Origin of the sequence: Pseudomonas oleovorans subsp. oleovorans, from assembly GCF_002197815.1 — a bacterium.
In the GTDB taxonomy this organism is placed as follows: Bacteria; Pseudomonadota; Gammaproteobacteria; order Pseudomonadales; family Pseudomonadaceae; genus Aquipseudomonas; species Aquipseudomonas oleovorans.
This window is the reverse complement of record NZ_NIUB01000013.1, coordinates 55,255-110,276: the sequence shown is the minus strand read 5'-3', so window position 1 is coordinate 110,276 and position 55,022 is coordinate 55,255. Positions and strand designations below refer to the sequence as shown.

Annotated in this window: 52 protein-coding genes, 3 tRNA genes and 3 pseudogenes (1 of these 58 running past the window's edge); 37 read left to right on the top strand and 21 right to left on the bottom strand. The window is 62.7% G+C overall.

Going from position 1 to position 55,022, the window contains the following annotated elements:
- From livH to PSOLE_RS10230, 5 genes are all read left to right on the top strand, one after another.
- Positions 1-749, top strand: partial view of a high-affinity branched-chain amino acid ABC transporter permease LivH gene (gene livH, locus PSOLE_RS10250; RefSeq protein ID WP_004423699.1) — the 3' portion only. The gene continues 175 nt to the left of window position 1, outside the view; 749 of the gene's 924 nt are visible here — the last part of the coding sequence; its start codon lies off the left edge, out of view; its stop codon occupies positions 747-749.
- An 8-nt stretch (positions 750-757) separates the two neighbouring features.
- Entirely contained in the window at positions 758-2,017 is a 1,260-nt protein-coding gene (locus tag PSOLE_RS10245; RefSeq protein WP_084341861.1) for a high-affinity branched-chain amino acid ABC transporter permease LivM, read from the top strand.
- Positions 2,014-2,781: a high-affinity branched-chain amino acid ABC transporter ATP-binding protein LivG gene (gene livG / locus PSOLE_RS10240; RefSeq protein ID WP_004423693.1), complete on the top strand. Its 768-nt coding sequence runs from the start codon at positions 2,014-2,016 to the stop codon at positions 2,779-2,781. The genes PSOLE_RS10245 and livG overlap by 4 nt, the downstream gene beginning before the upstream one ends.
- A 3-nt stretch (positions 2,782-2,784) precedes the next feature.
- The gene (locus tag PSOLE_RS10235; protein ID WP_004423690.1) at positions 2,785-3,486 is read left to right on the top strand and encodes an ABC transporter ATP-binding protein; all 702 of its coding nucleotides are present in this window, start codon (positions 2,785-2,787) and stop codon (positions 3,484-3,486) included.
- 244 nt (positions 3,487-3,730) lie between these two features.
- Positions 3,731-4,591 (top strand): DUF6279 family lipoprotein, encoded by an 861-nt coding sequence (locus tag PSOLE_RS10230; protein ID WP_039964450.1) that lies wholly within the window; start codon positions 3,731-3,733, stop codon positions 4,589-4,591.
- Positions 4,592-4,610: 19 nt separating this feature from the next.
- On the opposite strand, the gene ung is transcribed toward PSOLE_RS10230, so the two are convergent.
- On the bottom strand, positions 4,611-5,300 hold the full coding sequence (gene ung, locus PSOLE_RS10225) for a uracil-DNA glycosylase (protein WP_074859416.1): 690 nt from the start codon (positions 5,298-5,300) through the stop codon (positions 4,611-4,613).
- Between the two features lie 232 nt (positions 5,301-5,532).
- Between ung and PSOLE_RS10220 the strand changes: the two genes are divergently transcribed.
- Positions 5,533-5,784 carry a hypothetical protein gene (locus PSOLE_RS10220; protein WP_004423680.1) on the top strand — a complete coding sequence of 84 codons (252 nt, stop codon included), beginning with the start codon at positions 5,533-5,535 and terminating at the stop codon, positions 5,782-5,784.
- 89 nt (positions 5,785-5,873) lie between these two features.
- Here PSOLE_RS10220 and PSOLE_RS10215 read toward each other — a convergent pair whose 3' ends face one another.
- Entirely contained in the window at positions 5,874-6,749 is an 876-nt protein-coding gene (locus tag PSOLE_RS10215; protein WP_074859413.1) for an AraC family transcriptional regulator, read from the bottom strand.
- Between the two features lie 258 nt (positions 6,750-7,007).
- Between PSOLE_RS10215 and mmsA the strand changes: the two are divergent.
- The 5 genes and pseudogenes from mmsA to PSOLE_RS10190 form a co-directional block, all read left to right on the top strand.
- Positions 7,008-7,934, top strand: a pseudogene (gene mmsA, locus PSOLE_RS10210) (CoA-acylating methylmalonate-semialdehyde dehydrogenase); the annotation flags it as partial.
- 91 nt (positions 7,935-8,025) lie between these two features.
- On the top strand, positions 8,026-9,273 hold the full coding sequence (locus PSOLE_RS10205; RefSeq protein ID WP_074859404.1) for an ABC transporter substrate-binding protein: 1,248 nt from the start codon (positions 8,026-8,028) through the stop codon (positions 9,271-9,273).
- A 6-nt stretch (positions 9,274-9,279) separates the two neighbouring features.
- The gene (locus PSOLE_RS10200) at positions 9,280-10,443 is read left to right on the top strand and encodes an acyl-CoA dehydrogenase family protein (RefSeq protein ID WP_074859401.1); all 1,164 of its coding nucleotides are present in this window, start codon (positions 9,280-9,282) and stop codon (positions 10,441-10,443) included.
- A 57-nt stretch (positions 10,444-10,500) separates the two neighbouring features.
- Positions 10,501-11,319 carry an enoyl-CoA hydratase gene (locus PSOLE_RS10195; RefSeq protein WP_074859398.1) on the top strand — a complete coding sequence of 273 codons (819 nt, stop codon included), beginning with the start codon at positions 10,501-10,503 and terminating at the stop codon, positions 11,317-11,319.
- 37 nt (positions 11,320-11,356) lie between these two features.
- Positions 11,357-12,460, top strand: a complete 1,104-nt coding sequence (locus PSOLE_RS10190) for an enoyl-CoA hydratase/isomerase family protein (protein ID WP_074859395.1) — start codon at positions 11,357-11,359, stop codon at positions 12,458-12,460.
- Positions 12,461-12,487: 27 nt separating this feature from the next.
- Here PSOLE_RS10190 and PSOLE_RS10185 read toward each other — a convergent pair whose 3' ends face one another.
- Together PSOLE_RS10185 and PSOLE_RS24650 are read right to left on the bottom strand one after the other, a co-directional pair.
- Positions 12,488-12,901: an MBL fold metallo-hydrolase gene (locus tag PSOLE_RS10185; protein WP_244597257.1), complete on the bottom strand. Its 414-nt coding sequence runs from the start codon at positions 12,899-12,901 to the stop codon at positions 12,488-12,490.
- Positions 12,901-13,041, bottom strand: a complete 141-nt coding sequence (locus tag PSOLE_RS24650) for a hypothetical protein (protein ID WP_244597256.1) — start codon at positions 13,039-13,041, stop codon at positions 12,901-12,903. The genes PSOLE_RS10185 and PSOLE_RS24650 overlap by 1 nt, the downstream gene beginning before the upstream one ends.
- Before the next feature lie 97 nt (positions 13,042-13,138).
- Between PSOLE_RS24650 and PSOLE_RS10180 the strand changes: the two genes are divergently transcribed.
- Positions 13,139-13,864 (top strand): LysR family transcriptional regulator, encoded by a 726-nt coding sequence (locus PSOLE_RS10180; RefSeq protein WP_074859393.1) that lies wholly within the window; start codon positions 13,139-13,141, stop codon positions 13,862-13,864.
- 8 nt (positions 13,865-13,872) lie between these two features.
- On the opposite strand, the gene PSOLE_RS10175 is transcribed toward PSOLE_RS10180, so the two are convergent.
- Entirely contained in the window at positions 13,873-14,295 is a 423-nt protein-coding gene (locus PSOLE_RS10175; RefSeq protein WP_074859390.1) for a hypothetical protein, read from the bottom strand.
- 827 nt (positions 14,296-15,122) lie between these two features.
- Between PSOLE_RS10175 and PSOLE_RS10170 the strand changes: the two genes are divergently transcribed.
- The 8 genes from PSOLE_RS10170 to PSOLE_RS10135 all read left to right on the top strand — a co-directional run bounded on the left by PSOLE_RS10170 (position 15,123) and on the right by PSOLE_RS10135 (position 22,628).
- Positions 15,123-16,589, top strand: coding sequence for a sensor domain-containing diguanylate cyclase (locus tag PSOLE_RS10170; RefSeq protein WP_074859387.1), 1,467 nt, complete (start codon positions 15,123-15,125; stop codon positions 16,587-16,589).
- Positions 16,589-16,792 (top strand): cysteine-rich CWC family protein, encoded by a 204-nt coding sequence (locus PSOLE_RS10165; protein ID WP_074859385.1) that lies wholly within the window; start codon positions 16,589-16,591, stop codon positions 16,790-16,792. The genes PSOLE_RS10170 and PSOLE_RS10165 overlap by 1 nt, the downstream gene beginning before the upstream one ends.
- A gap of 3 nt (positions 16,793-16,795) precedes the next feature.
- Positions 16,796-17,488 carry a pseudouridine synthase gene (locus tag PSOLE_RS10160; protein WP_074859381.1) on the top strand — a complete coding sequence of 231 codons (693 nt, stop codon included), beginning with the start codon at positions 16,796-16,798 and terminating at the stop codon, positions 17,486-17,488.
- A gap of 394 nt (positions 17,489-17,882) precedes the next feature.
- Positions 17,883-18,770, top strand: coding sequence for an alpha/beta fold hydrolase (locus PSOLE_RS10155; protein WP_074859378.1), 888 nt, complete (start codon positions 17,883-17,885; stop codon positions 18,768-18,770).
- A gap of 73 nt (positions 18,771-18,843) precedes the next feature.
- Positions 18,844-18,917, top strand: a tRNA-Gly gene (locus PSOLE_RS10150).
- A gap of 390 nt (positions 18,918-19,307) precedes the next feature.
- Positions 19,308-20,951: a methyl-accepting chemotaxis protein gene (locus PSOLE_RS10145; protein WP_074859375.1), complete on the top strand. Its 1,644-nt coding sequence runs from the start codon at positions 19,308-19,310 to the stop codon at positions 20,949-20,951.
- A 202-nt stretch (positions 20,952-21,153) separates the two neighbouring features.
- Positions 21,154-21,816 (top strand): DsbA family protein, encoded by a 663-nt coding sequence (locus tag PSOLE_RS10140; protein ID WP_074859372.1) that lies wholly within the window; start codon positions 21,154-21,156, stop codon positions 21,814-21,816.
- Between the two features lie 113 nt (positions 21,817-21,929).
- Positions 21,930-22,628, top strand: a complete 699-nt coding sequence (locus PSOLE_RS10135) for an endonuclease (protein WP_074859369.1) — start codon at positions 21,930-21,932, stop codon at positions 22,626-22,628.
- A 144-nt stretch (positions 22,629-22,772) separates the two neighbouring features.
- Here the strand turns inward: PSOLE_RS10135 and PSOLE_RS10130 are convergent, their stop codons facing one another.
- Positions 22,773-22,970, bottom strand: a complete 198-nt coding sequence (locus PSOLE_RS10130; RefSeq protein WP_039964449.1) for a hypothetical protein — start codon at positions 22,968-22,970, stop codon at positions 22,773-22,775.
- Positions 22,971-23,043: 73 nt separating this feature from the next.
- On the opposite strand from PSOLE_RS10130, the gene PSOLE_RS10125 reads away from it, so the two are divergent.
- Positions 23,044-24,564: a sigma-54-dependent transcriptional regulator gene (locus PSOLE_RS10125; RefSeq protein ID WP_074859366.1), complete on the top strand. Its 1,521-nt coding sequence runs from the start codon at positions 23,044-23,046 to the stop codon at positions 24,562-24,564.
- A 386-nt stretch (positions 24,565-24,950) separates the two neighbouring features.
- Here the strand turns inward: PSOLE_RS10125 and sodC are convergent, their stop codons facing one another.
- Positions 24,951-25,502 (bottom strand): superoxide dismutase family protein, encoded by a 552-nt coding sequence (sodC, locus tag PSOLE_RS10120; RefSeq protein ID WP_004423621.1) that lies wholly within the window; start codon positions 25,500-25,502, stop codon positions 24,951-24,953.
- A gap of 331 nt (positions 25,503-25,833) precedes the next feature.
- Here sodC and gcvH point away from each other — a divergent pair, with 331 nt between their 5' ends.
- The 5 genes and pseudogenes from gcvH to PSOLE_RS25135 form a co-directional block, all read left to right on the top strand.
- On the top strand, positions 25,834-26,217 hold the full coding sequence (gene gcvH, locus PSOLE_RS10115) for a glycine cleavage system protein GcvH (RefSeq protein WP_074859363.1): 384 nt from the start codon (positions 25,834-25,836) through the stop codon (positions 26,215-26,217).
- A 9-nt stretch (positions 26,218-26,226) separates the two neighbouring features.
- Positions 26,227-29,079, top strand: coding sequence for an aminomethyl-transferring glycine dehydrogenase (gcvP, locus tag PSOLE_RS10110; protein WP_074859360.1), 2,853 nt, complete (start codon positions 26,227-26,229; stop codon positions 29,077-29,079).
- A gap of 200 nt (positions 29,080-29,279) precedes the next feature.
- Positions 29,280-30,533, top strand: coding sequence for a serine hydroxymethyltransferase (gene glyA, locus PSOLE_RS10105; protein ID WP_004423616.1), 1,254 nt, complete (start codon positions 29,280-29,282; stop codon positions 30,531-30,533).
- A 69-nt stretch (positions 30,534-30,602) separates the two neighbouring features.
- Positions 30,603-31,727, top strand: a complete 1,125-nt coding sequence (gene gcvT, locus PSOLE_RS10100; RefSeq protein ID WP_004423615.1) for a glycine cleavage system aminomethyltransferase GcvT — start codon at positions 30,603-30,605, stop codon at positions 31,725-31,727.
- 183 nt (positions 31,728-31,910) lie between these two features.
- Positions 31,911-32,294: pseudogene (locus PSOLE_RS25135) on the top strand (IS110 family transposase); the annotation flags it as partial.
- Here the strand turns inward: PSOLE_RS25135 and PSOLE_RS25130 are convergent.
- Positions 32,263-32,748 (bottom strand): transposase, encoded by a 486-nt coding sequence (locus tag PSOLE_RS25130; RefSeq protein WP_394341117.1) that lies wholly within the window; start codon positions 32,746-32,748, stop codon positions 32,263-32,265. The pseudogene PSOLE_RS25135 and the gene PSOLE_RS25130 overlap by 32 nt on opposite strands.
- Before the next feature lie 561 nt (positions 32,749-33,309).
- Between PSOLE_RS25130 and PSOLE_RS10085 the strand changes: the two are divergent.
- A pseudogene (locus tag PSOLE_RS10085) lies at positions 33,310-33,585 on the top strand (OprD family outer membrane porin); the annotation flags it as partial.
- A gap of 67 nt (positions 33,586-33,652) precedes the next feature.
- Here PSOLE_RS10085 and PSOLE_RS10080 read toward each other — a convergent pair.
- Positions 33,653-34,780 (bottom strand): M14 family metallopeptidase, encoded by a 1,128-nt coding sequence (locus PSOLE_RS10080; protein ID WP_074859357.1) that lies wholly within the window; start codon positions 34,778-34,780, stop codon positions 33,653-33,655.
- Positions 34,781-34,934: 154 nt separating this feature from the next.
- On the opposite strand from PSOLE_RS10080, the gene PSOLE_RS10075 reads away from it, so the two are divergent.
- Entirely contained in the window at positions 34,935-35,471 is a 537-nt protein-coding gene (locus tag PSOLE_RS10075) for a tetratricopeptide repeat protein (RefSeq protein ID WP_074859353.1), read from the top strand.
- Between the two features lie 32 nt (positions 35,472-35,503).
- On the opposite strand, the gene PSOLE_RS10070 is transcribed toward PSOLE_RS10075, so the two are convergent.
- A complete protein-coding gene (locus PSOLE_RS10070) occupies positions 35,504-36,220 on the bottom strand; it encodes a UTRA domain-containing protein (protein ID WP_074859350.1) in 717 nt (238 codons plus the stop codon).
- Between the two features lie 315 nt (positions 36,221-36,535).
- On the opposite strand from PSOLE_RS10070, the gene PSOLE_RS10065 reads away from it, so the two are divergent.
- The 6 genes from PSOLE_RS10065 to PSOLE_RS10040 all read left to right on the top strand — a co-directional run bounded on the left by PSOLE_RS10065 (position 36,536) and on the right by PSOLE_RS10040 (position 41,920).
- Positions 36,536-37,594: an ABC transporter substrate-binding protein gene (locus PSOLE_RS10065; protein WP_074859347.1), complete on the top strand. Its 1,059-nt coding sequence runs from the start codon at positions 36,536-36,538 to the stop codon at positions 37,592-37,594.
- 263 nt (positions 37,595-37,857) lie between these two features.
- Entirely contained in the window at positions 37,858-38,664 is an 807-nt protein-coding gene (locus PSOLE_RS10060; protein ID WP_039964445.1) for an alkaline phosphatase family protein, read from the top strand.
- Positions 38,661-39,503, top strand: coding sequence for an ABC transporter permease (locus tag PSOLE_RS10055; protein WP_004423597.1), 843 nt, complete (start codon positions 38,661-38,663; stop codon positions 39,501-39,503). Before PSOLE_RS10060 ends, PSOLE_RS10055 begins: the two co-directional genes overlap by 4 nt.
- Complete coding sequence (locus tag PSOLE_RS10050; protein WP_074859346.1) at positions 39,490-40,284, top strand: ABC transporter permease; 795 nt, start codon at positions 39,490-39,492, stop codon at positions 40,282-40,284. The genes PSOLE_RS10055 and PSOLE_RS10050 overlap by 14 nt, the downstream gene beginning before the upstream one ends.
- Positions 40,281-41,267, top strand: a complete 987-nt coding sequence (locus tag PSOLE_RS10045) for an ABC transporter ATP-binding protein (RefSeq protein ID WP_074859342.1) — start codon at positions 40,281-40,283, stop codon at positions 41,265-41,267. The genes PSOLE_RS10050 and PSOLE_RS10045 overlap by 4 nt, the downstream gene beginning before the upstream one ends.
- Positions 41,267-41,920, top strand: a complete 654-nt coding sequence (locus PSOLE_RS10040) for an HAD family hydrolase (protein WP_074859339.1) — start codon at positions 41,267-41,269, stop codon at positions 41,918-41,920. Before PSOLE_RS10045 ends, PSOLE_RS10040 begins: the two co-directional genes overlap by 1 nt.
- Positions 41,921-42,112: 192 nt before the next feature.
- Here PSOLE_RS10040 and PSOLE_RS10035 read toward each other — a convergent pair whose 3' ends face one another.
- Positions 42,113-42,973: a LysR substrate-binding domain-containing protein gene (locus tag PSOLE_RS10035; protein ID WP_004423585.1), complete on the bottom strand. Its 861-nt coding sequence runs from the start codon at positions 42,971-42,973 to the stop codon at positions 42,113-42,115.
- A gap of 144 nt (positions 42,974-43,117) precedes the next feature.
- Between PSOLE_RS10035 and PSOLE_RS10030 the strand changes: the two genes are divergently transcribed.
- On the top strand, positions 43,118-43,960 hold the full coding sequence (locus tag PSOLE_RS10030; protein ID WP_004423583.1) for a bifunctional allantoicase/(S)-ureidoglycine aminohydrolase: 843 nt from the start codon (positions 43,118-43,120) through the stop codon (positions 43,958-43,960).
- Between the two features lie 155 nt (positions 43,961-44,115).
- Here the strand turns inward: PSOLE_RS10030 and ahpF are convergent, their stop codons facing one another.
- The 3 genes from ahpF to PSOLE_RS10015 all read right to left on the bottom strand — a co-directional run bounded on the left by ahpF (position 44,116) and on the right by PSOLE_RS10015 (position 47,507).
- Positions 44,116-45,672 (bottom strand): alkyl hydroperoxide reductase subunit F, encoded by a 1,557-nt coding sequence (gene ahpF / locus PSOLE_RS10025; RefSeq protein ID WP_004423582.1) that lies wholly within the window; start codon positions 45,670-45,672, stop codon positions 44,116-44,118.
- A gap of 153 nt (positions 45,673-45,825) precedes the next feature.
- Positions 45,826-46,389: an alkyl hydroperoxide reductase subunit C gene (gene ahpC, locus PSOLE_RS10020; RefSeq protein ID WP_004423580.1), complete on the bottom strand. Its 564-nt coding sequence runs from the start codon at positions 46,387-46,389 to the stop codon at positions 45,826-45,828.
- 155 nt (positions 46,390-46,544) lie between these two features.
- A complete protein-coding gene (locus PSOLE_RS10015; RefSeq protein WP_084344011.1) occupies positions 46,545-47,507 on the bottom strand; it encodes an NAD(P)H-quinone oxidoreductase in 963 nt (320 codons plus the stop codon).
- A gap of 128 nt (positions 47,508-47,635) precedes the next feature.
- Between PSOLE_RS10015 and PSOLE_RS10010 the strand changes: the two genes are divergently transcribed.
- Entirely contained in the window at positions 47,636-49,717 is a 2,082-nt protein-coding gene (locus PSOLE_RS10010) for a carboxy terminal-processing peptidase (RefSeq protein WP_074859979.1), read from the top strand.
- Positions 49,718-49,815: 98 nt separating this feature from the next.
- A complete protein-coding gene (locus tag PSOLE_RS10005; RefSeq protein ID WP_074859931.1) occupies positions 49,816-51,570 on the top strand; it encodes a bifunctional diguanylate cyclase/phosphodiesterase in 1,755 nt (584 codons plus the stop codon).
- Here the strand turns inward: PSOLE_RS10005 and PSOLE_RS10000 are convergent.
- From PSOLE_RS10000 to PSOLE_RS09970, 7 genes are all read right to left on the bottom strand, one after another.
- Entirely contained in the window at positions 51,559-52,032 is a 474-nt protein-coding gene (locus PSOLE_RS10000) for an SEL1-like repeat protein (protein ID WP_039964442.1), read from the bottom strand. The two genes, PSOLE_RS10005 and PSOLE_RS10000, sit on opposite strands and share 12 nt — an antisense overlap.
- Positions 52,025-52,390, bottom strand: a complete 366-nt coding sequence (locus PSOLE_RS09995) for a hypothetical protein (RefSeq protein WP_004423571.1) — start codon at positions 52,388-52,390, stop codon at positions 52,025-52,027. Before PSOLE_RS09995 ends, PSOLE_RS10000 begins: the two co-directional genes overlap by 8 nt.
- The gene (locus tag PSOLE_RS09990) at positions 52,387-52,713 is read right to left on the bottom strand and encodes a helix-turn-helix transcriptional regulator (protein WP_074859933.1); all 327 of its coding nucleotides are present in this window, start codon (positions 52,711-52,713) and stop codon (positions 52,387-52,389) included. The genes PSOLE_RS09995 and PSOLE_RS09990 overlap by 4 nt, the downstream gene beginning before the upstream one ends.
- 197 nt (positions 52,714-52,910) lie before the next feature.
- Positions 52,911-53,330, bottom strand: a complete 420-nt coding sequence (locus PSOLE_RS09985) for a YkvA family protein (RefSeq protein ID WP_074859935.1) — start codon at positions 53,328-53,330, stop codon at positions 52,911-52,913.
- Between the two features lie 335 nt (positions 53,331-53,665).
- A complete protein-coding gene (locus tag PSOLE_RS09980; protein ID WP_074859937.1) occupies positions 53,666-54,385 on the bottom strand; it encodes an FKBP-type peptidyl-prolyl cis-trans isomerase in 720 nt (239 codons plus the stop codon).
- A gap of 186 nt (positions 54,386-54,571) precedes the next feature.
- Positions 54,572-54,648, bottom strand: a tRNA-Asp gene (locus PSOLE_RS09975).
- A gap of 15 nt (positions 54,649-54,663) precedes the next feature.
- Positions 54,664-54,739: transfer RNA gene (locus PSOLE_RS09970), tRNA-Val, on the bottom strand.
- Positions 54,740-55,022: the final 283 nt, after the last annotated feature.

Below are 55,022 nucleotides of genomic sequence, written 5' to 3'. Positions count from 1 at the left end.
GCCTCGCCATGTTCGGCCTGGAAGCCGTGCCCTTCGTGATGATCGCGGCCTTCGCGGCCACCATGATCGTCACCAGCGCCTACGGCTACAGCATCGAGCGGGTGGCCTACCGCCCCCTGCGCGGCGGCAACCGTCTGATCCCGCTGATCTCCGCGATCGGTATGTCGATCTTCTTGCAGAACGCGGTGTTGCTCTCACAGGACTCCAAGGACAAGGCCATTCCCAGCCTGCTGCCCGGCAATTTCGTCTTCGGTGAAAGCGCCGCCAACGGCGTGGTGGTGTCCTACATGCAGGTGCTGATCTTCATCGTCACCTTCGTCACCATGATCGGCCTGACCCTGTTCATCTCCCGTTCGCGCCTGGGCCGTGCCTGCCGCGCCTGCGCCGAAGACCTGAAGATGGCCAACCTGCTCGGTATCAACACCAACAACATCATCGCCCTGACCTTCGTCATCGGTGCGGCACTGGCTGCCATCGCCTCTGTACTGCTGGGCATGAACTACGGCGTGATCAACCCGCACCTTGGCTTCCTCGCCGGTATCAAGGCCTTCACCGCTGCGGTACTCGGTGGTATCGGCAGCATTCCTGGCGCGGTGCTCGGCGGCCTGCTGCTGGGCGTGGCTGAAGCCTTCGGCGCCGATATCTTCGGTGATCAATACAAGGACGTGGTGGCATTCAGCCTGCTGGTGCTGGTGCTGCTGTTCCGCCCGACCGGCATCCTCGGCCGTCCTGAGGTGGAAAAAGTATGAGCACCGCCATTACCAAGAATCTCAAATCCGCGATTTTCAGCGCCCTGCTGGTGCTGATCATCTCCTACCCGGTACTGGGCCTGAAACTCAGCACCATCGGTATCAGCCTGCGCGTCGAAGGCGCTACCGCCTTCGAACTCTGGTGCATCGGTGGCGCCGCTACGCTGATCTTCCTCTGGCAACTGCTGCGTGACCAACTGACTCCGGCCTGGGCCAAACTGCCCAAGCTACCCAGCAGCTCCGGGCAAATTGGCAACTTCCTCACCCTGCCCTCCACCCAGCGCTGGATCATCCTGGCGATGGTCATGGTGGCACTGGTGTGGCCGTTCTTCGCCAGTCGCGGCGCGGTGGACATTGCCACGCTGATCCTGATCTACGTGATGCTCGGCCTCGGCCTGAACATCGTCGTCGGTCTGGCCGGCCTGCTCGACCTGGGCTACGTCGGCTTCTACGCCGTGGGTGCCTACAGCTATGCGATCCTGGCCCACTACTTCGGCCTGGGCTTCTGGGTCTGCCTGCCGCTGGCCGGCATGATGGCAGCGCTGTTCGGCTTCTTGCTGGGTTTCCCGGTGCTGCGCCTGCGCGGTGACTACCTGGCCATCGTGACCCTCGGTTTCGGCGAGATCATCCGTATCCTGCTGCGCAACCTCACCGAGTACACCGGCGGCCCCAACGGCCTGAGCATCGCCAACGAGAACAAACCGACGCTGTTCGGTCTGTCCTTCGAGCGCCGTGTGCCGGCCGATATGCCGACCTTCCATGGCTACTTCGAGATTGCCTACAACTCGCAGTACAAGGTGATTTTCCTCTACCTGATCGCCCTGCTGCTGGTGCTGCTGACCCTGTTTTTGGTCAACCGCCTGCTGCGCATGCCGATCGGCCGTGCCTGGGAAGCGCTGCGTGAAGACGAGATTGCCTGCCGTGCGCTGGGCCTGAACCCGACAGTGATCAAGCTCTCGGCCTTCACCATCGGTGCCAGCCTGGCCGGTTTCGCCGGTAGCTTCTTCGCCGCGCGTCAGGGTCTGGTGACGCCGGAGTCGTTCACCTTCATCGAGTCGGCGATGATCCTCGCCATCGTCGTGCTGGGTGGCATGGGCTCACAGCTGGGCGTGATCCTCGCGGCCATCATCATGGTGATGCTGCAGGAGATGCGTGAGCTGAGCGAGTACCGCATGCTGTTCTTCGGTCTGGTCATGATTTTCATGATGATCTGGCGCCCGCAAGGGTTGCTGCCGATGCAACGTCCCCACCTGGAGCTGAAGCGATGAGCCGCACGATTCTCGAAGTAAGCGGCCTGTCCATGCGTTTCGGCGGCCTGCTGGCCGTCAACGGGGTGGGCCTGAACGTCAAGGAAAAGCAGGTGGTGTCGATGATCGGCCCGAACGGCGCCGGCAAGACCACCGTATTCAACTGCCTGACCGGTTTCTATCAGCCGAGCTCCGGCAGCATCCACCTCAATGGCGAACCAATCGAAGGCCTGCCTGGCCACAAGATTGCCCGCAAAGGCGTGGTACGGACCTTCCAGAACGTGCGTCTGTTCAAGGACATGACGGCGGTGGAAAACCTGCTGGTGGCCCAGCATCGCCATCTGAACACCGGCTACCTGGCCGGCCTGTTCAAGACCCCGGCCTTCCGCCGTAGCGAACGCGAGGCCATGGAGTACGCCGCCTACTGGCTGGAGCAGGTCGACCTGGTGGACTTCGCCAACCGTAGCGCCGGCACCCTGGCCTACGGCCAGCAACGCCGCCTGGAAATCGCCCGCTGCATGATGACGCGCCCGAGCATTCTCATGCTCGACGAGCCGGCCGCCGGCCTCAACCCTCGCGAAACCGAAGACCTCAAGGCGCTGATCGGTGTGCTGCGTGACGAGCACGACGTCACCGTGCTGCTGATCGAGCACGACATGAAGCTGGTGATGAGCATTTCCGACCACATCTACGTGATCAACCAGGGCACTCCCCTGGCCGACGGCACGCCGGACGACATCCGCAACAACCCGGACGTGATCAAAGCCTATCTGGGGGAGGCGTAATCCATGCTGAGCTTCAACAACGTCTCAACCTTCTACGGCAAGATCCAGGCGCTGCACGACGTCAGCATCGACGTGCAGAAAGGCGAGATCGTCACCCTGATCGGTGCCAACGGTGCCGGCAAGTCGACCCTGCTAATGACACTGTGCGGCAACCCGCGCGCCACCAGTGGCAGCATCCGCTATATGGGTGAAGAGCTGGTGGGCATGGATACCCCGGAGATCATGCGCAAGAGCATCGCCATCGTGCCGGAAGGCCGTCGCGTGTTCGCCCGCCTGACCGTCGAGGAAAACCTGGCCATGGGTGGCTTCTTCGGTGACAAGGCGGACAATCAGGAGCAACTGGACAAGGTCCTGCACCTGTTCCCGCGCCTGAAGGAGCGCTTCGCCCAGCGCGCCGGCACCATGAGCGGCGGCGAGCAGCAGATGCTCGCCATCGGCCGTGCGTTGATGAGCAAGCCCAACCTGCTGCTGCTCGACGAGCCGTCGCTGGGCCTGGCGCCGATCATCATCCAGCAGATCTTCGACATCATCGAGCAACTGCGCAAAGACGGCGTGACCGTGTTCCTGGTCGAGCAGAACGCCAACCAGGCGCTGAAGCTGGCTGATCGCGGTTACGTGCTGGAGAACGGCCATATCGTCATGCGCGGCAGCGGTGAAGAACTGCTCAACGACCCCAAGGTACGCGACGCCTACCTCGGCGGCTAAGCGCACCCTGCGACATCGGAACCGCCCTTCGGGGCGGTTTCTTTTTATCCGTGGGAGTACTACGGCCGGTATTGATTGGATCGCCCGCAAGCGGGCTCCTACAAACATCAAGACCGCCGCCTGTAGGAGCCGGCTTGCCGGCGATCATGGTCTGCTGGCGAACTCTTAAGCGAATATTTCCACCCTCTTGCGTCAAATGTACCGAGTATTAGTCTCAACAACTCTGCCCTCGCGAGCCCCGATCATGCGCAAGCCTTTGCTCCTGCTACTGGCCATCACCCTGCTGCTGAGCGCCTGCAGTCGTGTCGGCCTGGCCTATCGCAACCTCGACTGGCTGATCCCGTGGAAGCTGGGCGACTACGTAGCGCTGACCAACGAGCAGAGTGCCTGGCTCAAACCCCAGCTGCAGGAGCATCTGGCCTGGCACTGCAGTGTCGAGCTGCCGCGTTATCTCGACTGGCTGCAACGCAGTCAGCAGGCGCTGAGCAACCGTGACAGCGAGCTGATGGCCAGCCAGCTGGCCGACTTCGAACAGGCCATGCAGCGCATCGCCGTGGAAATAACCCCCAGCTCCATCGAGCTGCTGCGTGGCCTCAGCCCGCGTCAGGTCGATCAGCTATTGGCGGCAATGGACCAGCAGAACACCAAGCTGCGTGAAGAGTTTCTCGAGCCGCCTGTACAGGAGCAGGTAAACCGGCGCGCCGAGCGCATGGAGGAGCGTCTGCAACCCTGGTTCGGCAACTTGAACGCCGAGCAGCGCGAGCGGGTGCAGAGCTGGGCACAGGGCCTGGGGGAACAGAACCAGGTCTGGCTGGAAAACCGCATGGCCTGGCAACAGGCCCTGCGTGAGGCCTTGGAAGTACGTCGCGGCGATGACTTCGCCGACCGCATGACCGCCCTGCTGCAACAACGCGAGCGCTTCTACACCAGCGCCTACCGGACCAGCTACCAGAAGAATCGCCAGGCCATGGCCGAGATGATCGTCGACCTGGTCGCCCAGGCCGACTCAAAACAGATGGAACGAGCCGACAAACGCTTGCAAAGCCTGCATGCCGACCTGGCCGCGCAGCAGTGCACGGCTGATCAGGCAGTTGCGCGGCGCTAAGCAGGCCTCGGAAGCGGGCTCAGAGCGCCGGCAAGCGCCAGTCGATGGGCGTCATGCCATTCTGGCTGAGGAACTGGTTACAGCGACTGAAATGGCCATTGCCGATGAAACCGCGATGCGCCGACAGCGGCGACGGATGCGGTGAGCGCAGTACCAGGTGCTTGGTCGGGTCGATCAGGCGCTGTTTGCTCTGCGCATGGCTGCCCCAGAGCAGGAACACCCGCTTGGGCTGATGCTCGCTGACCACTTCGATCACCCGGTCGGTAAAGAACTGCCAGCCCTTGCCCGCATGCGAGCCGGCGTTGGCGCGCTCTACCGTCAGCGAGGTGTTGAGCAGCAGTACGCCCTGATCGGCCCAGCTCTGCAGGTAGCCGTGTGCGGGGATGTCAATATTGAGGTCGCGCTTGAGCTCCTTGTAGATATTCACCAGCGACGGCGGCGTCTGCACGCCCGGCTGCACGGAGAAGCACAGGCCATGGGCCTGACCGGGACCGTGGTACGGGTCCTGGCCGATGATCACCACCTTGACCTGATCCAGCGGCGTGGAATTGAGCGCATTGAAGATCAGTGGGCCCGGCGGATAGATCTCCTTGCCGGCCGCCTTCTCCGCCTGCAGGAACGCACGCAGCTCGCTCATGTAAGGCTTGTCGAACTCCTCACGCAGCGCGTGTTTCCAGCTGGCTTCGAGCTTGATGCGATCGTCGGTCATGCGGTTTTCCTGCAGGGTCAAAACAAGTGCAGGCACGCTAGTGAAGGGGGCCGGGCAAGTCAAGGCAACAGCTGTGCATCGGCTTTAGGCCGAGACTCTGCTAGCACCTCAATACGCCGCTGCGGTTCCACGGAAGCCCCCGCCATCATGCCGCTGTCCCCCGAAGCGATCCGCTTCGCCCTGCTCACCCGCTTTCTCAAAGGTCAGGCCAAGGTGCCGCATCGGTGCACTGGTGCTGACACGCTGGCAGGTGCCGACCACGCTGATCGAGTGCGCCAGGCAACGTAACAAATGGCTGCACGATCACGACGGCGAAGCCGACCTGACCGACCTGGCGCTGCTGGCCAGCGCGTTGCAGATACAACCGGCGAACCTGTCCGAGCCCCTGCCCGCGCAGCGCCGGCTGGGGTTTGAACAACCACTGGCCGGCCTGCGCGAAGAGCTGCTGGCCGAGCAACAGCTGTGGCTGCGCATGCTGGCCTGAGCACCTCTGGCCGATAGATCACGTTGCCTTGATTACCCAGGGGGTATTCAGGGCGCAACCTGCCCCGAGCAAGATATGCCGGGCCTCCCCTACCCCTGATGCAGTGCCCGGTAATGACTGGGCGCCATACCCACCACCTTGCGAAACAGCCGTGAGAAGTAATAGGGATCGTCGTAGCCAAGCTGCTCGGCGACCTGGCGCACTTCGGCGTCGCCTCGATCGAGCAGACGGCAGGCCAGGGCCATCTTCAACTGGATGAAGTCCTGGATCGGCGCATGGCCGGTCAGCGCGCGGTAGGTCTTGGCGAAATGAAAGCGCGACAGCTTGAACTGTGCAGCCAGCTCATCAAGGTTGAGGCTGCCATGCAGGTGCTCGCGCATCACTGCCTGCACCGCCTCGATATCCAGCACGCGGCCGGACTTGAGGTTGACCCGCGCCGGCAGCACCGCCAGCGAGCTGAGCATCGCCTGCAAACGGTGCGCAGCGTGGATGAAGGGCAAGATGTTGAGGCCCTGGCGCTGCAAGCCCAGCAACGCCTCGAAATCGCCGATCAGCCGAGGCTGCACGCCGATGCGCCGCAGCGTTTGCGTGCCCAGCAGGCGCAGGAAGTCTTCGCCGTGGCTGCCGTCGAAATGCACCCAGTAGATCGTCCAGGGGTTATGCAGGTCAGCGCCATAGGCATGCGCAGCGTCTTTGGGTAGAAGCAGCAAATCGCCAGCAGCGACCTCAAATCGTCCATCCGCCACGTCCAGCCAACCACTTCCTGAGCGGCAATAGATCAGCAGATGATCATCCGGTTGCAGGCGTCGCATCTGGAGCCCGGCCGCTTCCGGGTAGAAGCCGATGGCCAAGGAATAGCAGACAGTGCTCAAAGCATGGCGTGCCAACAAGCGGCGCAACCGCGGAGGCGTGATGAAGCGTTGCCCACCGACGAGCAACGGCCAATTGGAGGTTTCCACCCGCATCCCCAGGGCATCACTCCTTTGCATCCCGATCGAATGACAAGATCGTCCATCCCAAGACCAAGATCGTCAATCCACAAGCGGACATCGAATGGCTATAAAGAACCCATACAAGAACAACAGGAGGCGACCATGCCCCGCACGCTACCGCAACTGATCGACGGCCAATGGCAAACCAGCCAGGCTCGTGAGCTGATCGAAGTCACCGACCCGGCCACCCAGGAAGTAATCACCCTCGCCCCCAAAGCCACTGCCAAGAAAATCGAGGCCGGCGCGCCGATCGGCGTACTGCAGGTATTGCATGGCGGCCGCGAGCAGGTCGATGCGCTGCTGGTGCACCCGCTGGTGCGCGCGGTGTCCTTCGTCGGCTCGGTAACGGTGGGCCAGCATGTCTACCGCACCGGCACCCAGCGCCTGAAGCGCGTGCAGTCCTCCGCCGGGGCCAAGAACCACATGGTGACCATGCCGGACGCACCGAAGGATCAGGTGCTCAGCAACCTGATCGGCGCCAGTTGCGGCGCGGCCGGGCAACGCTGCATGGCGATCAGCGTAGCGGTGTTCGTCGGCGAGTCGAAACAGTGGATCGACGAGTTGGCCGAACAGATGGCCGCACTGCGCCCCGGTCACTGGCAGGACAGTGGCGCCGCCTACGGCCCGCTGATCAGCCCGCAGGCACGCCAGCGCGTGCTGCGCCTGATCGAACAGGGCAAGGCCGAAGGCGCCGAATGCCTGCTCGACGGTTCGCAGTGCACGGTGGAGGGATACCCCAATGGCAACTGGGTCGGGCCGACGCTGTTCCGTGGCGTGACGACGAAGATGGGCCTGTACCGCGAAGAGATCTTCGGACCGGTGCTGGTGTGCATGCAGCTCGACACCCTGGAAGAGGCCATCGAACTGGTCAACGCCAGCCCCTACGGCAACGGCACCAGCCTGTTCACCCGCTCCGGCGGCGCTGCGCGGCATTTCCAGCATGCGGTGGAAGTCGGCCAGGTGGGCATCAACGTGCCGATTCCGGTACCGCTGCCGTTCTTTTCCTTCACCGGCTGGAAGGGCTCGTTCTACGACGACCTGCACGCCTACGGCAAGCAGGCGTTGCGCTTCTACACCGAAACCAAAACCGTGACCAGTCGCTGGTTCGACGACACGCCGCTTGAGGCCGGGCCGAACATGACCATTCAACTGAAATGAGAACAGCGTTCTTATTAGACGAAAAGACGATCACGAGAACTGGACAAGCGGCGTAAAAAGACTCTGCAGAACAACAACAAGGAGAACTGCAATGCGCCACCTGTCTGCCACGCTGGCCCTGTGGGCCGCACTTACCGCCTGTGCGCAGGCTGCCGAGCCGATCACCCTCGGCCTCAATTACCCGCGCACCGGACCATATAAGGAAGAGGGATTGGCGCAGATGCGTGGAGCCCTGCTGGCCATCGATGAAATCAACGCTGCAGGCGGTGTACTGGGCCGACCTTTGCGCCTGTCCAGCAAGGACACCGCCTCGCGGCCGGCCAAGGCCGAGAAGAACGTCGATAAGCTGGCCGCCGAAGGTGCGGCGATGCTCTTCGGTGGCGCCTCCAGCGCGGTCGCCATCGCCGCAGGCAAGCGCGCCAAGCAGCACGGTCTGCTGTACTTCGGCACCCTTACCTACTCCAACGACACCACTGGCAAGGACGGCCATCGCTACATGTTCCGCGAGTGCAACAACGCCTGGATGAGCGCTCAGGTGCTCGGCCAGTACCTGAACAAGACCTTGCCGAACAAACGCTACTTCTACGTCACTGCCGACTACACCTGGGGCCACACCACCGAAGCTTCACTGCGCCAGGCCACGGCCAGTGACAACGTGGGCCAGCATGCCGGGGTTCGCACGCCCTTCCCCGGCGCGCGCCTGGCCGACTATACCGATGCCCTGACCCAGGCCGCGGCGAGCAATGCCGAGATCCTTGCCCTGGTACTGTTTGGTGAAGACCTGGTGCGTGCCATGCGCATTGCCCATGACCTGGGCCTGACCAGCCGCATGCAGATCGTCGCCCCGAACCTGACCCAAAGCATGGTCGAACAAGCCGGCCCCGGTTTGATGCAGGGTGTGATCGGTACCGAGCCCTGGACCTGGCGCGTACCGGCGCTGGAGAAATCTGCCCGTGGTGAAGCCTTCGTCGAAGCCTTCAGGACTCGCTACGAGATGTATCCCTCCAGCTCTGCAGCCTCGGCCTACAGCATCGTGCAGCAATGGGCCGATGCCGCCACCCGAGCCAGGAGCCTCGACAGCGAAGCCTTGATCAAGGCGTTGGAAGGCCATCGCTACACCTTGCTCAAGGATGAACAGCAATGGCGTGCCTTCGATCACCAGAATCTGCAGACGGTCTATGCCGTGAAGGTAAAAAACCGCGACGAGGTACTCAAGGACCCGCTCAAGCAGGACTACTTCGAGATCGTCGACCGCCTCGACGCCAGCAGCGCCCTGCCCAGCCTCGCCGACTGGCAGGCCGAGCGCCGCGCAGCCGGCCAACCCCTGACCTTGCAATGAGATGCCATGGACTTCGAACTCAGTGACGAACAACGCCTGCTTACCGACAGCGCACGTGCCTTCGCCGCACGGGAGCTGGCGCCCCACGCCGCCGACTGGGATCGCGAGCAGCACTTCCCCGTCGAGGTGATTCGTCGCGCCGCCGAGCAGGGCTACCTGGCCCTGTATCTGCGCGAAGAGGATAGCGGCCTGGGCCTGTCCAGGCTGTCCAGCTCACTGATTTTCGAACAACTGGCGGCTGGCTGCGTGGCCACCACCGCCTACCTGACCATCCACAACATGGCCACCTGGATACTCGCCAGCTTCGCCGACCAGGCACTGAAGGATGCCTGGTTGCCGGAGCTGATCAACGGCCAGTCACTGGCCTCCTACTGCCTGACCGAACCGGACGCCGGCTCCGACGCCGCCAACTTGCGCACCCGTGCCCGCCGCGCTGGCGACGACTACGTGATCGACGGCAGCAAGTGCTTCATCTCCGGCGCAGGCAGTACCGACGTGCTGATCGTCATGGCGCGCAGCGGCGAGGACGGCGCCAAGGGCATCTCCTGCTTCCTGGTACCCGCCGACACCCCTGGCGTGCGCTACGGGCGCAACGAAGACAAGATGGGTTGGAAGGCGCAGCCGACCCGCACCATCACCTTCGAGGGCGTACGTATTCCCGCCAGCCACCGTATCGGCCCGGAAGGCGAAGGCTTCGTCTATGCTATGAAGGGCCTCAACGGCGGTCGTCTGAATATCGCCAGTTGCTCGCTCGGTGCAGCTCAGGCGGCGCTGCAACAGAGCCTGCGCTATGTCGAGGAACGCAAGCAGTTCGGCAAGCCGCTCAGCCAGTTCCAGGCCTTGCAGTTCAAGCTGGCCGACATGCTCACCGACCTCACCGCCAGCCGGCAGATGGTGCGCCTGGCCGCGCACAAGCTCGACCATGGGCATGGCGAAGCCAGCCTGTATTGCGCCATGGCCAAGCGCTTCGCCACCGACCACTGCTTCAACGTCTGCAACGAAGCCCTGCAACTGCATGGCGGTTATGGCTATCTGAATGATTACCCGCTGGAACGCTGGGTGCGTGACGCCCGCGTGCACCAGATACTGGAAGGCACCAACGAAATCATGCGGGTGATCGTCGCTCGCCGCCTGCTGCAACAAGGCGGCATGCTAGATCACCTGCTGTAACTGCTTAAATCCCTCTCCCATGAATGGGAGTGGAAAGATAATTGACGAGGAATCGTTATGAGCACAGCAATCGAAACCTATAAATCCGGCATCTTCGACCTGACCCACAAGCTCACCGTGGAAAAACACGGCCATACCGCGCTGATCACCATCAACCATCCACCGGCCAACACCTGGGACCGCGACTCACTGATCGGCCTCAAGCAAGTGATCGAACATCTCAACCGCGACGACGAGGTGTATGCACTGGTGGTGACCGGCCAGGGGTCGAAATTCTTCTCCGCTGGCGCCGACCTGAACATGTTCGCCAATGGCGACAAAGCCCGCGCTCGTGAGATGGCGCGGCGCTTTGGCGAAGCCTTCGAAACCCTGCGCGATTTCCGCGGTGTATCCATTGCCGCAATCAACGGCTACGCCATGGGCGGCGGCCTGGAGTGTGCACTGGCCTGCGATATCCGCATCGCCGAACGCCAGGCGCAGATGGCCCTGCCGGAAGCATCCGTGGGTCTGTTGCCTTGCGCCGGTGGTACCCAGGCGCTGCCCTGGCTGGTCGGCGAAGGCTGGGCCAAACGCATGATCCTCTGCGGCGAGCGCATCGACGCCGAGACCGCCCTGCGCATCGGCCTGATCGAGCAGGTGGTGGACACCGGCGAAGCACGCGGCACTGCCCTGCTGCTGGCCTCCAAGGTGGCGCGACAAAGCCCGGTGGCAGTGCGCACCATCAAACCGCTGATCCAGGGTGCACGCGAGCGTGGCTCCAACACCTGGCTGCCGGAGGAACGCGAGCGCTTCGTCGACCTGTTCGACGCCGATGACACCCGCGAAGGGGTCAACGCCTTTCTGGAAAAGCGCGACCCGCAGTGGCGCAACAAATGACTCGTAGGGTGCGCCGCGCGCACCGGGACTCCACACGATGAACGTCACCTTCGAAGAACGCCCCAGCCCGCACGGCTACCGAATCGGCATCGCCACCCTAGATGCCGAGAAAAGCCTCAACGCATTGTCGTTGTCGATGATCAAAGCGCTCGACGACCGCCTCAAGGCCTGGGCAGATGATCCAGAGATCACCTGTGTCATGTTGCGCGGCAACGGCCCGAAAGCCTTCTGCGCCGGCGGCGACGTGGTGCAGCTCGTCCACCAGTGCCGTGAACACCCCGGCGAAGTGCCGCCCCTGGCGCGACGTTTTTTCGCCGACGAATACCGCCTCGACCACCGCATCCACACCTACCCAAAACCCTTCATCTGCTGGGCGCACGGTCACGTACTGGGCGGCGGCATGGGCCTGATGCAGGGTGCCGGGATCCGTATCGTCACTCCAAGCAGCCGCCTGGGCATGCCGGAGATCAACATCGGCCTGTACCCGGATGTCGGCGGTAGCTGGTTCCTGGCGCGCCTGCCAGGTCGCCTGGGGCTATTCCTCGGTCTGACCGCAGCCAGCATCAACGCCCGTGATGCGCTGGATCTGAATCTGGCCGACCGTTTCCTGCGCGACGACCAGCAGGACGCCCTGTTGACCGGCCTTGTGCAACTGAACTGGCGCGAAGAGCCCGACACCCAACTGCACAGCCTGCTGCGTGCGCTGGAGAACGAAGCCCACGGTGAACTACCGGCTGCACAGTGGCTGCCACGTCGCGAACGTATCGACGAGTTGCTCGACGTTGCCCACCTGCCGGCTGCCGTGCACGCGCTCAGCGCACTGCAAGCTGACAACGACGCCCTGCTCGCCCGCGCCGCCAAGACTCTGGCCCATGGCTGTCCGCTGACCGCACACCTGGTCTGGGAGCAGATCCGCCGCGCCCGCCACCTGTCGCTGGCCGAGGTATTTCGCATGGAGTACGCCATGAGCCTGAACTGCTGCCGCCACCCGGAATTTCCCGAGGGCGTACGCGCCCGCCTGATCGACAAGGACCAGGCGCCGAAGTGGTACTGGCCGGATGTGGCCGCGATCCCAGACGCAGTGGTCGAGGCGCACTTCGCGTCGGTCTGGGAAGGCGAACATCCGTTGTCAGATCTTTAGCGTACGGATCGGTGCGCACGGCGCACCCTAAGTGGTATCCAGGCGCTCGCCAAAGGTTACGGTCGGGGCAATGAAGGACGACAGCTCGGGCTTGGCCAACGGACCGATGCCAGCGTTCATGCCCTCCTGATCGCTGGCCGGTAGGAAGGAACCGAAACTGTAGGCCGAACGTACGCCGAGAATCGGCCCGACCAGCGCGCCCTGCGCCACCACGTTCTGCAGCAGGGTCTCGTGGGCGTAGATCTGTACCTCGCCGCGCTCCACCTGCTCGCGGCTGACGAACGCCTGCACGCCGTTGATGTGATCCGGGTGGAAGTGGGTGTAGACCACCGCCTTGACCGGCTTGTCGCTGAGCTTGCGGAACTCGGCCATGATCTTGCGCGATTCGCTGACCGACTCGCCGGTGTCGACGAAGATCAGCCCCTGCGGCCCCTCGAACATCACCACGTTGCCCAGTTGCCAGCCGACTGCCGACTGCCGACTGCCGAATAGATGTTGTCGGCGACACGATAGAGCTGCTGGGCGACCACCTTGGTGTGGGCAACCAGCAGCAGGCCGCTGAAGCGAGAGAATGGGCTCATGGCATTGAAAGGTCTTGTTGTTGGAATGCTGGCAGGTTGGCAAAGGCCGTCCGATAACTCCAATGCATTCGAATAGACCAGCTAATGCAGGAAGCGCATGAACGATCTATGCCAGCTCCGTCACTTCGCCGCCCTCGCCGAACACCAACATTTCGCCCGCGCGGTAGCGGCCGTGCACCTCAGCCAGCCGGCGCTGAGCCCCAGCATCCAGACGCTGGAAAGCCAGTTGGACTGCACCCTGGTGGATCGCCACAGCCGCGGCGTCAGCCTCACCGCCCATGGCCGCCTGGTGCTGGAACATGCGTGCCGCCTGCTGGACTCGGCCATCGAGCTGTTCGTCGCCGATATCCGTGAATTGCAGGACGCCGCTCAATTGCGCATCGAACCGCTGCGCGTGCATCAGGGTGTGCTGTTCTGCCGCCCGGCTCATCCATTGCTGCAGCGGCGCAACCTGCACCTGCGCGACCTGCTCGACTTCCCTCTCGCCGGCACACAGCTGCCACAGGTGGTCGAACGCAGCCTGGGGCAGGCCAGCGGGCGAGCGCAGCCGTTGAGCGTGCAATGCGACAACTTCCTGGTGCTCAAGCGCCTGGTAGCCGACAGCGATGTGCTGAGCATGGCGCCCTGGGACGTGATCGCCGGCGAAGTCGAGAGCGGTCAGCTAGCCCTGCTGCCGCTGTTGCCTCAGGGTCTGCATCAGCATTCGGCCTATGGCCTGGTCAGCCGCGCCGGCCACAGCCTGTCGCCAGCGGCGCAGGCCATGGTTACAGCGATTCGCCAGGTGGATGAACAGACGCCGCGCGCCGGGCACGCGGCGGATTGAGGGGAGACTTACCAGCGGCGCTCGCCGCTACGGCGTTGTTCGTTATTGCTGCGCCCGTTGGAGAAACGATGCTGCGTGTTGCTGCCTGCCTCCCAGCCGCGCTGAATCTGCCCGCTGCGATGCTCCTGACGACGCTGGTCGCGGCGATAGTCATGTCGCGGCTGCTGGTGCTTGTAGCCGTCGCGATACCGGTGATCGTGGCCGTAGTGATGACGCGGCGGCGGCGCCGGAACGTAGCGCGGGGGCGCCGGGTAGTAGGTATGCCGACGCTCCTCGTAGTAGTAGCGTGGCGGCGGGTTGTAATCGCGCCGATAGCCGTCGTAGTACCGGTAGCCATGGCCGTGGTGATAACCACGGTCGTAGCCTTCGCCATAAACGGCGCAACCGGAAAGCAGCAAGAGCAACGCGGAAAACAGCATCTTGTAGGGCATGGCGGCCTCCTGTGACCGCTGGGTCGACGCCGACCGATGTCGGCCTCCGGGACGGTGATCCCTGACGCATCAGACAGCGCGCCCGCAACAGGTGCGATTCACTTCGTCGGCTGTGACCGACGGCGCAAAACCACAAGAGCACAGGACAATTGTCCTGTCGCTGGCATGGCATTCGCTTGCTCAGCGCCGCGGAAAGCCGATCCATGCACAGGATCGTCAGTGGTAGCGAATCGTAATGGCCGACTAGGGTCTGTTGCTGTTTCGCGCACGGCCGCGACGGAGCCAGTTTTTGCGTGGGGCTAGGCGCGAGACGCGAAGTTTGGTCGCCCAAATGAGCCGTCGAGTAACGACGTACCACGCAAAAACTGGCCCGTCCCTTCGGGTTGCGCGGCAAATTGCGCCATGCGTCGTTGCGGGATTTGGCAAGGGAACGACCATTACCTGCATCCCGCGCCTCGCGTGGCGCAATTTGGCGCAGCAACGCGGCTCGCGTCGAAACGGCAACAGACCCTAGGTTCAGAGGCAGATTATTTCACTGGCAAAACGGGAGGAGTCCATATACGGATGCAATCCGGGAAAACCAGCCACCCGGTTAAATGTCGATACACCCAACCTGTGGGAGCGGCGCCCCGCCGCGAACCTGCCTGACGCGGGCGCGCAAAGCTTCGTCCCGGGGCTCCTACGCAAGGCTGCTTTGCTCGCCTTGCCGGATTGGCATACCCCCAACTTTCATCCGCCCCACATACAGCACCGATCATGATCACAACTGGCGCTATCCACTTCCGGCAAGCTAGCATCACGCCATTAGCCCGCTCCCGGATTCACCCATGTCCCTGCGCCCCAAACGGCACACGCAAACCTCGTTGGTCTTACTGCTCCTGTTCCTGCTTGGCAGCGGCTTTCTCACCACCTCGCTGCTGAGCTATTACGCCTCGCGCGACTCGATCCGTAACAGCATCATCAACACCGAACTGCCGCTGACCTCCGACACCGTCTATTCGGAAATCCAGAAGAACCTGGTGCGCCCCATCCTTATCTCCTCGATGATGGCCCGCGACACCTTCCTGCGTGACTGGGTGCTGGCCGGCGAACAGGACACCGGGCAGATGACCCGCTACCTGCGTGAAGTGCAGGAGCACTACGGCGCCTTCACCAGCTTCTTCGTCTCCGACAAGACCAGCACCTACTACCAGGCCAGGGGCGTGCTCAAGCAGGTCAAGCCGGAAGAGCCGCGCGATGTCTGGTACTACCGCGTACGCGGCCTCAAGGAGCCCTACGAGATCAACGTCGACGTCGACCTGGCCAACGCCGACCGCCTGACCATCTTCATCAACTACAAGCTGCTCGACTACGACGGCAGCTTCATCGGCGCCACTGGCGTCGGTCTGGCCGTCGATGCCGTGGTCAAGCTGATCGACGAATATCAGGCGCGCTATGAGCGCAGCGTCTACTTCGTCGACACCACCGGGCGCATCACCCTCACTGGCGCCCAAGGCGGACCAATGGGCGCCCAGGTCGGTGATTCGCTGACCGACGTGCCCGGCCTCGACGGCCTGATGGAAAAACTGCCCACGCCGCAAAGCGGTCAGTTCGAATACCAGGAACGGGGCCGCGAGCACTTCCTCAACGTGCGCTACATCCCCGAGCTGGAGTGGTATCTGTTCGTCGACAAGCAGGACAAGGCCCTGGCCGGCATCCGCCAGGGGCTCTACATCAACCTGCTGCTGTGCCTGCTGGTCACCGCCATCGTGCTGACCCTGGTGAGCCTGGCGATTCGGCGCTATCAGCAGCGCATCGCCGCCCTGGCCACCACCGACAGCCTCACCGACCTGCCCAACCGCCGTGGCTTCGACATCCTCGCCGAACAGGCGCTGCAGGAGGCGCAACGCGACAGCAGCCCGCTGTGCGCCGTGCTGCTGGATCTGGACAACTTCAAGCTGATCAACGACCAGCACGGTCATCTGGCCGGCGACCAGGTGCTGCACGACTTCGCCCAGCAACTGCGTGGCACGCTACGCCAGTCCGACATTCTCTGCCGCTGGGGTGGCGAGGAATTCATCCTGCTGCTGAAGAACACTGACCGCCAGGCTGCCCACGACCTGGCCGAGAAACTGCGCCAGCACTGCGCCGAACAGCGCCATGAAGTCGAAGGCCAGAGCCTGCAAGTCACCGTCAGCCTTGGCCTCAGCCAGTGGCACGCTGGCGAGAGCCTGCACACCCTGCTCGGCCGCACCGACCGCGCGCTGTACCGCGCCAAGCAGGCCGGGCGCGACCGCGTCTGCGTCGACAACTGATGGACACGCAACACTGCCCGCTATGCGGCAAGAGCAACCAGTGCAGCGTCGCCGCCGGGCGTGACGAACCCTGCTGGTGCTTCGACGCGCAGATCGACCCTGCCGCGCTGGAGCGCCTGACACCCGAGCAACGTGACCAGGCCTGCCTGTGCCCAACCTGCGCTGGTACGCTGAAAGCCACTGAGCCCCGCGAGCGCGATTGAGCCATGCGCCTGGATCGCTTCCTCAGCAACTTCCCCCGCTTCAGCCGCCAGGACAGCCGCCTGCTGATCAGTGCTGGGCGGCTGCGTGTGGACGGTGCGGTGGTTCACGACCCGCGCCATGAGGTGCGCGACTTCCAACGCGTGGAGCTGGACGACGAGCTGCTGCAAGCCGGACGCAGCGCGCGCTACTGGATGCTGCACAAACCGGTCGGCGTGGTCAGTGCCACCGAGCACGACGAACACCGCACCGTCCTCGATCTGCTCGACGAACCGGACAAGCACGACCTGCACCTGGCCGGCCGCCTCGACCTGAACACCAGCGGCCTGCTGCTGATCACCAACGACGGGCGCTGGTCGCGGCGCATCACCCAGCCGCAGCAGCGCAAGCCCAAGGTCTACCACGTCACCACCGAACAGCCGATTACCGCCGAGTACGCCGAGGTCTTCGCCCAAGGCCTGTACTTCGCCTTTGAAGACCTCACCACCCTGCCCGCCCAGCTCGAGGTACTGAGCAGCCACCAAGCCCGGCTGACCCTGTTCGAGGGCCGCTACCATCAGGTCAAGCGCATGTTCGGCCACTTCCGCAACCGCGTCGTCGCCCTGCACCGCGAACGCATGGGCGAAATCGTTCTCGACCCGCAGCTCGCCCCCGGCCAATACCGCGCACTGACGGATGCAGAAATCGCCAGCGTTTGATCGCCATCCTGCGCCTGAACCTGACTACCCGACCAACGGCAGCGCCAATCGGCTACAAAGATGTGACTTACCCTTGCACAGCTGCAAGCTAGCTGCTTGAATCGAACCATAAGTCTTCAGGTGACCATACGGTCACAGAAAGACAGCGAAGTGTTTTTTACAGTTGCTGGCGCCCTGCGCCGACTGGATTCCTGCCTGGTAACACCGCCCTCTCCATGGCCCTTAAAAAGCCTGGAGCGCTCGCCTGTTTCGACCCTAACTGCTTGAAATTCCTATACTTATAAAAATCTCCAGCCTGACATCATGCTGTCACGCTCAGGCGCTTTTCTAACTGCTCAATCCAGCGCGAACGGTCGCCCGCTCGCCACGCTCACTTGCGCCAGGAGGAAACGACATGAGGCCAGAAACCGCAGTCGTCGAGATCAACAGGAAGCACAAGGTACACACGGAGTTCTACGGCAACCCGGCAGCAAGCAAGACCATCATCCTGGTCAATGGCTCTCTGGCGACCACCGCCTCGTTCACGCAAACGGTCAAATACCTGCAGCCGCAGTTCAACGTAGTGGCCTTCGACCTGCCCTATGCCGGCCAGTCGAAACCGTACAACAGCGACTTCACGCCCATCAGCAAGGAAGATGAAGCGGCGATCCTGCTGCACCTGATCGACCTCTACGGTGCCAACTACCTGATGTCCTTCTCCTGGGGCGGTGTCGCCTCCATGCTCGCCCTGGCCCAACGCCCGGCGACGCTGGAGAAGGCCGCCATCTGCTCCTTCTCGCCGATCCTCAACGTGCCGATGCTCGACTACCTGCACAAGGGCCTGCGCTTCTTGAACGCGGTGGATCGCGACAACGTCGCCCTGCTGGTCAACAGCACCATCGGCAAGCACCTGCCGTCGCTGTTCAAGCGCTTCAACCACAAACACATCAGCACCCTGGATGAGCACGAATATCGGCAGATGTACGCGCACATCAAGCAGGTGCTGAGCATGGAAGCGAACTGCGGCAAGGAATGCCTGCAGGCCATCGACATCCCACTGATATTCGTCAACGGCGACCGTGACGAATACACCTCGGTGGAAGACGCCTGCCTGTTCGCCCAGCACATCGACCACGCCCAGTTCGCCGTGATCGACGATGCCGGCCACTTCCTCGACATGGAACACAAGGCCGCCTGGCTGCAGAGCCAACGCGTACTGCTGGACTTCTTCAACGCCCCCAGCAAACGCCTGCAACTGCCAGTCAAAGGCGACCTGCGCGACCTCCAGGCGATGGCGGTATGAGAGGCACCGAGCGCGGAGCGGATGTGCTTTGCGCTTCATTTCCGCCGCAGGTTCCGGTATAAAGGCACCCGCTGCGGGTGTCGTATAATGGTAATACCCTAGCTTCCCAAGCTAGAGCCGTGGGTTCGATTCCCATCACCCGCTCCAGACAGCCAAGCAAAAGCCCCGTCATCACTGACGGGGCTTTTGCTTCTCTGGTGCTTAAACGGCTTTGATCACCCCAGCTCCCTGGCCTGTAATCGCTCCACTCGGCGACCATCCTGTACAAGATTCCGACGTTCCTTTTACAACGCTCAGCCCCCGCAAGCACGTCATTCATCACCAGGCACGCTCCTCGCCAGGCCTCTAATCTGATCCATATCTAGCCAAGAATCCCGGCCTAGAGCGGCAAATTGCCATCAATTAGCTTCATCAAGCTTGCCCATTGAAAAGCCCTAATAGCTATACAAACAGAAAATCATGTACAAGGCTGCAGCAGATCGGGTGTGTGAATCGCGCAAGCCGCGCGGCGTTGTCTGCATCTTGAGGAGTAACCGCATGAATTCCCCCATGAGTATTGCTCAGCGTCTGAGCCTGGGCTTTGGCCTGGTGCTGTCGCTGATGATTCTGATCACGCTCATCGGTGTGCAGCGCGTCGGTTTCATCGACGAGACGCTGACCGCCGTCAGAGATGGCGCCGCGCTGAAGCAGCGCTACGCGATCAACTTTCGCGGCAGCGTGCATGATCGCGCCATCGCCATTCGCGATGCGGTACTGGATGGTGATGGGGCGGCGTTGGCCGGGCACCTGGGCGAGATCCAGCGTCTTGATCGCTTCTATCAGGAATCGGCGCAGGCCATGGAAACGCTGCTGGCGAAACAGGCGCCCACGGCAGCGGAACAGCGCCTGCTGGAGAACATCAAGACCATCGAGCGCAGCACGCTGGCGCTGACCGAGCAGTTGATCAGCCTGCGCCGTGACGGCAATCAGGCGGCGCTACCCTTGTTGCTGGAACGTGTGTCTCCGGCGTACAGCGAGTGGCTCAAGCACATCAATGCCTTTATCGATCACCAGGAAGAGGTGATCAGCCAGGATCTGGGCCAGGTGCGCGAAGTGGCCGGTGGCTTCCGTTTGCTGATTCTGCTGGTCACGGGCGCCGCCTTGCTGCTGAGCGTGGGCATCAGCCTGGTGATCATCAACAAGCTGAAATCGACCCTGGGCGCCGAGCCGCACAGGGTTGCGCAGGTGATCCAGCAATTGGCCAAGGGCGAGCTCGATCAGCAGATCGAAACGCAGTATCCGAATAGCGTAATGGCGGACCTGCAGAACATGGTGCGCCACCTGAGCGACACCATCGCGCAGGTACGCAGCGCGGCAACGGAGTTGACTCACTCGTCGGATCAGCTGATGGCCACGTCCGATAGCAACAACCAGCAGATTCGCCTGCAATCAAGCGAGGCCGAGCAAATGGCCACGGCGATCAACCAGATGGCCGCCACGGTCAGCGAGGTGGCCAACTATGCCGCCAGCGCAGCCGCCGCCACACGCAATGCCGGCGGCGAGGTGACCATTGGCAATCGTGTGGTGAACGAGACGGCAGCCGCCATCCAGACCCTGGCGCGCACTCTGGAGAGTGCAACGCAAAGCGTGCAGCAGGTGTCCACCGACAGCGAGAGCATCGAAAAGATCATCGAGGTGATCACCTCCATCGCCGAGCAGACCAACCTGCTGGCGCTCAATGCGGCTATCGAGGCTGCCCGCGCCGGTGAGCACGGCCGTGGCTTCGCCGTGGTGGCGGACGAGGTGCGCTCCCTGGCGACCCGTACTCAGGACTCAACACGGGAAATTCGCGGCATGATCGCCAAGCTCCAGGAGGGCGCCAGCAAGGCTGCAGAGGTGATGCTCGAGAGCCGCGAGTTGGCGCAGAAGACCGTCGAGCAAACGCTGCTGGCCGAGCAGGCGCTGAGCAAGATCAGCGATGAGGTGACCGCGATCAATGACATGAACACGCAGATCGCCAGCGCCTCGGAACAGCAAAGCGCGGTCGCCGAGGAGGTCAACCAGAACATCAGCCGCATCCACAACGCGACTCTGGAAACCTCGGCCGGTTCGGAGCAGGTGGCGGCCTCCAGCCAGGAGCTGGCCACCCTGGCGAACCGCCTGACCGACAAGGTGAGCTTCTTCAAGGTACGCGCTGCCTGATGACACGGGCCGTTCAGGCGACTGCAGCGATCCGCGTGCAGCCTGCCTGACGAGCGGAAGCCGAGCAGGGCGAGGAAGATCAGCGCTTGCCGAGGTTCGGTTAGCCACTGACCTGCGCGATTTGCGCAACAAAGCTGCGCCTGTCACGCGGTATATCCACGCATGACGCAACGCTAGACTGGGCGCACAGGAGAACTCGCCCATGACCACGCACAACCTCGAACTGCAGTATTTCTTCGACCCGCTCTGCGGCTGGTGCTATACCAGCGCACCCGCCCTGACGGCACTGGCCGAACGCCATGGCGCGGCGCTACAGATGATGCCCATCGGGCTGTTCATGCAGCCGCGCCCTATTGCGGGTATTGCTGATTTTGCCTGGCAGAACGACCAGCGCATCGCCGCGCTCACCGGCCAGCGCTTCACAGAAAGCTACCGTACCCAGGTGCTGCAGGCCGCCGATGGGGTGTTCGATTCGACGCCGCTGACACGGGCACTGACGGCGCTGGCTGAACAGCATGCGGCCCTGGAACCACGGCTGCTGCACGCCGCCCAGCTCGCCCGCTACATCGATGGGGTGGACACCAGCCACGTTGAAGCGGTCGCGCGGATCGCCGTGGAGATCGCAGGCGAAGCCAACATCAGCCTGAACGCCGCCGAGTTTGCCGCGCGCCTGCGAAACGACCATACCCTCGCCGAAACCACGGAGCGCCGCGTAGCCCTGGCCCAGCAGGCCATGCAGGCGCTGCCATCCGGTGGCGTGCCGCAATTACTGGTGAAGTCCGCTGGTAAGACGCTGGTGATTGCCGGACAGCCGTTGTATGACGGCCCGCAGCAACTACTCGCGCAGATAGCCTCGCTGGGCTGAGCCAGGGCGCGGCAAGAGGCCATTATCAAAGGCCTGTTTCCATCATATAAGCCACTGAAAAACATAAAGTTTTAACTTCACAAGGCAATCCGTGACGGCTACTCTGCCGCCCCATGATTCGACGCTTATTGCCCCTGCTCTGCTGTTTCACAACGCTTTCCCTGCACGCTGCACCCGCCACTTTCGCCGAGGCCAAGCGCCTGGCGTGGCCGCTGTATGCCCAGCAAGCCACCGAGTTCTACTGCGGCTGCAAGTACAGCGGCAATCGGGTCGATCTGCGTTCCTGTGGTTACACGCCGCGCAAGAACGCCAATCGCGCCCAGCGCATCGAGTGGGAACATATCGTCCCGGCCTGGGTGATCGGCCATCAGCGCCAGTGCTGGCAGAAAGGCGGGCGCAAGAACTGCGCAGCCAACGATGCGCAATTTCGCAAGGCCGAGGCTGACCTGCACAACCTGGTACCGAGTATTGGTGAGGTGAACGGCGACCGCAGCAACTACAGCTTCGCCTGGCTGCCACAGAAGCCGCATCAGTATGGTCAGTGCCAGACGGTGGTGGATTTCAAGGCACGCAAGGTGATGCCACGCACCGCCATTCGCGGGATGATCGCGCGCACCTACTTTTATATGGCCGACCGCTACAAACTGCGCCTGTCGAAACAGGATCGCCAGTTGTTCGAGGCCTGGAGCAAGACCTACCCGGCCGAACCCTGGGAGCGCCAGCGTAACCAGCAGGTGGCCTGCGTGATGGGCTGGGGCAACCCCTATGTGGGCAAAGTGGATATGAGCCGCTGTATGCGCAAGCGCGCGTAGGTCGTAGTTCGGCAGAACGGGTCGAAAGTGCCTCAGGCTCCTGTAGGAGCCCCGCCCCGGGGCGAAGCGCTTGAGTTCTCTGTCGCCTGAATGATCGCATTCGCTGCGGGGCGCAGCTCCTACAGTGGGTATGCGGCTCGCCGTTCACGCCAGGCGCTGCAACTCGCGGCGCACCATGTTGGCGAACTCCGGCGGGCTGAGCAGGTACAGCTCCTGCGCTACCCAGGGCAGCCAGCGCCCCTGTAACTCGGCCTTGCGCGCCAGCAGGCGCTGGGCCTCGGCTTCGGCACGGACCTGGTGCTCACGGTGGTAGTCGGCACGGCTCGGTTTTTCTGTGCTCACGGTACTGCCCTTTTCCTCATATCGGGCAGAGCAGGCATAATTGCCGCCTGTTCGCCCATTTCGACCGTCATCAATGCGCATCCACGTCAGTTTCATCGACCGCGTCGGCATCACCCAGGAAGTCCTGGCGCTGCTTGGCGGGCGTAATCTGAACCTCGATGCGGTGGAGATGGTACCGCCAAACGTCTACATCGACGCACCCACCTTGAGCGCCGCCGTGCTCGAGGAACTGCGCGGCGCGTTGCTGCAGGTGCACGGTGTGCAGAGCGTCGAGGTGGTGGACATTCTGCCCGGCCAGCGCCGCCGCCTGCAGCTCGATGCGCTGCTCGCGGCCATGCCCGACCCGGTGCTGGCGGTGGACGACCGCGCCACCGTGCTGCTGGCCAACCCGGCGCTGGTGGACATGTGCAGCCGCCCGCCCGAAGGCCTGAGCATCGCCGCGCTGTTCGCCGATGACGCGTTGCAGCAATCGCTGCTTGCCGCCGGCTTTCATCAGCCGCTGCGCGAGGTGCATTTCGCCGGTCAGCCGCTGCTGCTCGATGCCCAACCGATCACCGAAGACGGTCGCCTGACCGGCGGCCTGCTGACTCTCTATGCCCCGAGCCGCATGGGTCAGCGACTGGCCGCGTTGCATCATGATCACGCCGAGGGCTTCGACTCGCTGCTTGGCGAGTCGGCACCGATTCGTGCGCTCAAGGCCCGCGCCCTGCGTGTGGCGTCGCTCGATGCGCCGCTGCTGATCCACGGCGAAACCGGTACCGGCAAGGAGCTGGTGGCGCGCGCCTGCCATACCGTCAGCGTGCGTCGCACCGCGCCTTTCCTGGCGCTTAACTGCGCCGCCCTGCCAGAGAACCTGGCTGAGAGCGAGCTGTTCGGCTACGCCCCTGGCGCCTTCACCGGCGCCCAACGTGGCGGCAAGCCAGGGCTGCTGGAGCTGGCCAACCAGGGCACGGTGTTTCTCGACGAGATCGGCGAGATGTCGCCCTATCTGCAGGCCAAGCTGCTGCGCTTTCTCAGCGATGGCAGCTTCCGCCGCGTCGGTGGCGACCGTGAAGTGAAGGTGGACGTGCGCATCCTCAGCGCCACTCACCGTGACCTGGAAAAGATGGTCTCCGAAGGCAGCTTTCGTGAAGACCTGTTCTACCGCCTCAACGTCCTCAACCTGGAAGTGCCGCCGCTGCGCGAGCGCGGCCAGGACATCCTGTTGCTGGCCCAGCATTTCATGGCCCAGGCCTGCGCGCAGATCCAGCGCCTGCCCTGCCGCCTGGCGCCGGCTACCTTCCCGGCGCTATTGGCCGGGCGCTGGCCGGGCAACGTGCGTCAGTTGCAGAACGTGATCTTCCGCGCGGCTGCCATCTGCGACAGCAACTGGGTGGAGATGGACGACCTGGATATCGCCGGCACCGAAGTGGCGCCGAGGGTGGAAGGGGCAGTCGCCAGCCTGGAACAGGCCATGGACGAATACGAGAAGGCGCTGCTGGAAAAGCTCTACGACAGCCACCCTTCCAGCCGTCAACTGGCCGCGCGCCTGGGCACCTCGCACACCGCCATCGCCAAACGCCTGCGCAAGTACGGGATACCGGGCAAGCACTGACGCACTCGCTCCGTGGGTTAGGTGCCTGTCACCTATCCTGATGAACCCGCACGGTCCGTTGCGCCGTAACCCACCATTGGCACAACGCAGGACTATCGCCAGGTGGGTTACGCGGCGCACCACGTCCGCAGTGTCTGAGAGCTCACCTATTGGCGCCGCTAACCCACCCTACGGTTCTGACTGCGCGCCTGGACACCTTCGCCCCCCCTTGTAGGGTGGGTTAGGCGCTTGTCTTGAATACGGACAACCCCGCAGGTTCAGATGCGCCGTAACCCACCATCGGCGCAACGCGGAATATCGCCGGTGGGTTACGCGGCGCACCACGACCGCGCTGCCAGATCGCTCATCGATCAGCGCCGCTAACCCACCCGGCTCTCGGCATTGAGTCAAATCGGCGTGGTGCTGGTCGGTACCTTGATCACCCCGCAGGCTACACGCGCCCCACCACCGCCCAGCGGCTGCGGATGATCGGCGTGGTTGTCGCCGCCAGCGTGAATCATCAGCGAGCGGTTATGCAGGTCTTCCAGACGCTTTAGTCGCGGTGCCAGCACCGGCTGGCTGGCGCTGCCATCCTCGGTGACGAGCAACGCCGGCAGGTCGCCGAGATGGGCATCGTCTTCCCAGGGGAAACCGTGGCGGCCAGCGTTCTGCGGGTCCCAATGGCCGCCTGCTGCGCCGGCCGGTGTCAGCTTGCCGTCCACTTCGGCTGCATTGCAGTTGGCTTCGGTGTGTACGTGAAAACCATGCGCGCCCGGCTCCAGACCCTGAAGATCGGGAGTAAACACCAGTCCATAGGGCGACTGGCTGATGGTCACGGTGCCGACAGGCGCGCCTGTGCCGTTTTCGGTGGCCTGTTCGAGGGTCACGGTGACCGTCTCGCTAGCCTGCAGGCTGGTGGCGCCGAGCAGTGCGAATGCCAGGGGGATCAGGGGTCTCATGGTTGATCTATCTCCTTGTTTATAAAGCCTCCCAGTTACCGACCCCAATGCCCTTGAGCGGTTCCAGCCAGATGACGTATCGATATCATTACACCGTAACGATTAAGCAACAATCGAGCGAAAGCCGCTCCGCGCCTGGTGCGACTTCGACTTTTCCATTTACGACGCACGATTTCGTAACGATAACGTTCCAGGTTACTACTAGAGAATACCCAGAATATATTTAAGTTATTGATTTTATTAACATTTTTATCATTGGCACTCACATTGCAATCACCTTTCCACCTGCCCGCCACCTAGAAGCGGACACCTTTACCTCTGAGGATTTGACATGAGCGAGTTGCGTTTCACCGCCGATCACGAATGGCTGCGTCTGGACAACGATGGTCTGGTTACCGTCGGCATCACCCATTACGCCCAGGACGCGCTCGGCGACGTGGTGTATGTGCAACTGCCGGAAGCCAAGTCCTACGCCCAGGGCGAGGAAGTGGCCGTGCTGGAGTCGGTGAAGGCCGCCAGTAACATCGCCATGCCGCTGGACGGCGAGATCGTCGAGGTCAACGCTGACCTGGAAGGCAGCCCGGAGCTGGTCAACGAATCACCGCAGGACAAGGCCTGGTTCTTCCGTATGCGCCTGGCCGACAACGCCGTACTGGCCGATCTGCTGGACAAGGCCGGCTATGATCGTCTGTTGAACGCCAACGCCGACGCCTGAGTGACCGCCATGACCAAGCTCGATACCCAGAACGAATTCATCGCCCGCCACATCGGCCCGCGCGATGCCGACACCGCAGTCATGCTGCAACTGCTCGGCTATGACTCGGTGGACGCGCTGACCAATGCGGTGATCCCCGAGTCCATCAAGGGCACCAGCATCCTCGGCGAGCAGCCGGGCCTGTCGGAAGCCGACGCCCTGGCCAAGATCAAGGCCATCGCCGCGAAGAACCAGCAGTTCAAGAACTACATCGGCCAGGGTTACTACGGCACTCACACGCCGAGCCCGATCCTGCGCAACCTGCTGGAAAACCCGGCCTGGTACACCGCCTACACCCCGTACCAGCCGGAGATTTCCCAGGGCCGCCTGGAAGCGCTGCTGAACTTCCAGACCCTGATCAGCGACCTTACCGGCATGCAGATCGCCAACGCATCGCTGCTGGATGAAGCCACTGCTGCTGCCGAGGCCATGACCTTCTGCAAGCGTCTGTCGAAGAACAAGGCTGCCAACACCTTCTTCGTTTCCCAGCACTGCCACCCGCAGACCCTCGACGTGCTGCGCACCCGTGCCGAGCCGCTGGGCATCGACATCGAAGTCGGTGACGAAGCCGCCATCACTGACGCCAGCGCCTACTTCGGCGCGCTGCTGCAGTACCCGGCAAGCAACGGCGACATCTTCGACTACCGCGCCCTGGTCGAGCGTTTCCATGCCGCCAACGCCTTGGTCGCCGTAGCTGCCGACCTGCTGGCTCTGACCCTGCTCACCCCGCCGGGCGAGTTCGGCGCCGACGTCGCCCTGGGCAGCGCCCAGCGCTTTGGTGTACCGCTGGGCTTCGGTGGCCCGCATGCTGCCTACTTCGCCACCCGCAACGCGTTCAAGCGCGATATGCCGGGCCGCCTGGTCGGCATGTCGGTCGACCGTTTCGGCAAGCCGGCCCTGCGCCTGGCCATGCAGACCCGCGAGCAGCACATCCGCCGCGAGAAGGCCACCAGTAACATCTGTACCGCCCAGGTGCTGCTGGCCAACATCGCCAGCATGTACGCCGTGTACCACGGCCCGAAAGGCCTGACCGCCATCGCCCAGCGCGTGCACAGTTTCACCGCCATCCTCGCCCTGGGCCTGACCAAGCTGGGCCACAGCGTCGAGCAGCAGCACTTCTTCGACACTCTGAGCATCAAGACCGGCGCCAAGACCGCCGAGCTGCATGCCAAGGCCCGTGCTGCCGGCATCAACCTGCGCGAGATCGACGCCGAGCGTCTGGGTCTGTCGCTGGACGAAACTACCGACGAAGCGGCTGTAACAGCCCTGCTGAACCTGTTCGCCGGCGAGCAGGCCACCCCTGCCGTCAGCGAACTCGCTGCACAGATCGCCAGCCGCCTGCCACAAGGCCTGCTGCGCCAGTCGGCGATCCTGCAGCACGAAGTGTTCAACCGCTACCACAGCGAAACCGAGCTGATGCGCTACCTGCGCAAGCTGGCCGACAAGGATCTGGCGCTAGATCGCAGCATGATCCCGCTGGGCTCCTGCACCATGAAGCTCAACGCCGCCAGCGAGATGATCCCGGTGACCTGGCCGGAGTTCGGCAATCTGCACCCATTCGCTCCGGTCGAGCAGGCCGCGGGTTACACCCAGCTGACCACTGAACTGGAAGCCATGCTCTGCGCCGCCACCGGCTACGACGCCGTGTCGCTGCAGCCCAACGCCGGTTCCCAGGGCGAGTACGCAGGTCTCTTGGCCATCCGCGCCTATCACCTGAGCCGTGGCGACGATCAGCGCGACATCTGCCTGATCCCGCAATCGGCCCACGGCACCAACCCGGCAACCGCCTCCATGGCCGGTATGCGCGTGGTGGTGACCGCCTGTGACGCACGCGGCAACGTCGACATCGCTGATCTGAAGGCCAAGGCCGAAGAGCACAAGGATCGTCTGGCTGCGATCATGATCACCTACCCGTCCACCCACGGTGTGTTCGAGGAAGGTATCCGCGAGATCTGCCAGATCATCCACGACAACGGCGGCCAGGTTTACATCGACGGCGCCAACATGAACGCCATGGTCGGCCTTTGCGCGCCGGGTCAGTTCGGCGGCGACGTGTCGCACCTGAACCTGCACAAGACCTTCTGCATCCCGCACGGTGGTGGCGGCCCGGGCGTCGGCCCGATTGGCGTCAAGTCGCACCTGGCGCCGTTCCTGCCGGGCCATGCGCACATGGCACGCAAGGAAGGTGCCGTCAGCGCCGCGCCGTTCGGCAGCGCCAGCATCCTGCCGATCACCTGGATGTACATCACCATGATGGGCGGCAATGGCCTCAAGCGTGCGTCGCAGATGGCCATCCTCAACGCCAACTACATCGCCCGTCGCCTGGAAGAGCACTACCCGGTGCTGTACTCCGGTGAAGGCGGCCTGGTGGCGCACGAATGCATCCTCGACATCCGTCCGCTCAAGGACAGCAGCGGCATCAGCGTCGACGACGTGGCCAAGCGCCTGATCGACTTCGGCTTCCACGCCCCGACCATGTCCTTCCCGGTTGCCGGCACCCTGATGATCGAGCCGACCGAGAGCGAGTCCAAGGAAGAGCTGGATCGCTTCTGCGACGCCATGATCGCCATCCGCGAAGAAATTCGCGCGGTCGAGCAGGGCCGTCTGGATAAAGACGACAACCCGCTGAAGAACGCCCCGCACACTGCCTTGGAACTAGTCGGCGACTGGCACCACGCCTACAGCCGCGAGCAGGCCGTGTACCCGCTGGCGACCCTGATCGAGGCCAAGTACTGGCCGCCGGTCGGCCGCGTGGACAACGTCTACGGCGACCGCAACCTGGTCTGCGCCTGCCCGTCCATCGAGGCGTATCAGGACGCGTAAGCACGGTGAAATATTGTAGGAGCCAGCTTGCTGGCGATCACGGCAACCGCCATCGCCGGCAAGGACTGGGCGCCCCCCGGCTCCTACATAACCTCGTGCCCCGGTTTGCATCCGGGCTACATCCACCCCGATTCCTTTCGGCTCCCCTCACCGGGGCGGGCCGACTGCATCCCGAGAAAAACGATAAAGAGGGCCTCACCATGTTCAGCAAGCACGACCAACTGCAGGGCTATGACGACGCCCTGCTCGCGGCGATCCAGGCCGAAGAACAGCGCCAGGAAGACCATATCGAGCTGATCGCCTCGGAGAACTACTGCAGCCAGCGCGTGATGGAGGCGCAAGGCAGCGGCCTGACCAACAAGTACGCCGAAGGCTATCCGGGCAAGCGCTACTACGGTGGTTGCGAGCATGTGGACAAGGTCGAGGCACTGGCCATCGAGCGCGCCAAGCAGCTGTTCGGCGCCGACTACGCCAACGTCCAGCCGCACTCCGGCTCTTCGGCCAACAGCGCCGTGTACCTCGCACTGCTCAATGCGGGCGACACCATCCTCGGCATGAGCCTGGCCCACGGCGGCCACCTGACCCACGGTGCCAAGGTGTCGTCCTCGGGCAAGCTGTACAACGCCGTGCAGTACGGCATCGACGAGAACGGCCTGATCGATTATGACGAGGTCGAGCGTCTGGCCGTCGAGCACAAGCCGAAGATGATCGTCGCCGGCTTCTCGGCCTACTCGCGCGTGCTGGATTTCCCGCGTTTCCGCGCCATCGCCGACAAGGTCGGCGCGCTGCTGTTCGTCGACATGGCTCACGTTGCGGGCCTGGTCGCGGCGGGCCTGTACCCGAACCCGGTACCGTTCGCCGATGTGGTCACCACCACCACCCACAAGACCCTGCGTGGCCCGCGTGGCGGTCTAATCCTGGCGCGCAAGAACGAGGAGATCGAGAAGAAGCTCAACTCCGCCGTATTCCCTGGCGCCCAGGGCGGCCCGCTAATGCATGTGATCGCGGCCAAGGCGGTGTGCTTCAAGGAAGCGCTGGAGCCGGGCTTCAAGACCTACCAACAACAAGTGATCGACAACGCCCGCGCCATGGCGGCGGTGTTCGTCGAGCGCGGCTATGACGTGGTTTCCGGCGGTACCGACAACCACCTGATGCTGATCAGTCTGGTCAAGCAGGGCCTGACCGGCAAAGCGGCCGACGCGGCGCTGGGCGATGCCCACATCACCGTGAACAAGAACGCCGTGCCGAACGACCCCCAGTCACCGTTCGTCACCTCCGGCATCCGCATCGGTACCCCGGCGGTCACCACCCGCGGCTTCAAGGAAGGCGAATGCCGCACCTTGGCCGGCTGGATCTGCGACATCCTCGACGACCTGGACAACCCGGCCGTGATCGAGCGCGTACGCGGCCAGGTCGCCGACCTGTGCGCCACCTACCCGGTCTACGCTGACTGATACCCGACTGACCACGGGCCGCACGGCGGCCCCAACCGGTGCGCGCGGCGCACCCAACAGGAAACCGACATGACCACTGAAACTCTCGCCAAGACTCCGCTGCACGCCCTGCACCTCGAACTCGGCGCGCGCATGGTGCCCTTCGCCGGCTATGACATGCCCGTGCAGTACCCGCTGGGCGTGATGAAGGAACACCTGCACACCCGTGAGGCCGCCGGTCTGTTCGACGTCTCGCACATGGGCCAGGTCCTGCTGCGTGGTGAGAACGCTGCACGTGCTCTGGAAACCCTGGTGCCGGTGGATATCATCGATCTGCCGCTGGGTACACAGCGCTACGCCATGTTCACCGATGCCCAGGGCGGCATCCTCGACGACCTGATGGTCGCCAACCTGGGTGACGACACCCTCTACCTGGTGGTCAACGCCGCCTGCAAGGATCAGGACCTGGCGCATCTGAAGAAGCACATCGGCGAGCAGTGCCAGATCGAGAGCCTGTTCGAGGAGCGCGCCCTGCTCGCCCTGCAAGGTCCGAAAGCGGCTGAGGTTCTGGCGCGCCTGGCACCGGAAGTGAGCAAGATGACCTTCATGCAGGTTGCCCGTGTGCGCCTGCTGGGCAGCGAATGCATCGTCAGCCGCAGCGGCTACACCGGCGAAGACGGCTTCGAGATTTCCGTCGCCGTGGATCAGGCACAAGCCCTGGCGCGCAGCCTGCTGGCCGAGGTTGAAGTCGAGGCCATCGGCCTCGGCGCACGCGATTCGCTACGCCTGGAAGCCGGTCTGTGCCTCTATGGCCATGACATGAGCACCAGCACCACGCCGATCGAAGCTGGCCTGCTGTGGGCCATCTCCAAGGTACGCCGTGCCGATGGCGAGCGCGCCGGCAACTTCCCGGGCGCCGAGCGTATCTTCGCCCAGCAACGCGAAGGCGTGCCGAACAAGCGTGTCGGCCTGCTGCCGCAGGAGCGCGTGCCAGTGCGTGAAGGCGCGGAAATCGTCGATGCCGACGGCAACGTGATCGGCCAGGTGTCCAGCGGTGGCTTCGGCCCGAGCCTGGGCGCGCCGGTGGCCATGGGTTACGTCAAGGCCAGCCACATGGCCATCGATAGCGAAGTCTGGGCCGTGGTGCGCGGCAAGCGCGTGGCGATGAAAGTGGCTAAAACCCCGTTCGTACCGCAGCGCTACTACCGCGGCTGATCCGCGACGTAGCCCTGCTCTGTAGGAGCCGCGCCTCGCGGCGAATGCGTCAAAAAACGCAAAAGCTTCGCCTCGGGGCGAGACTCCTACACTCATCGCGCGCCCTCTGCTCCGTAGTTCGTAGGGCGGGTGCAACCCGCCACATAGCCCTGGCGGGTTGCACCCGCCCTACAGATGACTACAGTCAACGAAGTTCGTGGGTTGCTGGCCGAGTTTGGTTTGATCGAATCACGCAAAGGCGTTGCGGCAACCCGCGAACTACTGTGTCGGGCGATCGATGATTCAGATAGCAGCATGCCTGGCTCGATGCGAGAGCTGCTGAGGGGGTTGAGCGAAGAGTTGCAAGGGTATGACGAGCGCGGAGACAAATACTTGCGCACGTTGCTGATCCACGGATCGCGCTCAGTGCTCAAGCACTGCCAGAGCAAGACGGACAAGCGCAGTGATTGGCTGAGCCAGCTAATGTGCCGACGCAACAAGAACATCGCCACGGTAGCCTTGGCGAACAAGAATGCCCGGATTATCTGGGCGATCCTCAGCAAGGGTGAACAGTATCAGCCTTGCTGAACAGCAAAGCGCAACACCTGGAGACGCAACGTAGTAGAGATCCACTCGATTGCACAGTGACATGAACTGATGACGAACCGGTCGCACCGACCTGTGTGTAACCTGCTGCATCCATCGGCCCTCTGCTTTGCAAGGCCGCTAGCCCAGTTAGGGTCTGTTGCCGTTTCACATAGGTAACCAGAGAAAGGCACAGGCCATGGCCACGACGCTTTCGTAATTTCTCTTGAGCTTGTCGAACCGAGATGCCACTGCCTGGTAGTGCTTTAGCCGGGCGAAGGCGTTCTCCACCAAGTGCCGGTTGCGGTAAAGACCTCTCCGCGTTGCCTTTCACGGAGTTACGCTTTCTCGGGATCACGGCCTTGGCCCCTTGTTGCTCAACCTGCTCCCGAACTCTCTCGCTGTCATAGCCCTTGTCCGCGACAATGGTTTCTGCCTCCGGGAGCTTGGCAATCAAGGCGGGAGCCTGGGTGCAATCATTGATTTGCCCCCCGTAATTTCAAATTCGATGGGCAGTCCATGAGCATCAACTGCCAGGTGAATCTTGCTGGTATTGCCAGCTCGACTTTTTCCTATGGCCTCATCGTTGCCGCTGGCAGCGCCTGCACTGTGTTGGTGAGCCTTGGCATAGCAGCCATCAATGAACACCCATTCCATTGTTGTAGATGGCCTTGCTCAGCAGAATTTCCCGCAGCTTCGACCAATGCTCATCACTGAGCAATAATCGGGGCATTGTAAACTCGTATCGATGATGGACTAGAGCAGCAAAGATACGAGTTTTCTCTTATATATCAAATGGTTAGTGCAAAACAACAACAGCCCCTAGCCTGCTCGGCATCCATCGCCGCCACACGCCATAGAACCGGATTCGCCGGAGGCTGACGTCAGCCACCAGCAATGACCGGCCGCGTTCGGCCGGGCTATCGCCCTCTACGGGCAAACACAACATTCCCATCATGCAGGTCCTTATGCAGACCGGCAGGGGATGGTTCGTTCAAAAACTGGGAGCACAACAACAATGACCACACGCAACATCATTCCATTGGCCCTGCTCAGCAGCACGGCTCTGGCCCTGGTTATGCCGACCACCACGCACGCTGCCGGCTTCGTCGCAGACGCCAAGGTCACCCTAGGCCTGCGCAACTACTACTTCAACCGTAACTTTCTAAACCAGACTCAGAGCGGTCAGGGCCAGGCTTCAGGCTGGACTCAGAGCTTCATTCTCGATGCCCGCTCCGGCTACACCCAAGGCACCGTCGGTTTCGGCCTCGATGTTCTGGGCCTGTACTCGGTATAGCTCGACGGTGGTCATGGGACGCCGTACGCACCGGCTTACACTCCATCAGCCGGCACGCCCAGTTTCAGCGCAAGCGCCCAACCATCTGCGCCAGCACGGTCAACACATCCTGCCCCAGCTTCTGCGAGCGTGCGCCATTCCAGCCAGTGCGCGGCTGCGGGTTGTCGTCGTGGTCCTTGAACGGCATCTCGATGGTGAACGACAGGCAATCGAAGGCCTGGCCGACGGCGTTGCAGGCCAGGGTCAGGTTGGCTTGACCCGGCTCGTCCCGCGGATAACCGAAACGGGTCTGAAACTCGGCGCCGATACCAACCAGACGACTGCGGAAGTCTTCCTCCAGCGCAGCCAACCGTGGGGTGTACCCCGGATTGCCCTCGCAACCGGCGGTGAACACGTGAGGGATCTCTTCGTCGCCGTGGATATCGAGGAACAGGTCGACGCCAATACGCTGCATGTGCTGCAGCACGAACAGCACTTCGGGACTGCGCTCCGAGCTGGCTGACTGCCAGGCGCGATTGAGGTCCTGCCCGGCATGGTTGGTGCGCAGATGACCGCGATAGGCACCGTCCGGGTTCATGTTCGGCACCAGATAGAACTCTGCCTCGGCCAACAGCGCGGCGATCTCGGCATCCTGCGGATTCTGCAAACGCTCGATCAGCCCTTCCATGAACCACTCGGCCATGTGCTCCCCCGGATGCTGCTGGGCGATGACCCACAGTTTGCGCGCAGCGCCCGCCTGGCCACCGATGCGCAGTAGCTGGATATCACGACCTTCCAGGCTTCTGCCGCTGGCCACCAGTTCAGCACCGCGCTCCAGAGCGTTGGCGATCAGGCGTTCATGCCGCGCTCGCGGGTAAGGCTCGAAATAAGCGAACCAGATGCACTCGTGCTCGGCTTGCAACTCGAAGTGCAGTTGCCCGTCCTGATAACGGGTGGGCACGCGAAACCAGTCCTGCTGATCGTAGCTGGCCACCGCCTGATAATCGTCCCAGGCGCGGTTGTAGGCCGACTGCCCGGCATTGGTCAGGCAGAAGCCATATCCCTGGCCAGGTTGCAGGCCCTCGACCTGAAAGTGAAACCACTGGAAATGGTGGCTGTTGAGGTCCGGCCGCATGGCCAGCAGTACGCGTTGCGGGTCGCTGGCATCGACGACCTGAATGTTGCCACTGTCGAAATCCGCACTGATCTTCATGACTGCCTCGTAAGCGAAACCAGCGCTCAGGATTGCAGTTCATGGCGCGAGTGTGAAGTCGCACCGCGACAGACTGATCAACGACAGCGAACTATGGTGGCCAGGGTCAGCCTAATAGCGACTTGCCCTGTTTCCCGCCTACGGAGTTTCTGCCATGCCCAGCCCGATCAACCTGCGTCACGCTACCACTGCCCTGCTCGCCCTCGCGTTGCTGGCGGGCTGCGCCGGGCGTGAACCAGACTCCAGCGCGCCGGAAAAACAGCCACAGGTGGAACAGCCCATCACCCAGACCGAGCAGGATCAACTGCGCCAGCAGGCCCACCGTGGCGATCTGGAAAGCCAGTTCCAGCTCGGCAGCAGCTACTTCGTCGGCCAGCCGGAGAAGAACCTCAAGCAGGCCGAGTACTGGTGGAAGCAGGCCGCCGACAAGGGTCATGCCATGGCGGCGGTCAGCCTGGCCTACCTCTACACCGGGCGCGACGCCCCTGAGTTCGCCAACCAGCGTGACATGCTCAAGTACCTCAACCAGTCAGCCGCTGCGGGCAACCCGATGGCACAGCATGTACTGGGCAACCTCTACCGTCGCGGTGAAGGCGGCGTACCACGCGACCCTGACCAGGCCCAGCGCCTGTATCAGAGTGCCTGCCAGCAGAACTACGAGCCGTCCTGCCTGGCACTGGGTCGCCAATAATCTGCTGATGGCAACAACACGGACACAACCCGCTACTCCGGGACCTCGACGCTGACGTGAATGGCGTCGTGGCGCCAGAACTCCAGATCGCAGTCGATAATGCGCCCATGCTGGTCACGATTGACCCGGGTGATGCGCAGCGCCGGGCTGCCCGCCGCCACCTTGAGGCTGGCCGCGGCTTCGGCGTGCAGCGCGGTGGGCACTATCTCGAAACGCACCCGACCATAACGAATACCGTATTCACTGGCATACAGGTCGGTCAGCGAGCGCGTCAGGTCGAACTCGAGAATGCCGGGAAAGTAGGCCGGGTTGAGGTAGTGCTCGACATACAGCACCAGACGCCCGTCGATACGCCGCGCACGGCACACCTGATAGACGCTCGACAACGCCGGCAACTCCAGCACCTGACAGATATGCGCACTGGCTGGCATCAAGCGCGCACTCAGCACTACGGTCGCCGGCACCCGCCCCTGCTCGGCAACCATGGCATGAAAGTGAGTACGCACCAGCGGGTTGTAGACCACCCGCTGCGGCGAAACGAACCAGCCCCGGCGCTCCTCGCGATAGATCAGCCCCTGCGCCTCCAGTTGGCCGAGTGCCTCGCGCAGGGTGATGCGCGTGGTATCGAACAACTCACTGAGTTTGCGCTCGGCCGGCAACTTGCTGCCGGCAGGCAACAAACCACGGTCGATCTGCTCCTGCAAAGCGCTACAGATGAGGGTGACGGCCCGCGGCGCTGCTTCGCGCATCAACACTTCCCCTTTTGGACTAGTCCAGCCCATTACAGGGCAACAATCACTCGCTCAGATGGGCTACAAGACTAGGCAATCTAGATGACTGATAGATGACAGCCATGCTGCAAGCACGCCGCATGCCACCGTCACATCCACTCACGGCCCGCGAAATCAGCCACTTATCCATGGTCTACGCTTGATGAGCGCGCCAGCTGACTGCACCTAGACATCTGCCACTCATGGCCGGACATAAAACTGTCACCGAAGGCGCTTAGATTGGCTCGGGTATTGCTGATCTAGACCAACACTCTCACTGCAAAGGAGTTTCCAATGAAACAACTGCTGCTGGCTTCACTGATGGGTTCGGCCATCGCCCTGGCGACCTCCGCCATGGCCAAAGGCACCGACTTGCAGGCACTGGAACAGGCTGCACGCGCCGAAGGCGCGGTGAATAGCGTGGGTATGCCCGACAGCTGGGCCAACTGGAAAGACACCTGGGCGGACCTGGCGCGCCTCTACGGTCTCAAGCATCAGGACACCGACATGAGCTCGGCGCAGGAAATCGCCAAGTTCGCCGCCGAGAAGGAAAACGCTACCGCCGATATCGGTGACGTCGGCGCCGCCTTCGGCCCCATCGCAGTGCAGCAGGGTGTCACCCAGCCGTACAAGCCGAGCACCTGGGCGCAGATTCCGGATTGGGCCAAGGATGAAGATGGCCACTGGATGCTGGCCTACACCGGCTCCATCGCCTTTATCGTCAACAAGCAACTGGTCAAGGACATCCCGCGTTCCTGGGCCGACCTCAAGACCGGCACCTACAAGGTCTCAGCCGGTGACGTGAGCACCGCAGCACAAGCCGTGAACGGTGTACTGGCGGCTGCCATCGCCATGGGCGGCAACGAGAGCAACGTGCAACCGGCCCTGGATTTCTACGGCGAACTGGCCATGCAGCGTCGCCTGTCGCTGGCCAACCCGACCATCCAGACCCTGGAGAAGGGCGAAGTGGAAGTCGGCATCGTCTGGGACTTCAACGGCCTGAGCTACCGCGACCAGATCGACCCCGAGCGCTTCGAGGTGCTGATCCCGTCTGACGGTTCGGTGATCTCCGGTTACACCACCATCATTAACAAGTGGGCGAAGAACCCCAACGCCGCCAAGCTGACCCGCGAATACATCTTGAGCGACGCCGGGCAGATCAACCTGGCCAAGGGCAACGCCCGCCCGATCCGTGCCGAGCACATCGAGCTGCCGGCCGAGGTGCAGGCCAAGCTGCTGCCGCAAGGGCAGTACGCCAAGGTCCAGCCGATCAAGGATGCCGCTGCCTGGGAGGCCACCTCCAAGGCCCTGCCGCGCCTGTGGCAGGAGCACGTGATCATCAATATGAACTGATGCCGTAGCCCGGAGGTAATCCTGGGTGTTCTTGGGCATTACCTTGAATGCTGCATGCACGCGATTGGCTCCCCTCTCCCATTCATGGGAGAGGGGCTGGGGGAGAGGGCTGAAAACACCGCGAATCTGCCGGTTTTCCCCTCTCCCTAACCCTCTCCCCAAAGGGGCGAGGGGACTGACCGCGTTCGACCGTTGCTTATGTGAACAATATGACGGCACTTCTCCCGGATCATCTCCGGGCTACGACCGAACGAGAGAAATCCATGAAGCACAACGTCATTCTGGTGGTACTGGATGGCCTGAGCTATCAGGTGGCCCAGCATGCGCTGGGGCATCTGCAGGCATACTGTCAGGCCGGACGCGCCGCGCTGTACAAGCTCGACTGCGCCCTGCCGGCACTGTCCCGCCCGCTCTACGAATGCATCCTCACCGGCGTGGCGCCCATCGACAGCGGCATCGTCAATAACGATGTGGTGCGCCTGTCCAATCAGCGCAGCATCTTTCACTACGCCCGCGACGCCGGGCTGAGCACCGCCGCCGCGGCCTATCACTGGGTCAGCGAGTTGTATAACCGTGCGCCCTTCGTTGCCGCCCGCGACCGCCACACCAGCGATGAGTCGCTACCGATCCAGCACGGCCACTTCTACTACGCCGACCACTACCCGGATTCGCACCTGTTCGCCGATGCCGACAGCCTGCGCCAGCGCCATAGCCCCAACCTGCTGCTGGTGCACCCGATGAACATCGACGACGCCGGCCACAAGCACGGTCTCGACAGCTCGCAGTACCGCAACGCCGCGCGCAAGGCCGACGTGCTGCTGGCCGAATACATCCAGACCTGGCTCGACGCCGGTTACCAGATCCTGGTGACCGCCGACCACGGCATGAACAACGACCGCAGCCATAACGGCGTGCTGCCGGAAGAGCGCGAAGTGCCGCTGATCGTTCTCGGCAGCGCCTTCAGCCTCGATCCTGCAGCCCGCCCGCAACAGACCGAACTGTGCGGCACTATCTGCCAGCTACTCGGCGCAGCCCACGACAAACCCTGGTGCAGGGAGCTGCTTGCATGAAGTCCACCATATCCAGCAAGGGTTGGGCACTGCTGTGCCTGGTGCCCTTCGCCCTGTTCTTCTTCGCCTTCCAGATCGCGCCGCTGGCCTGGGTGGCGAGCAACAGTCTGAATACCGCCGAAGGCTGGGGCCTGGGCAATTTCCAGCAGGCCTTCTCCTCGCCGTTCTACCGTCAGGCCATGCGCCACAGCCTGGAGGTCGCCTTCTGGTCGAGCCTGTTCGGCATCGTCATCGCCATCATCGGCAGCTATTCGCTGCGCCAGGTCAGCAGCCGCCTGCGCGATTTCGTCATGGCCTTCTCCAACATGACCAGCAACTTCTCCGGGGTGCCGCTGGCCTTCGCCTTCATCATCCTGCTCGGCTTCAACGGCGCGCTGACCATCCTGCTCAAGCAGATGGGCGTGATCGAGGACTTCAACCTCTACTCCAAGACCGGCCTGATCGTCCTTTACACCTACTTCCAGATTCCCCTCGGCGTATTGCTGCTCTATCCGGCCTTCGACGCCCTGCGCGAAGACTGGCGCGAGTCGGCCGAACTGCTCGGCGCCAGCACCTGGCAGTTTTGGCGGCATATCGGCCTGCCGGTGCTGACCCCGGCGCTGCTCGGCACCTTCGTCATCCTCCTGGCCAACGCCCTGGGCGCCTACGCCACGGTGTATGCGCTGACCACCGGCAATTTCAACATCCTGCCGATCCGTATCGCGGCGATGGTCTCCGGCGACATCTTCCTCGACCCCAACATGGCCAGCGCGCTGGCCATGGTGCTGGTCGGCCTGATGACCCTGATCACCATCGTCCACCAATGGCTGCTGCGCCGGAGCTACCATGTCGCCCGCTGAAAAACGCTCGCCGCTGTTCCACCAACTGGTGGTCTACCTGCTGTTTCTGATCCTGCTGCTGCCGCTGCTCGGCACCCTGGTGTACTCGCTGTCCACCAGTTGGTCGGCGACCATCCTGCCCAGCGGTTTCACCTTCAAGTGGTACCTGGCGCTGTGGAGCGATGCACGCTTTCTCGCCGCCTTCGGCCGCTCGCTGCTGGTCTGCTTCGGCGCCCTGGCGCTGGCACTGCTGCTGATCCTGCCGCTGCTGTTCGTGGTCAACTACCACTTCCCCAGACTGGACGGCGTGATGAACGTGCTGATCCTGCTGCCGTTCGCCATTCCGCCGGTGGTGTCCTCGGTGGGCCTGATGCAGCTGTTCGCATCCGGCCCGCTGCCGATCCTCGGTACGCCATGGATCCTCATCGGCTGCTACTTCACCATCGCCCTGCCCTTTATGTACCGAGCGATCACCAACAACCTGCAGGCGATCAACCTGCGCGACCTGATGGACGCCGCCCACCTGCTGGGTGCCAGCACCTGGCGCGCGGCCTTCATGGTGGTGCTGCCGAATCTGCGCAAGGGTTTGATGGTTTCGGTGTTCCTGTCCTTCAGCTTCCTGTTCGGCGAATTCGTCTTCGCCAACCTGCTGGTGGGCAGCCGCTACGAGACGCTGCAGGTGTACCTGTACAACATGCGTAACGACAGCGGCCACTTCACCAGCGCCCTGGTGATCTCCTATTTCATGTTCGTGCTGCTGATGACCTGGGCAGCCAACCGTCTGAACAAGGACAAATCATGAGTTACCTGAATATCCGCGGTCTGCATAAAAGCTACGGCGCAACGCCCATCTTCACCGACATCAATATCGAGATCGGCCAGGGCCAGTTCATCACCCTGCTCGGCCCTTCCGGCTGCGGCAAGTCCACCCTGCTGCGCTGCATCGCCGGCCTGACGGCGGTCGACGGCGGACAGATCCTGCTGGGCGGTGAGGACCTGGTACCCGTTGCGCCGCAAAAGCGCGGCATCGGCATGGTGTTCCAGAGCTATGCGCTGTTCCCCAATATGACCGTGCAACAGAACGTCGCCTTCGGCCTGCGCATGCAGAAAATCCCAGCCGCCGAGGCCAGCAAGCGCGTCGCCGAGGTGCTGGAACTGGTGGAGCTCAACGACTACGCCAATCGTTACCCGCAGCAACTCTCCGGCGGCCAGTGCCAGCGCGTGGCCCTGGCCCGTTCGCTGGTCACCCGCCCGCGCCTGCTGCTGCTCGATGAGCCGCTGTCGGCACTGGATGCGCGCATCCGCAAACACCTGCGCGAACAGATCCGCGCCATCCAGCACGAGCTGGGCCTGACCACCATCTTCGTCACCCACGATCAGGAAGAGGCGCTGGTCTTGTCCGACCGCATCGTGCTGATGAACGGCGGCCAGATCGTCCAGAGCGGCGACGCCGAAACTCTCTACACCGCCCCGGCCGATGCCTTTGCCGCCGGTTTTATCGGCAACTACAACCTGCTCGACGCCGAGGCCGCCAGCCGCCTGCTGCTGCGCCCGGTCAATAGCCGCGTGGCGATCCGTCCGGAAGCCATCCAGATCGCCGCTCAAGGCATCGAGGGACGGATTCTCGGCCACAGCCTACTCGGCAATGTGATCCGCTACCGCATCGAGGCCCGCGGTGTGGAGCTGACCGTGGACGTGCTCAACCGTTCGGCCGCCGACCTGCACCACGACGGCCAAAGCGTCAGCCTGGCCATTGGCGCCGATGCGATCCGGGAGGTGGCGTGATGTCCCTGGCGATTTTCGATCTCGACGAAACCCTGATTCATGGCGACTGCGCCAGCCTGTGGACGCAGGAAATGGTGAAAATCGGCTGGGCCGACGGCGAATCCTTTATCGCCCGCGAGCAGGAGCTGATGCGTCAGTACGCCGCCGGCACCCTGGCCATGGAAGACTATATGAGCTTCACCCTGTCACCCCTGGTGGGCCGCACCCCCGAGGAAGTGGCCTTCGTGGTCGAGCCCTTCGTCGAGGACGTGATCGAGCCGATCTTCTACAGCGACGCCAGCCGCACCCTGGCTGCGCACCGCGCTGCCGGTGACCGCCTGCTGGTGATCTCCGCCTCGGCGCACTTTCTGGTCAGCGCCATCGCCGAGCGCTTTGGCATCGACGAGGTCCTGGCCATCGACCTGGAGCAGCAACATGGTTTCTACAGCGGGCGTACCCAGGGCGTGCTGACCTACCGCGAAGGCAAGGTGACACGTCTGCATGCCTGGCTCGCCGAGCAGAACGAAAGCCTACTCGGCGCAAGCTTCTACTCCGACTCGCGCAACGACCTGCCGCTGCTGCAGGTGGTCGAAAAGCCCTTCACCGTCAACCCGGATCCGACTCTACGCGCCCATGCCGAACAGGCTGGCTGGCCGATCCTGGAGTGGCGCTGAGAGCCATGGCTTTCTTCGCCGAACTCACGGGCCGGTAGAACCTGTAGGAGCGAGCTCTGCTCGCGAACCCAGACAACGCAAAATCTTCGCGAGCAGAGCTCGCTCCTACAAGGGGCGGGTGTTTCGGATCTGCCACCGAGAACCGGGCGACTGATTGTGCAACGGCGCTGAAAGCCACGGCACGCCAGCGACTCAACCCTGCACTGCCATGATCCGCTCGCAGGCGCCGATCAATGCCGCCGCCAGTTCCCGTGCGTAACCGGGCAACTGGTTGCGCGCATGCAGGGCCACTTCCACCGGCGCCACCGGGGCGAAACCTTCGGCCTCACCCAGTTCGCGGTGTGCGGCAGTGATCAAGCGGCGCGGTAACAGGGTCAGACCCAGCCCGCCTTCGGCAGCGGCGCTGACACCGGGCAGACTGCTGCTGACATAGGCGATACGCCAGGGTTTGCCCATGGCATCCAGCGCGTGGGTCATCTCCAGACGATACAGGCCGTTGGGCGGGAACACCGCCAGCGGCACCGGGTTGCGCGCCAGCACCGGGCGCGCTCGGCTGTCGAGCCAGGCCAGCGGTTCGGCCCAGCTGGCCAGGCCCTTGGCGCTACCGGCACGCTGCTTGATCAGCGCCAGGTCCAGCTCACCGGCATTGAACGCGCGCCATACGTCATGACTAAGACCGCTGGTGATCTCCAGGCGGATACCCGGATGTGCGTCGGCAAAATCGGCCAGATAGGGCGTCAGGCTGTTGGCGGCGAAATCGTCCGGCACGCCGAGGCGCACTTCGCCCTCCACCGCGCTCTGCCCCAGAGCGAGCATGGCCTCGTCCATCAGTGCGACGATGCGGTTGGCGTAACCCAGCAGGCGCTCGCCCTCGGTGGTGGTCACCACGTAGCGGCCGCTGCGGTCGAGCAGCTCGGCGCCGATTTGCTCTTCCAGTCGCCTAACCTGCTGACTGACCGTGGACTGCGTCAGATGCAGGCTGGCAGCCGCGCGGGTGAAGCCACCGGTCTGCACCACGGCGAGAAAACTGCGTAACAACACGGGATCGAGCATGTCGCATGCCTATCATGAAACCCACTGACAGGCATTCTACTATTTAATTTCCGAATCCATCCGCGAATTCCTATAGTGCATGGGAGCCAATTTTCCGCGCCGGGATCGTTCCCAGCGCCATCCACCCACCGAGGCAATCTCTCGATGAGCAAAACGCCCTACTACTACGCCCCGCATGGCGGCCATCCCGGTCAGGAACAACTGCTGACCGACCGCGCCATGTTCACCGAAGCCTATGCCGTGATCCCCAAAGGCGTGATGCGTGACATCGTCACCAGCCACCTGCCGTTCTGGGACAACATGCGCATGTGGGTCATCGCCCGCCCGCTGACCGGCTTCGCCGAAACCTTCTCGCAGTACATCGTCGAAGTCGGCCCGAACGGCGGCAGCGACAAGCCTGAGCTCGACGCCACCGCCGAAGGCGTGATCTTCGTCGTCGAAGGCACCTGCGACCTGACCCTCAACGGCACCCAACACGCCCTGCGTCCGGGTAGCTACGCCTTCATCCCGCCAGAAAGCGATTGGTCGCTGCGCAACAACGGCAGCGAAGCGGTGCGTTTTCACTGGCTGCGCAAGGCCTATCAACCAGTCGAAGGCGTGCCGTATCCGGAAGCCTTCGTCACCCACGAGCAGGACATCGAGCCGATCGTCATGCCCGGCACCGAAGGCCGCTGGAGCACCACGCGCTTCGTCGAGATCAGCGACATGCGCCATGACATGCACGTCAACATCGTCAATTTCGAACCGGGCGGTGTGATCCCCTTCGCCGAAACCCACGTCATGGAACACGGCCTGTACGTGCTCGAAGGCAAGGCGGTGTACCGCCTGAACCAGGACTGGGTCGAAGTGGAAGCCGGCGACTTCATGTGGCTGCGCGCCTTCTGCCCCCAGGCCTGCTACGCCGGCGGCCCGAGCCGCTTCCGCTACTTGCTGTATAAGGATGTGAACCGCCAGATGCCGCTGACCCTGGGCGGCCTGAAGCGCTGAGCGCGCCGCCCTAGGGACAGGGCGTAACTGTGGGAGCGAGCTCTGCTCGCGAATCGCTGGGATTGCGATATTCGCGAGCAGAGCTCGCTCCTACGGATGTCTTTAAATGAAAAGGCCACCCCGAGGGGTGGCCTTTGCGTTTCTGCAACAACCGATCAGCTATGGCGGATCAGGTGATCGAAGGCAGAGAGCGATGCCTTGGCACCTTCGCCTACGGCAATCACGATCTGCTTGTAGGGCACAGTGGTCACGTCACCGGCGGCGAACACGCCGGGGATGTTGGTGGCGCCCTTGGCGTCGACGATGATCTCGCCGAAGCGGTTGAGTTCCACCGTGCCTTTCAGCCAGTCGCTGTTGGGCAGCAGACCGATCTGCACGAAGATGCCTTCCAGCTCGACGGTGTGCAGCTCCTCGGTAGTGCGATCCTTGTACACCAGGCCGTTGACCTTCTGACCGTCGCCCTTGACCTCGGTGGTCTGCGCGCTCTTGATCACGGTCACGTTGGGCAAGCTATAGAGCTTCTTCTGCAGCACGGCGTCGGCACGCAGGGTGTCGGCGAACTCCAGCAGGGTCACGTGGGCGACGATGCCGGCCAGGTCGATGGCTGCCTCGACGCCGGAGTTACCGCCGCCGATCACCGCCACACGCTTGCCCTTGAACAGCGGGCCGTCGCAGTGCGGGCAGAAGCACACGCCCTTGGCCTTGTATTCCTGCTCGCCAGGTACACCCATCTCGCGCCAGCGGGCGCCAGTGGAGAGGATCACGGTCTTGGCCTTGAGGGTCGCGCCGTTGTCGAACTTCACTTCGTGCAGGCCGCCTTCGCTGCTGGCCGGCACCAGAGCCGAAGCGCGCTGCAGGTTCATCACGTCGACCTCGTATTCCTTGACGTGTTCCTCCAGAGCACGCACCAGTTTCGGGCCTTCGGTTTCCTTGACCGAGATAAAGTTCTCGATGGCCATGGTGTCCAGCACCTGACCGCCAAAGCGCTCGGCGGCAATGGCAGTACGGATACCTTTACGCGCGGCGTAGATCGCAGCAGAAGCACCCGCCGGTCCACCGCCGACTACCAGTACATCGAAGGCATCCTTGGCGCTCATCTTCTCAGCGTCGCGGTTGGCAGCGCCGGTGTCGATCTTGGCAAGGATTTCCTTCACTTCCATACGGCCGGAAGCGAACACCTCGCCGTTCAGGTAGACGCTCGGTACGGCCATTATCTGGCGGCGCTCGACTTCTTCCTGGAACAGCGCGCCGTCGATCGACACGTTGCGGATATTGGGGTTGAGCACGGCCATCAGGTTCAGCGCCTGGACCACGTCCGGGCAGTTCTGGCAGGACAGCGAGAAGTAGGTTTCGAACTCGAAACGGCCTTCGATGCTCTTGATCTGCTCGATGGTTTCCGCGTCCAGCTTGGACGGGTGGCCGCCGACCTGCAGCAGGGCCAGCACCAGCGAGGTGAACTCGTGGCCCATGGGGATACCGGCGAAGACAACGCCGGTGTCTTCACCCGGACGATTCAGGGCGAAGGACGGACGGCGGGCATCGTTGCCGTCGGTCTTCAGGGTGATCTTGTCAGTCAGGCTGACGATGTCGTTGAGCAGTCCGAGCAGCTCTTGCGATTTTTCGCCGTCATCGAGGGAGGCAACGATCTCGAACGGCAGGCTCACCCTTTCCAGGTAGGCCTTCAATTGGTCTTTAAGATTTGCATCCAACATGACGGGAGTCATCCTCTAGCGAATTTCAGATATAAAAACGCCCGGGCGGATTGCGCCCGGGCGTTCGGGCACCTGAGGAAGCCCTGTAGGACTTCTTGAGGCGGAAAACGGGATGGAGTGCAGCGCTTAACGCTGCAAATCCATGTTCGTTTTTTAGATCTTGCCGACCAGGTCCAGGGACGGAGCCAGGGTCTTCTCGCCTTCCTTCCACTTGGCCGGGCAGACTTCACCCGGGTGAGCGGCGGTGTACTGGGCGGCCTTCAGCTTGCGCAGGGTCTCGCCGACGTCGCGGGCGATCTCGTTGGAGTGGATTTCCACGGTCTTGATCACGCCTTCCGGGTTGATCACGAAGGTGCCGCGCAGGGCCAGACCTTCTTCGTCGATGTGCACGTCGAAGGCACGGGTCAGCTGATGGGTCGGATCGCCGATCAGCGGGAACTGAGCCTTGCCAACAGCCGGCGAAGTTTCGTGCCAGACCTTGTGCGAGAAGTGAGTGTCGGTGGTCACGATGTAGACCTCGGCACCGGCCTTCTGGAACTCGGCGTAGTTGTTGGCAGCGTCTTCGATTTCGGTCGGGCAGTTGAAGGTGAAGGCAGCCGGCATGAAGATCAGAACCGACCACTTGCCCTTCAGGCTCTGCTCGGTGACTTCGATGAACTTGCCGTTGTGGAAAGCGTTGACTTTGAACGGTTGTACCTGAGTGTTGATGAGAGACATCTTTGACTCCTTCTGAGGTTTCTGTGAGGGTTTGAAATTTACAGGGCGTATCTTAGCGACCTAACAAAAAAAAGCTTATTGATTACGACCATGATATTGATTGAATGAGCCAATCGTTGGCCAAGCCCGCACCAGGCACGGGCTAGAGCTACTGCTCAGACAAGATCGGGATCGATAAGCAGCGCGATTTTACCCGCAACCTGATTACCGGCGAGTGTCTCGAATGCCGCTTCACTGTCTTTGAGGGCAAAACTGCGCTCGAGTTGCGGCTTTAACCGCCCCTCGGCAAACAGCGGCCAGACCTGTTGCTGCAGATCATGCAACAGGTCGGCCTTGAACGAGTCGTCGCGATTGCGCAGGGTCGAGCCGATCAGTTGAACGCGCTTGCCCAGCACCAGGGCCAGGTCCAGGGTGGCCTCGCGTCCGCCCATCAAACCAATATTGATCCAACGACCATCACGGGCCAGCAATTCCAGGTTGAGCGCCGCGTACTGCCCGCCAACCGGATCGAGGATCACATCGAACGGTCCGAAATCACGCAGCGCTTGCAGGTCTTCGCCGCGCAGGGCACCGCCCTGGGCACCGAGCGATTCGCAGTAGGCCAACCGCTCGGCAGAGCCGACGCTGACCCAGCAAGGGCTGCCGAATGCCTTGCACAGCTGGATAGCAGCCGAGCCGACACCGCTGGCGCCGGCATGCAGCAGGACCTTCTCACCGGGGCGCAGGGCTCCGAGCTGGAACAGATTGAGCCAGGCGGTGGCATAGACCTCGGGCACCACAGCCGCCTCGACCAGGCTCAAGCCTTCTGGCACCGGCATGGCGTGACGTGCATCAAGCACCACTTCCTCGGCCATACCACCACCGGCAAGCAGGCAGCAGACGCGATCGCCCACCTGCCAGGCGCTGCCGGCGCCGACTTCAACAACTACCCCGGCGCACTCCAGGCCCAGCGCCTGGCTCGCACCAGGCGGCGGCGGATAAAGCCCGGCGCGCTGCAACAGGTCAGCCCGGTTGAGCCCAGCGGCAGCCACCTTGACCCGAATCTGCCCCGCGTCACAGGTCTGCGCCGGTTGTTCCAGCCACTCTGCACGCCCTTCAACGCCTTGCAATGCCTTCATGCTGCCTCCATAGTGCAAGTGAACCGAGCCCAGCGCAGAACGCAGGGCTTTCGCCTAGCGCCAACGGAACCTGGCGCCCTCAAATACGGCCTAATATGCGTTATCAACTGCCACTACGTCGAATCAGCATGAAGCGATCTCTTGCAAGCACCGCCCTCGCCCTCGTACTCGGCTTCAGTGCCCTGCCGCTGGCGGCCAAGACCACCGCAGCGACCAGTTGGGACTATCTGCAGCCGGATCGCGAGCAGGTGATCGCCAGCCTCAACGTAGTGGAGCTGCTGCGCCGCCATCACTACAACAAGCCGCCGCTGAACGACGAACGCTCGATTCAGATCTATGACAACTACCTGAAGTTGCTCGATCCATCGCGCAGCTATTTCACTGCCGCTGACATCGCCGAATTCAACCAGTGGCGCACCCGCTTCGATGACCTGCTGAAAAGCGGCGACCTCGAACCCGGCTTCACCATCTTTCGCCGCCACCTGACCCGCACGGAAGAGCGCCTGAACTATGCGTTGGCGGAACTGGGCAAGGGCGTCGACAAGATCGATTTCAGCATCGATGAAGAGCTGCAGGTCGATCGCGAAAAAGCGCCCTGGGCCAAAGACCGCGCTGAACTCGATGAACTGTGGCGCAAGCGTGTCAAAGACGAAGTGCTGCGACTGAAGATCGCCGGCAAGGAAACCAAGGACATCCAGGAACTGCTGACCAAGCGCTACAAGAACCAGTTGGCGCGCCTCAAGCAGACCCGTGGCGAGGACGTGTTCCAGACCTACATCAACGCCTTCGCCACCACCTACGACCCGCACACCACTTATCTGTCACCGGATAATGCGGAAAACTTCGACATCAACATGAGCCTGTCGCTCGAAGGCATCGGCGCCGTCCTGCAAAGCGACAACGAGCATGTCAAGGTGGTGCGCCTGGTGCCTGCCGGCCCAGCTGAAAAGAGCAAGCAGATCGCACCGGCCGACAAGATCGTCGGCGTCGCCCAGGGCAATGATGAAATGGTCGACGTGATCGGCTGGCGCCTGGACGAAGTGGTCAAGCTGATTCGCGGCCCGAAAGGTTCCACCGTGCGCCTGGAAGTGATTCCGGCCAGCAATCCGCCCAGCGACCAGACCAGCAAGGTGGTCACCATCACCCGCGAAGCAGTCAAGCTGGAAGAGCAAGCTGCCAAGAAGAAGGTTCTGGAACTCAAGCACGAGGGGCGTGATTACAAGCTCGGCGTCATCGAACTGCCGGCCTTCTACCTCGACTTCAAGGCCTTCCGCGCTGGCGACCCGAACTACAAGAGCACCACCCGTGACGTCAAACGCCTGCTCGACGAGCTGCAGGCCGAGAAGGTCGACGGCGTGGTCATCGACCTGCGCAACAACGGCGGTGGCTCGCTGCAGGAAGCCACCGAACTGACCAGCCTGTTCATCGAACAGGGCCCCACCGTACTGGTGCGCAACGCCGACGGCCGTGTCGACGTACTCGCCGACGAGAACAAGGGCGTTTACTACAGCGGCCCACTGGCCGTGCTGGTCAACCGCCTGTCCGCCTCGGCCTCGGAAATTTTCGCCGGCGCCATGCAGGATTATCACCGCGCACTGATTCTCGGCGGCCAGACCTTCGGCAAGGGCACGGTGCAAACTATCCAGCCGCTCAATCACGGCGAGCTGAAACTGACCCTGGCCAAGTTCTATCGCGTGTCCGGCCAGAGCACTCAGCACCAGGGCGTGATCCCGGACATCACCTACCCGGATGTCATGGACACCAAAGACATCGGCGAAAGCGCACTGCCCGCTGCCCTGCCCTGGGACAGCATCCGCCCGGCGATCACCCCCGAGCTTGACCCGATCAAACCGTTCCTGAGCGAGCTCAAGGCCCGTCATGAGCAGCGCACCGCCCAGGATCCGGACTTCGTCTTCACCCGTGAGCGCCTGACCCTGGCCAAGAAGCTGATGGCCGAAACCACCGTCAGCCTCAACGAGCAGACCCGTCGTGCACGTCAGGCCGAAGTCGAAGCCAAGCAACTGGCACTGGAAAACAACCGCCGCCGGGCCAAGGGCGAAGAGCCACTCAAGGAACTGACCAAGGAAGACGAAGAGGCACTGCCAGTCGCCGATGAAAAGAGCACACCGGAAGACGATGCCTACCTGGCAGAGAGCGGACGCATCCTGCTCGACTACCTGGGCCTGAACCCCTCGCTGGCGCTGCATTGAGGCGCTTCAAGCAGCGTCATCAAATCGTCATCGAACTGTCGTGAAATAAAGGGCCGGTTAAACACCGGCCCTTTCGTTTCCGCCAGATCGAGACCACCATGACCGTCACCGAGCAGTTGAGCGCACTGGGCAACATCCTCGCTCACGGCGACCTCAGCAGCCTGTTCCAGCCTATCGTCTCGCTGTCCGAACAGCGCATTCTCGGCTACGAGGCCCTGACCCGCGGTCCCTCCAACAGTCCGCTGCATTCGCCATTGACGCTGTTCGCCGTGGCCCGCCATGCAGGTCGACTGAGCGAGCTGGAAATGGCCTGCCGCAAAAGCGCCTGCAAAGGCTTCAGTGATCTGGGCCTGGAAGGCAAGCTGTTTCTCAACGTCTCGCCGGAGTCGCTGCTCGACCCCAGCCACCAGCCCGGACGCACCCTGAAGCTGCTGCAAACCTTCGGCATCCCGCCCAGCCAGGTGGTGATCGAGCTCACCGAACAATCGCCCACCGAAGACTTCGCCCTGCTCGACAACGCGCTGCACCACTATCGCGCCATGGGCTTTTCCATCGCCCTGGATGATCTGGGTGCCGGCTACTCCAGCCTGCGCCTATGGTCGGAGCTGCGCCCGGATTACGTGAAGATCGACCGTCATTTCATCGACGGTATCCACCTGGACGCGGTGAAACGGGAGTTCGTCGGCTCCATCCTGAAAATGGCCGAAGCGTCACGCGCGCAAGTAATAGCCGAAGGTATCGAACTGCCCGAGGAGCTGGCCGTGCTGACCGAAATGGGCGTCGACCTGGTGCAGGGCTACCTCCTCAGCAGACCGCAGGAGAAGCCCCCGCGCGAGGCACGCCAGTTGCTGCCCCAGATGCAGAGCAACCAGGCCAGTCTCAGCGAAGACAGCCATGACCTCAGTGCCTTGCTCAACGACCAACTCGCGGTCGATCAGCACACGGCCATCGCTGAAGTGCTGGATGTATTTCGCGCCCAGGCCAACCTCAACTCCCTGGCCGTACTGAACACGCAGCGCCAACCGGTCGGTATCGTCCACCGTCACTCGCTGTCCGAAGCGCTGCTCAAGCCCTTCGCCACCGATCTGTTCGCGCGCAAACCCATCAGTCGCCTGATGAGCCAGGACTTTCTCGCCGTGGAACTGACGCAGTCCCTGCAGAAGGTCAGTCGCCTGCTCACCAGCCGCGCGCGCCAGCGCATCGAGGAAGACTTCATCATCATCCAGCACGGCCGCTACCTGGGCCTGGGCCGGGTCATCGACGTGCTCAAGCTGATCACCGAACAGAAGCTGCAGCAGGCCCGACACGCCAATCCGCTTACGCTACTGCCGGGTAACGTACCTATCCAGCAGTGCCTTGGCCGCCTGCTGCAGCAGCAACGCGAAGCTGCGGTGTGCTACGTGGATCTCGACAGCTTCAAACCCTTCAACGACCTCTACGGCTATGCCAAGGGCGACGAGGTGCTGCTGTGCCTGGCGCAATGCCTGAAAGACCGGGTCGATCCGGCCCGCGACTTCGTCGGGCATATCGGCGGTGACGACTTCATGCTGGTGCTCGGCTCACCAGACTGGCGCGAAAAGCTCGGCAAACTGATCGAGGATTTCCAGAATCAGTGCCGACGCTTTTACCGCGATGAGCATCTTCAGGCCGGCTGCTTCATTGCCCACAACCGCCACGGCCAGCGCCAGGAATATGCGCTGTTGTCACTGTCGATCGGCGTGGTGCATGTGAAAGCTGAAGATTGCGCGCAGCTCGATGCCTCACGCCTGGCCGAAATGGCTTCCGAAGCCAAGCGTCAGGCCAAGGCCGTGCCCGGTTACAGCCTGCATATCCTCGCAGGCTCAGCGGCCTGAATCGGCCATGCCGGCATAGCGTTCGGCAGCCTGCGCATCAGCCTCCAGGCCGGGCGCGCCCTCACGATATAGCTGGCTGAGGCGACGAGCGGCCAGCGGATGGCCAGCCGCCAGCGCCATCTCCCACCAACGCACGGCCTGCATGGCATCCGCCGCCTGACGAGTATCAGCCTGCAGCGCCTGCACACCCAACTGATAAGCAGCCTTGCCGTCGCCGCCATTGGCCGCCAGGCGCAACAGCCTCAGCCCCTCCTCACGCGCGCCAAGCCCCTGGCCGCGAAACAGCAGAATATGGCCATAGAAACTCTGCGCCGGCACATCCCCCAGGTTGGCCATACGTCCGTACTGCCCCTGCATCCACTGCCACAGACGCGGCTGACGCAATGCCGCAGGCCAGTGGAAAAGACGCCGTGCCAGCCAGTAGCCAAGACGTGCGCGCAACATCCAGAGCCACCTAGACATCGGCGGGATAGTCGAACTCGAACACGCGAGCGACCTCCGAGGCATGCCAGGATGCCGCTGCCACGCCATCGCAAGCCCCGCTAAAGCGCCCGAGATGGGTCACGCAGTCGAAGAATCCCGTACGCGGCAGGCGACTGGCGCCCTGGCTGATGACCAGTGCGCTGCGCAGCGGACGCTCGGCACGCGCATCTAGTGCGGCCAAATGCTCCAGAGCAGCGGTGAGGGTTTGCATGGCTGGTGTTGGCAGGTCGAGCCGCTCGATCAACGCCCGGTAGGTGAGCAGGTGGCGCTGACGGCGCGCGTCGTCCAGCTCGGTCAACAAGGCCTGCCAATGCTGGCGGCTGATACGCACGCTCAAGACCAGCCCTCCAACCCCAGTTGCCACGCCAGCGAACGCATGATCGCGGCATCGGGCTGTCGTTCGCCGCTCTCGATCATCGCCAGGTAATGCGGACTGATGCCGACGCTGCGCGCCAGGCTCTCTGCCGTCAGGCCCTTGGCCTCACGCAGCCTGCGCAACTGATCGAGTCCGGGCCGCTGCTGCTCTGCCACTGGCTCAGCAGCGCTGGCTTGCGCGACCACCGGTTCGCGCCCGGCAGCGTGCAACAGAGCCTGATAATCGGCCCAGGGCAACACCGCGTACTCTGGCTCGCCATCACGGGCAATGATTTGCACAGTCATGAATCTCTCCGTTGGAAAGCAGGGCCGACGACCTCGACCCCTTCCTTGCAAACAGCCATCTTAACAGGCACCCGACGACTGAGGCACAAACCTGCGACCAAGATATCAGCGCCAGGCTGGTGCTGCGTGCGCCATCCTGCCTGCTTGATAGACGATTCGCAGAAGCACTGGCATCAGTTGCGTTGCGCTTCCACCCCTTACTCCACAGGCAACTGCTCGATCAGGGCCAGGCGCTCGGGGCTCTGTGCCTCGCGCCAGGCCCTGAAGGCCTCCAGCTCGCCATGCCAGGTGCGCATGACCCAGGCCAGCACAGCCAGATCGTCGATGAAGCCAAGGCCAACCAGCCAGTCGGGAATAGCATCGAGCGGCGCGATGACATAGAGCAACGCCGCCACGATGGTCAACAACGCCTGCCGGCTGATCTGCCGGTACTCGCCCTTGAACCAGGCCAGGCTAAGGGCGCGAAGCAGTTGCAGGTCATTCCTGAATACGGCGAAGCGCTGCCCTTGAGGGGTACGCTTGTCACGCAGCGCATGCAACAGCTCCGGCAGCCGACCTTCACGCAGAAAACGAGCAGCCTGCGGCAGGTAGCGGAGCAATTTCCAGGGTGTTTTCATTCGCTCTCCTCGGCAAGCCAGGCGTTTTCTGGGCTTGCCTCGCTTACCCACAGAACCTGTGGATAACTCTGTGCAAAGACTTTCGACAAGCCTACCAAAGCCCCGTGGTATGGGGCCTTGAGTTAGATCGGATATTTTTTATACAGCATATAAAATCTAATAAAATCAACAAGTTGCATATTTCGAACAAGAGGCTTGCAAGTTTTTCACGAGCTTGTTAGGACCCTTTGCATGATGTGCATAAGCGTAACACTCAGGGCGCCTCGTAGCGGCTGAGCGCCCCCAGAAACGACAACGCCCCGTCAAGACGGGGCGTTGTAAACGAGTACCGAGTGTTACGGCTCGGTCGGCTCGGCGGCGGCCTGATCCTTGATGCCGATCAGTTCCAGATCGAACACCAGTACCGAGTTGGCCGGAATGGCCGGGGACGGGCTCTGCTCGCCGTAAGCCAGCTCGCTGGGGATGTACAGCTTGTACTTCTCACCCACGTGCATCAGTTGCAGGCCTTCGACCCAGCCTGGGATCACGCCGCCAACCGGCAGATCGATGGGGCTGCCACGTGCGACGGAGCTGTCGAATACGCTGCCATCGGTCAGTTTGCCTTCATAGTGAACGGTCACTACGTCGCTTTCCTTCGGCTGTTCGCCGTCGGCTTTCTTGATCACTTCGTACTGCAGGCCAGAAGCGGTGGTGACCACGCCTTCGCGCTTGCCGTTCTCTTCAAGGAATTTCTTGCCGGCTTCAGCGGCTTCCTTGTTCAGCGCAGTCATGCGCTCTTCAGCACGGTTCTGCAGGAAGGAGAAGGCCTCGATCATGTCTTCGTCCTTGATGCGCGGTTCCTTCTTCGCCAGCGCGTCTTCGATGCCCTGAGCGACGGCCTTGGAATCCAGATCATCCATACCCTCTTCGGACAGGCTGCGCCCCATGTTCAGGCCGATGCCGTAGGAGGCTTTCTGCGCCGGGCTCTTGAGTTCGACTTCGCTGGTTTGCGAATCGCAACCGGCAAGCACCAGGCCCACCAGGGCAACCGCTGCCGCCAAACGATGCTGTTTCATGCTTGTTCCTTGTAGATGCGCCCGAAGGCCGTCGTGTGAAAGCGCGAGATTAGCAGTACGCCGCAATCACTGGCTACGGCATAGGAGCCGAGCAATGCGCTTAAGTTCAAGCAAACAAAGGATTTTTCGAAGATTTCGGCGGACGCCGAAGAGTTGTCACAGAAGGGGATGAAGCGAGGAGAAGAATGGCGCAGCGGACGGGACTCGAACCCGCGACCCCCGGCGTGACAGGCCGGTATTCTAACCGACTGAACTACCGCTGCGCGTAACTGCGAGATTGGTGGGTGATGACGGGATCGAACCGCCGACCCTCTGCTTGTAAGGCAGATGCTCTCCCGGCTGAGCTAATCACCCTTCACTCTCGAAGTGGGGCGCATTTTAGAGAGCGAGGCGAGCCTTGGCAAGCCCTCTTCGCAAAAAAATTTACCGCCGCAGCAAGAACTTAGCTACGACCGGCGAATTTCCTCGCAGACTCGTTGTCAGGGTTGGCCTGGACACGCCAGCGGAGAATAATGCGTGTTCTGTGCCGGCGGTCAGCGTTATTGGCCCGCCACCTTCATCCGTCGCTGCGCGCCAGCTTTCCCCAACGGGAGAGTTCAAGGATGGCGCCAATCCGCGACTTCATCATCAATGGAGA

What these genes read in the sequence shown, in the direction of transcription:
- livG (WP_004423693.1), top strand. Translation starts at nt 2,014, where the DNA reads ATGAGCCGCACGATTCTCGAAGTAAGCGGCCTGTCCATGCGTTTCGGC.
- PSOLE_RS10235 (WP_004423690.1), top strand. Translation starts at nt 2,785, where the DNA reads ATGCTGAGCTTCAACAACGTCTCAACCTTCTACGGCAAGATCCAGGCG.
- PSOLE_RS10230 (WP_039964450.1), top strand. Translation starts at nt 3,731, where the DNA reads ATGCGCAAGCCTTTGCTCCTGCTACTGGCCATCACCCTGCTGCTGAGC.
- ung (WP_074859416.1), bottom strand. Translation starts at nt 5,300, where the DNA reads ATGACCGACGATCGCATCAAGCTCGAAGCCAGCTGGAAACACGCGCTG.
- PSOLE_RS10215 (WP_074859413.1), bottom strand. Translation starts at nt 6,749, where the DNA reads ATGCGGGTGGAAACCTCCAATTGGCCGTTGCTCGTCGGTGGGCAACGC.
- PSOLE_RS10205 (WP_074859404.1), top strand. Translation starts at nt 8,026, where the DNA reads ATGCGCCACCTGTCTGCCACGCTGGCCCTGTGGGCCGCACTTACCGCC.
- PSOLE_RS10200 (WP_074859401.1), top strand. Translation starts at nt 9,280, where the DNA reads ATGGACTTCGAACTCAGTGACGAACAACGCCTGCTTACCGACAGCGCA.
- PSOLE_RS10195 (WP_074859398.1), top strand. Translation starts at nt 10,501, where the DNA reads ATGAGCACAGCAATCGAAACCTATAAATCCGGCATCTTCGACCTGACC.
- PSOLE_RS10190 (WP_074859395.1), top strand. Translation starts at nt 11,357, where the DNA reads ATGAACGTCACCTTCGAAGAACGCCCCAGCCCGCACGGCTACCGAATC.
- PSOLE_RS10185 (WP_244597257.1), bottom strand. Translation starts at nt 12,901, where the DNA reads ATGTTCGAGGGGCCGCAGGGGCTGATCTTCGTCGACACCGGCGAGTCG.
- PSOLE_RS24650 (WP_244597256.1), bottom strand. Translation starts at nt 13,041, where the DNA reads ATGAGCCCATTCTCTCGCTTCAGCGGCCTGCTGCTGGTTGCCCACACC.
- PSOLE_RS10180 (WP_074859393.1), top strand. Translation starts at nt 13,139, where the DNA reads ATGAACGATCTATGCCAGCTCCGTCACTTCGCCGCCCTCGCCGAACAC.
- PSOLE_RS10175 (WP_074859390.1), bottom strand. Translation starts at nt 14,295, where the DNA reads ATGCCCTACAAGATGCTGTTTTCCGCGTTGCTCTTGCTGCTTTCCGGT.
- PSOLE_RS10170 (WP_074859387.1), top strand. Translation starts at nt 15,123, where the DNA reads ATGTCCCTGCGCCCCAAACGGCACACGCAAACCTCGTTGGTCTTACTG.
- PSOLE_RS10165 (WP_074859385.1), top strand. Translation starts at nt 16,589, where the DNA reads ATGGACACGCAACACTGCCCGCTATGCGGCAAGAGCAACCAGTGCAGC.
- PSOLE_RS10160 (WP_074859381.1), top strand. Translation starts at nt 16,796, where the DNA reads ATGCGCCTGGATCGCTTCCTCAGCAACTTCCCCCGCTTCAGCCGCCAG.
- PSOLE_RS10155 (WP_074859378.1), top strand. Translation starts at nt 17,883, where the DNA reads ATGAGGCCAGAAACCGCAGTCGTCGAGATCAACAGGAAGCACAAGGTA.
- PSOLE_RS10145 (WP_074859375.1), top strand. Translation starts at nt 19,308, where the DNA reads ATGAATTCCCCCATGAGTATTGCTCAGCGTCTGAGCCTGGGCTTTGGC.
- PSOLE_RS10140 (WP_074859372.1), top strand. Translation starts at nt 21,154, where the DNA reads ATGACCACGCACAACCTCGAACTGCAGTATTTCTTCGACCCGCTCTGC.
- PSOLE_RS10135 (WP_074859369.1), top strand. Translation starts at nt 21,930, where the DNA reads ATGATTCGACGCTTATTGCCCCTGCTCTGCTGTTTCACAACGCTTTCC.
- PSOLE_RS10125 (WP_074859366.1), top strand. Translation starts at nt 23,044, where the DNA reads ATGCGCATCCACGTCAGTTTCATCGACCGCGTCGGCATCACCCAGGAA.
- sodC (WP_004423621.1), bottom strand. Translation starts at nt 25,502, where the DNA reads ATGAGACCCCTGATCCCCCTGGCATTCGCACTGCTCGGCGCCACCAGC.
- gcvH (WP_074859363.1), top strand. Translation starts at nt 25,834, where the DNA reads ATGAGCGAGTTGCGTTTCACCGCCGATCACGAATGGCTGCGTCTGGAC.
- gcvP (WP_074859360.1), top strand. Translation starts at nt 26,227, where the DNA reads ATGACCAAGCTCGATACCCAGAACGAATTCATCGCCCGCCACATCGGC.
- glyA (WP_004423616.1), top strand. Translation starts at nt 29,280, where the DNA reads ATGTTCAGCAAGCACGACCAACTGCAGGGCTATGACGACGCCCTGCTC.
- gcvT (WP_004423615.1), top strand. Translation starts at nt 30,603, where the DNA reads ATGACCACTGAAACTCTCGCCAAGACTCCGCTGCACGCCCTGCACCTC.
- PSOLE_RS10080 (WP_074859357.1), bottom strand. Translation starts at nt 34,780, where the DNA reads ATGAAGATCAGTGCGGATTTCGACAGTGGCAACATTCAGGTCGTCGAT.
- PSOLE_RS10075 (WP_074859353.1), top strand. Translation starts at nt 34,935, where the DNA reads ATGCCCAGCCCGATCAACCTGCGTCACGCTACCACTGCCCTGCTCGCC.
- PSOLE_RS10070 (WP_074859350.1), bottom strand. Translation starts at nt 36,220, where the DNA reads ATGCGCGAAGCAGCGCCGCGGGCCGTCACCCTCATCTGTAGCGCTTTG.
- PSOLE_RS10065 (WP_074859347.1), top strand. Translation starts at nt 36,536, where the DNA reads ATGAAACAACTGCTGCTGGCTTCACTGATGGGTTCGGCCATCGCCCTG.
- PSOLE_RS10060 (WP_039964445.1), top strand. Translation starts at nt 37,858, where the DNA reads ATGAAGCACAACGTCATTCTGGTGGTACTGGATGGCCTGAGCTATCAG.
- PSOLE_RS10055 (WP_004423597.1), top strand. Translation starts at nt 38,661, where the DNA reads ATGAAGTCCACCATATCCAGCAAGGGTTGGGCACTGCTGTGCCTGGTG.
- PSOLE_RS10050 (WP_074859346.1), top strand. Translation starts at nt 39,490, where the DNA reads ATGTCGCCCGCTGAAAAACGCTCGCCGCTGTTCCACCAACTGGTGGTC.
- PSOLE_RS10045 (WP_074859342.1), top strand. Translation starts at nt 40,281, where the DNA reads ATGAGTTACCTGAATATCCGCGGTCTGCATAAAAGCTACGGCGCAACG.
- PSOLE_RS10040 (WP_074859339.1), top strand. Translation starts at nt 41,267, where the DNA reads ATGTCCCTGGCGATTTTCGATCTCGACGAAACCCTGATTCATGGCGAC.
- PSOLE_RS10035 (WP_004423585.1), bottom strand. Translation starts at nt 42,973, where the DNA reads ATGCTCGATCCCGTGTTGTTACGCAGTTTTCTCGCCGTGGTGCAGACC.
- PSOLE_RS10030 (WP_004423583.1), top strand. Translation starts at nt 43,118, where the DNA reads ATGAGCAAAACGCCCTACTACTACGCCCCGCATGGCGGCCATCCCGGT.
- ahpF (WP_004423582.1), bottom strand. Translation starts at nt 45,672, where the DNA reads ATGTTGGATGCAAATCTTAAAGACCAATTGAAGGCCTACCTGGAAAGG.
- ahpC (WP_004423580.1), bottom strand. Translation starts at nt 46,389, where the DNA reads ATGTCTCTCATCAACACTCAGGTACAACCGTTCAAAGTCAACGCTTTC.
- PSOLE_RS10015 (WP_084344011.1), bottom strand. Translation starts at nt 47,507, where the DNA reads ATGAAGGCATTGCAAGGCGTTGAAGGGCGTGCAGAGTGGCTGGAACAA.
- PSOLE_RS10010 (WP_074859979.1), top strand. Translation starts at nt 47,636, where the DNA reads ATGAAGCGATCTCTTGCAAGCACCGCCCTCGCCCTCGTACTCGGCTTC.
- PSOLE_RS10005 (WP_074859931.1), top strand. Translation starts at nt 49,816, where the DNA reads ATGACCGTCACCGAGCAGTTGAGCGCACTGGGCAACATCCTCGCTCAC.
- PSOLE_RS10000 (WP_039964442.1), bottom strand. Translation starts at nt 52,032, where the DNA reads ATGTCTAGGTGGCTCTGGATGTTGCGCGCACGTCTTGGCTACTGGCTG.
- PSOLE_RS09990 (WP_074859933.1), bottom strand. Translation starts at nt 52,713, where the DNA reads ATGACTGTGCAAATCATTGCCCGTGATGGCGAGCCAGAGTACGCGGTG.
- PSOLE_RS09985 (WP_074859935.1), bottom strand. Translation starts at nt 53,330, where the DNA reads ATGAAAACACCCTGGAAATTGCTCCGCTACCTGCCGCAGGCTGCTCGT.
- PSOLE_RS09980 (WP_074859937.1), bottom strand. Translation starts at nt 54,385, where the DNA reads ATGAAACAGCATCGTTTGGCGGCAGCGGTTGCCCTGGTGGGCCTGGTG.